Genomic DNA, 56,873 nt, shown 5'->3' on the forward strand with positions numbered 1-56,873 from the left:
GATGCGGCCGTCGACCTTCTCGGTCGTGACCCCCACGGCATTCCCTTGCGTTCCGGTCATTGTCCTCTCCCTATGGTGCCGCCCGCCGATGGCGTCGTGCCGGGTGGCGCCGCATCCCAGAAGCCATCCTCGTATCGCGGGACGCTGCCCCGCGTGTCCAGGGTAGTTCTATACCCGCTCTGCAGGCCCGTCCTGCTGCGGGAGGCGGCGGCATCCCGAATTCATACATGCATGCGGCCCAGCGCTGCGAGGCCGACAAGGCGGGCCCCTCGCGCTGCCCTGGTTTGGGAAGCTGAACTATGCGGCTCTGGGCATCGCGCTGTTCACGACGACGCGACGGGACATGGAGACGCCCCGGAGTACAAGGCTCTGCGAGGTGTGCGCACCTGGAGGGTGCTCCCGACAATTTCGCTGGTCAGCAGCCACGTCATCATGAAACGCCCCGCCGCGCACCTGCGCCAGGGCGTTCGGGCACCCAGGGCGAGAAATGCAGCGGAATTGCGTAGATGCCCTCTCATGGCGCGACAAAGTGTTTGTCTGACTATACTCAGCGCCAGCACGTGATTCCAAGCACGTCGTTCGTGTACTGATCATTCGAGTAGTAAGGACATGCGCGTGCGTTACATATCCGAGAAGTACCTGTCTGGGTCACGGAACTTCAAGGGTGAGATCACCCATCTCAGCCTCAACTACAAGGAGAACTTCAACTGGGCCTATGACATCGTGGACGACATCGCCACGGTCGAGCCCGACCGGCCCGCGATGGTCTGGGCAAACCCCGAGGGCGAGGAGCACCGCTTCTCGTTCGCCGACATCAAGTACTGGTCCGACAAGACAGCCAACTTCCTCATGAGCCAGGGCATCCACAAGGGGGACATGGTCCTGGTCATCCTCAGGCGCCACTACCAGTTCTGGTTCACCGCGGTGGCGCTGCACAAGATCGGCGCGGTCCTGGTACCCGCCACCTTCATGCTGCGCGGGCGCGACATGGAGTACCGTCTCAGGGCCGCGGGCATCAAGGCGTGCATCGTGACGGACAAGGGGGACGTGGCCGGCATCGTGGATGGCGTGGCCGATGGCTGCCCCGACCTCAAGGTGCGCATGATCGTCAACGGCGGTGGTGCCGGCATGGGCAACGGTGGTCGGCCGAGCGATAGGGACGCCTGGCTCTCCGACCCCGACCACGTCTGCGAGCTGGCCAGCAAGCGGCCGGGATGGGTGGACTTCAACACGGGTGTCCGTGCGGCGGCAAGCAGCTGGGAGCGCGTGCCCATGAGCGTGCACGAGCCCTTCATCATGTACTTCTCGTCCGGCACCTCGGGCGAGCCCAAGATGGTGCTGCACAACGGCACCTATGCGCTGGCCCATACCGTGACGGCCAAGCTCTGGCACAACGTCACGGGCGACGGCGGCCTGCACTTCACCATCGCGGACACGGGCTGGGGCAAGGCCGTATGGGGCAAGTTCTACGGGTCCTGGACCATGGAGACGGCCGTCCTCACCTACGACTTCGATCGCTTCCACGCGGACGAGATCCTCGATCTCATCCCGCGCTACCGCGTGACCACGCTGTGCTGCCCGCCCACGATGTACCGCCTCATGAAGCGGACGGACTTCGGCACGCACGACCTCTCGTCGCTCAAGTACTGCACGACGGCGGGCGAGGCGCTCAACCCCGACCTCTTCTACTTCTGGCTGGAACGCACGGGGCTCTCCATCTACGAGGGCTTCGGCCAGACCGAGACGCCCCTCACCGTCGCCAACCTCAACAACTCCACGCTGCGCCCCGGCTCCATGGGGAAGGTCGTGCCGCTGTTTGACGTGCGCGTGCTGCGTCCCGACGGCACCGAGTGCGACGAGGACGAGACGGGCGAGATCTGCATCCGCTACGACCACAACGACCCGCCCGCGGGCGTCCTGATGGAGTACTACCGCAATCCCGAGAAGACCCACGAGACCATCCACGGTGGCTGGTATCACACAGGCGACACCGCGCGCAGGGACGGCGACGGCTACCTCTGGTACGTGGGCCGCATCGACGATGTCATCAACTCGTCGGGCTACCGCATCGGGCCGACGGAGATCGAGAGCATCCTGCTCCGGCGTCCCGAGGTGCGCGAATGTGCCGTCACGGGCGTGCCCGACAAGGTGCGCGGCCTGGCCGTGAAGGCGTCCGTCGTGCTCGTTGAGGGCGTCGAGGGCAGCGAGGCCCTCACCAGGGAGCTGCAGGACTACGTCAAGGGCGAGACGGCCCCCTACAAGTACCCGCGCATCATCGACTATGTGGACGAGCTGCCCAAGACCGTCAACGGCAAGATCAGGCGCGCCGAGATCCGCGAGCGTGACGAGCGGTCCGCGCAGAGGGGTCTGCTCTAGGCGCGGACGGGTGTCGGGCCCCTTGCTCGGAGAGGCGCGCCCTCCCCTGGTCCCATGGAAAAACAGTGTTACAATAAGCCGCGTACGGCAGGACAGGATGATGCGGGGATGCGAAGGGGAGGTGGGCCATGCGCAGGACGGCCGAGGAGAGCGCGGGCGTGCGGCAGCGGCTCATCGCCGCGGCGGCACGCGAGTTTGCCCAGCTCGGCTACGAGCGGGCGTCGCTGCACCACATCTGTGCGAAGGCGCGCACCTCGACCGGCTCGCTCTACTCGCTCTTCGGCAGCAAGGAGGAGCTGTTCCGCAGCGTGCTCGAGCCCGTGACGGGCCACCTCCTCGCGGTGCTCGCCCGCCATCACGCCGCAGAGCTCTCCGTGGACTGGACGAGCGGGCTTTCCGACCCGGTGTTTTCCGTCGAGGAGGACCTCAGGGCTGTCGCAGCGGTGTACGACACCATCGAGGGATGTCCCGACGTGAGGGACATCCTCCTCAACAACCGCCAGCAGCCGCCCGTGCGGGACTTCTTCGACCAGGTGGCGGACATGCTGGCCACCCATATGCGGAGCCTCGTGGGACGGGAGGCCCTGCGGGAAACCCCCTACGTGGGCGTGGACGACTACCTCTGCCACTGGATGTCGCACCAGCAGATCGACATGATCATCCACCTCCTCACGCACCCCCTCGACCACGAGGAGGCCCTGCGTGAGATCGATGCGATGGTGCGCTTCGATCGCGGTGGCGTCTTCGCGCTCATCGTGCGCGCCGAGCGCTCGGCTGCCGGTGGGGAAAGGGGGCCGGAGGGGACGGTCGCGCCCCCGGGGGAGGGGGTGCGCCACGCATAGGATGGACCTGGGGCCTCCGCGGCCCCTTTTTCGTAACGAATTGAAAACACTGTTATAAAAAACCTTTGAGAGGGGACGCGACGTGAGAAGACGCGAGACGGAACGGCCAGAGACGGCAACGGTGGGCGAAGGGGACGCCTTCGTCGAGGTGAGCGACCTGACCAAGGGCTACGGGGAGGGGGATGGCCACACTCAGGTGCTGCGTGGGCTCTCGCTGAGCGTGGACGAGGGAAGCAGCTGCGTCATCCTGGGCGCCTCGGGCTCGGGCAAGTCGACGCTGCTCAACCTCATCGGTGGTCTCGACACTGCCGACGCGGGCTCCATCCGCGTCGCGGGGCGCGAGGTCAGCGCGCTTGCGCCCAGGCGGCTCGTCGACTACCGCCGCGAGCTTCTGGGCTTCGTGTTCCAGCTCTACAACCTCGTTCCCACCCTCACGGTGCGCGAGAACGTCCAGGTGTGCGCCAACCTCTCCGACGACCCGCTCGACCTCGACGACCTCCTGGACACGCTCGGGCTCGCGGCGCACGCCGACAGGTTCCCCGGCCAGCTCTCGGGTGGCCAGCAGCAGCGCTGTGCCATCGGCAGGGCCCTCGTCAAGAACCCCCGACTGCTGCTGTGCGACGAGCCCACCGGTGCGCTCGACTCGCACACTGCCCACGAGATCCTCGCGCTGCTCGAGGACGTCAACAGGCGCCTCGGCACCACGATGCTCGTCGTGACCCACAACGAGGGCATCTGTCCCATGGCGGACATGGTCGTGCGCATCCGCGATGGCAGCATCGTCGACGCCCGCCACAACGCCCATAAGGTTCCTGCCCGTAAGCTCGAGCTCTAGGAGGCTGAGATGTGGAGGATTCTTCTGAGACGCGCCCTGCGCGAGCTGCGCGCGAACTGGTTGCGCAACGCGGCGCTTCTGCTTCTGACGGCGCTTGCGATGCTCGTCGTCGTGGGCATCGTCTCCACCGCCGTGGGGGCCACCCAGAGCATCGAGGAGAGCGCGCGGTCTCACGGGGTGGAGGACGGCGAGTTCACGACCCTCGTGCCGCTCACGAATGACGAGCTCGCCGCCGTGCGTGCGCGGGGCGTCACGGTCGAGGAGGCGCCCTCCCTCGACTTCTCGCAGGACGATGGCTCGACGCTGCGCGTGATGGCCAACCGGTCGCAGGTGGACACCGTCGCCGTGAGCGAGGGGAGGGTGGCCGACGCCCCCGGCGAGGTGCTCCTCGAACGCCTCTACGCCACGTCGCGCGGCATCTCCGTCGGTGACGTGATCAAGGTCGGGGGACAGGAGCTCACGGTCGTGGGCATAGGGACGAGCCCCGACTACGACCTGTGCATGGCGAGCATGGCCGACCTGGTGGCCGATCCCTCGACCTTCGGCTGTGCCTTCGTCACGGGCAGGCAGTATGCCAGTTTGCGTGACGCCGGTCAGGCCCAAAGTGCCGAGGAGACCCGCTACCTCTTCCGCCTCCCGTCCGACGTCTCCGTCGAGTCCCTGCGGGACCAGGTCCGCGACTTCAAGGCGTCCCTGGACCAGGCGGGCGACCCCGCCTTCGCGGCCTACCTGGATGAGCGCCTTGCCGAACGTCGCAGGATCGAGGATGCGATGAGGCAGTTCGTGGAGGCCGCCGATGGGCTCGACGAGGGCATCGGGCGGCTGGGCGGCTCCTCCCCCGCGCTCGCACGGGTCCTGTCCTCCGTCATCGATGGTGCGTCACGGCTCGACGATGCGGCCCACGGCTTCCAGGACACGTTGGGCGAGCAGCTTGACGAGCACTTCCCGCTCGAGGTGGACAACGTCACGAGCTTCGTCAAGGCCTCTGACAATCCCCGGATCGGAATCTCCGTCGACGACGTGAGCATCAGCATGTATGCCGGCCTGCTTGCCGGCGTGATCGTGCTCGTCCTCATTGCCTACGTGATCTCGGTCTTCACCGTGCACAGCATCGACCGCGCGTCGATGACGATAGGCGCGCTCGTCTCGCTGGGTGTGGGACGGCGCCGGATCATGGTGAGCTACGCCCTGGTTCCCACCCTCATCTGCCTGGTGGGAGGCATCCTCGGCACGGTGGTGAGCTTCTTTCCGCAGTGGCAGGAACTCATGCTGGGGCCGACGCTCACGTACTACTCCACCCCGCCCATCACCGCGGGGCCGACCATCCCTCTCCTGCTCTATGGCATCGCCCTGCCTGCTGCCCTGGCACTCGTCGTGAACCTCCTGGTCATCGGGAGGCGCCTCGCGCGCCCCGTGCTCTCGCTGCTCAGGGACGATCCGGTACGGGTCCGTGCGGCGCGCGTGCGCCTGCGCGAGCGGAGCTTCACGCGCACGTTCCGCATCCGACAGCTGCTGCGCGAGCGGCGCAGCGTCGCGGCGGTTCTGGTGGGCATGTTCGTGAGCCTTCTGCTGCTGTTCATGGGGCTCGACGCCTACACCCTCAGCGCCAACGTCTCGCACAAGGCCGTGGAGGACACCCGCTACGAGTACCTCTACCAGTATCGCTATCCCACCATGGTGGCCCCCGCCGACGGCTGGGAGGCGGATCTCGCCTCCCTCAGCCGCTCGTCCATGGGGTACGACCTGAGCGTCACGCTCGTCGGCCTCACCGAGGGCGACCCCTTCTTCGGTAGCTTCGAGGCGAAGGGCACCGACGAGGTGGCGGTCTCGTCGGCCGTGGCCACGCGCTACCGCGTGAGGGTGGGCGACGAGCTCGTGCTCTATGACCGTGCCGACGACAAGGCCTACGCCTTCACCGTGAGCGACGTCGTGCCCTACTCGGCGGGCCTGTTCTGCTTCATGCACATAGACGACATGCGCGAGCTGCTCGGCGAGGAGGATGGGCAGTACAATGCCGTCTTCGCCGACCATGCGCTCGACATCGATCCCGACCGCCTGCTCGCGACCACGAGCCGTGATGACGTGTCCAAGAGCTCGGGCGTGTTCATGGACACGATGGCGCCGCTCATAGGCGTGCTGATAGTCTCGTCGGCGTTCATCTTCGTCATCGTCCTCTATCAGATGACGAAGGTCATGGTGGACCGCTCGGCCCAGGGCATCGCGCTCATGAGGCTGTTTGGCTACCGCGACCGGGAGATCCGCAGGCTCTACCTCGATGGCAACCTCGTGGTGGTGGCGCTGGGCGCGCTCGTGCTGATCCCCGTGGCCAAGCTGCTCATGGACGCGTGCTACCCCTATCTCGTGGCAAACGTGGCAGTCGAGCTCGACGTGGCGTGGCCCTGGTGGTTCTATCCCGCCACGTATGCGGGCATCATGGCCTGCTACCTCACGGTGCGCACGGCGCTGCTGCGCCGGGTGGGCAGGATACGTGCCGTCGACGTCCTGCAGCACAGGGAATAGGGGACGGTGCGGCGGTGCGACAGGTCCCGTGGTGGCGGGACCCGGAATCGTCCTTCGGGCCCCGCCACCCTAGGCGTCGATGTGCTGGCGCACGTCCACGCCTTCCCCACGCAGGTCGGCATCGAGCAGGTCGTACGACTGGGGCGTGCAGCGCATGAAGGTGCCGTCGCCCGTGGCCAGCGCACAGGTGGTGTGCGTGGAGAGGAACGCGTCGATGCGCGCGAGCGCGTCCTCGCGCGGCAGCCGCGTGCCCACCGCGTCCCTGCTCGTCCAGTCGCGTGCTGCCCTGTCGTACTCCTCTGGTGTCGTGATCCCTCCATCCCGTGCGGCCCTTCCTACCGTAACGCTCTGGGGGGCGTCATGCCCACCCCCAGCGCGCCTCGCTTGTTCACAGTTGGTCACGGCGTGCGCGCACGCGGGATGCGGATGGGTCCCATACTCTATCATGTGTCCAACCACACGAAGGGGGAACCATGGACATCCGTGACGCCCTGGCACGCAAGCAGACGCTTTCCTTCGAGATCTTCCCACCCAAGGGCGACCTGTCGGTTGAGCAGGCCGACACGATCGCCCACGCCCTTGCGCAGAGCGACCCGGATTGGATCAGCGTGACGTTCTCGGCCGGCGGCTCGGGCAACGCGCAGAGCTCGCGCGCCATCGCCGCGCTCGTCGAGCGCGAGTGTGCCCCGACGCAGGCGCTCGCGCACCTCACCTGCATGGGGCTTGCCGCCGCGGACGCCGACGCCTCTGTGGACGCCCTGCTCGCCGAGGGGGTGCACAACGTGCTGGCCCTGCGGGGCGACCGCGTGCCGGGGTGCGGGACCCGGGACTTCCCGCATGCGTCCGACCTCGTCGCGCACATCAAGCACCGTACCCCCGAGGTGTGCGTGGGCGGCGCCTGCTACCCCGAGGGCCACGTGGAGTGCGAGAGCCTGGACGCCGACATCGAGGCGCTCAAGCGCAAGCAGGATGCGGGCGTCGACTTCCTGGTGACGCAGCTCTTCTTCATGAACGAAGACTTCTATCGCTTCCGCGAGCGCTGCGTGCGGGCCCGCATCAAGGTGCCCATCGTCTGTGGCATCATGCCCTTCACCAGCGTCCGGCAGATCCAGCGCATGGCCTTCAGCTGCGGCGCGTCCATTCCCGCCAAGGTCGTGAAGCGCCTCGTGCGGGCCGGGGAGGATCCGGCGGCCCAGCGTGCGGCGGGTGTTGAGTACGCCTGCGAACAGCTCTGCGACCTTGCGGCAAACGGCGTGGACGGCCTGCACGTCTACAGCATGAACAGGCCCGAGGTCGGCAGTGCGGCGCACGAGGCCCTGCTCGCCTGCGGCTACCTGGGGGCGTAGGCGCATGGCGGGATGCGACGGCGGGGCACGGCGGGTCGCCGCGGGCGTTGCTGCGGCCCCCACCTACCACGACCTCGCCATCATGTCGATGGACCGCGGCGAGGTGCTGCGCTACATGGGATACCATGGGCAGGGCCTCGGCCCCGATCTGGGCTCGCGCATCGACGAGGCCATGGCGCGCTGTCTGGAGGTCTCACGTCCGCGTGCGGCCGTGGCGGTCTTCGAGGTGGCGGGTCGCACGGACGACGGGGTGCCGGAGGTGAGCCTGGCGGGCACCCCGCTCGTGCTGCGTGGCAGCTCCATCGCCAGGCACCTGGACGGGGCGGTCGCCGCAGGCGTCATGGCCGTGACGCTTGGCATGGGTGACGAGCGCGAGCTCCATCGGCTCTCGCTCGTGGACCCCGTGGGCCAGGTGCTCTTCGACGCGGCCTCCACCACGCTCGTGGAGCGGGCGGCCGATGCTGCCGAGGCGCTGCTCGTGGGTGCTGCGGCCGCCGGGGGCCTCCACTGCAACGTCCGCTTCTCCCCCGGCTATGGCGACCTGCCGATGGACACGCAGCCGCCCCTGCTGGCCGCCCTGGGTGCCTCGCGCCTGGGCATCACGCTGTCACCCACCTATCTCATGACGCCCACCAAGAGCGTGACCGCCGTGGTGGGCCTGTTCGACACGCCACAGGCCGGTGCGCACGCAAGCTGCGCCGACTGCCTATGCTCGGATTTCTGCATCATACGAAGGACGGGGACGACCTGCCATGGATGAGACGACTGCGACGAGCCCTGAGCCAGTGGCACCGCACCCTGGCGCCTCTCGGCAACGCGAGCTGCGCGTGCGCGACGAGCACCTCCGGCGCGTGCTTGCGGGAGAGGACCTCCTGCTCTTCGATGGCGCCATGGGCACGCAGCTCCAGGCGCGCGGCATGGCCGCCGGCGCGACGCCCGAGCTGCTCTGCCTCAGAGCACCTGAGATGATAGAGGACATCCACCGCGCCTACATCGTGGCCGGCAGCGAGGTGGTGACCACCAACACCTTTGGTGCGAGTCCGCTCAAGCTGGACGGTGCGGCCCCGGTCGAGGAGATCGTCTCGGCGGCGGTGGGGTGCGCGAGACGTGCGGGCGCACGCTATGTGGCGGCCGACATCGGCCCCACGGGAGCGCTGCTGGAGCCCATGGGCACGCTGCCCTTCGATGAGGCCTACGAGCAGTTTGCCTGTCAGGTGAGGGCGGCCGACGCGGCGGGCGCCGACCTCCTCGTCATCGAGACGATGGCCGACCTCGCGGAGGCCAAGGCGGCCCTGCTTGCCGCCAAGGAGAACTCCGATCTGCCCACCTTCGTGACGATGACCTTCGACGAGGGCGGGCGCACCTTCCTGGGCACCACGCCCGAGGTGGCCGCCATCACCCTGAGCGCGCTGGGTGCCGACGTGGTGGGCATCAACTGCTCGCTGGGCCCCGCCGACGTGGCACCGCTCGTGCGGCGCATGCTGCCCTGGTCGCGCGTGCCGGTGATGGTGCAGGCCAACGCCGGCCTGCCGCGCGTGGAGGGGGGCGTGACGGTCTACGACGTGCGTCCCGAGGAGTACTGCGCCGAGGTGGCGGGCATGCTCGATGCGGGCGTGACCGTGATCGGTGGCTGCTGCGGCACCACGCCGGAGTACATCCGCCGGGAGGCAGAGCTCCTCGTGGGCCGCACGCCCACGCCGCGCCGGGTGCGTGACGACTTCGTGGTCGCCAGCGCACAGGCGTCCTGTGCGCTGGGGATGGGGCAGGTGGGCGTCATCGGGGAGCGCATCAACCCCACGGGCAAGCGGCACATGAGGGAGGCCCTGCGCTCGGGCGACTTCGACTACATCATGTCGCTCGCCATCGAGCAGGATGAGGCGGGCGCCCAGATCCTCGACGTCAATGCGGGCCTGCCCGAGATAGACGAGGGCGCCACGCTCAAGCGCCTGATGGGCGACCTCTCCAGCGTCACGACCCTGCCCCTGCAGGTGGACTCCGCCGTGCCCGCGACCATCGAGGCCGCCGTGCGCGGCTATGCCGGCAAGCCCATCATCAACTCCACCAACGGCCGCGCCGACACGCTTGCCGCCGTCGTGCCCCTCGCCGCCCACTACGGCTGCGCCCTCGTGGGCCTCACCATCGACGAGGAGGGGATCCCGGCGACGGCCGAGGGGCGTCTGGCCATCGCGCGCAGGATCGTGGCCGCCACCGATGCGGCCGGCCTGCCGCGCCAGGACGTGGCCATCGACTGCCTGGCCATGGCCGCCTCGACGGACCAGACGGCGCCGCGCGCCATCCTCGACGGCATCGCCCTCATCAAGCGCGAGCTGCCGGGCGTGCGCTGCGTGCTGGGCGTCTCCAACATCAGCTTCGGCCTGCCCTTCCGCCCGCTCGTGAACGCCACGTTCCTGGCGGCGGCCCTCTCGGCGGGGCTCGACCTGGCCATCATCAATCCCTGGCAGCAGCGCATGATGGACGTGGTCAACTCGTGGCGCGTGCTGTCCGGCGAGGACGAGCGCGCGCAGTCCTATGTCGCTGCATATGCGGCGCGCAGCGACGCCGTGCCACGGGATGGGGGGAAGGCCCCCGCCGCGCCTTCCGCCGCGACGCCTCCCGACGCGGTGGCATCCGCCAGCCTCGGCGAGCAGGCGCGCTCACTCGTCCTGGCGGGGCGCAGGGGGGCCATGGCCGATGTCACCCGGCGGCTGCTGGAGGAGCACGACGCCCTGCACGTGATAAACGACGTGCTCATTCCCGCGCTCGACGAGGTGGGGGAGCGCTTCGAGCGGGGCACGTTCTTCCTGCCCCAGCTCATGGCCTCCGCCGAGGCGGCCAAGGCGGGCTTTGCGGTCATCCGCGAGGCAAGCTCCACCGGCAGGCGGGCCGTGGCCTCAAAGGGCACCGTGATCATCTGCACCGTGAAGGGCGACATCCACGACATCGGCAAGAACATCGTGCGCATGCTGCTCGAGAACTATGGCTTCGACGTCGTGGACCTGGGGCGCGACGTGGACCCCCGGCTGGTCGTCGATGCCGTGCGCGAGCGCCATGCGCGGCTCGTGGGCCTCTCGGCGCTCATGACGGCGACCGTGCCCGCCATGGCCGAGACCATCGAGCTGCTCCGCCAGGAGGCGCCCTGGTGCAAGGTGGTGGTGGGCGGGGCCGTGCTCACGCCCGAGTACGCCCAGATGGTCGGCGCGGACTTCTATGCCAAGGACGCCACCGAGACCGCGCGCATCGCCGAGGAGGTGCTGGGCACCTAGTCGCCGTGGCCATCCCGACCGGAGAGGTCGTACTTTGCCACCACGCGCCGGATGGAGCGGCCCCAGGGCAGCCAGATAAGGGCCAGGAAGCCCACGGTCGCAAGGCCGTGCACCACGTCCCAGGGCGCGGCCGCCGCATAGCCCGCGAGCACCCCGGCAGCCGTGAGCGGGCGCACGAAGCCCAGGACGTACCAGCCGTTGAGGATGGCACCATAGAGCAGGGCGGAGGCGAAGCCGTACGCGAGGAGCGCCCAGCGATGGCGGCGCAGCGCCCCGGCATCGGCGAGGACGCCGGCAAGGTAGCCGACGAGCCCCCAGGCATACATCTGCCAGGGCGTCCAGGCTCCCTGGCCAAAGAAGGCGTTGGAGACGAGCGCCGCGAGGGCGCCGACCATGAAGCCGTTGCGGCGACCGAGCAGGGACCCGGCGACGATGGCGATGGCGGAGACGGGCTTCACGTCGGGCAGGGGTGCGAAGAGCACGCGCCCGGCAGCGGCGAGCGAGGCAAGGACCACCGTGGGCATGACCTGGCGGAGCGCTGGCCGCGAGGCCTCGTAGCCAGCAAAGACGAGCAGGAGCGCGAGCAGCGCGACCAGCATCGTGAGCCCCGCCGTGGCCTCGATGCCGAGGATGGTGCAGGCGGCCATGGAGAGTGGCACGGCGGCAAGCGCGAGGGGCTCGAGCGCATGGAGCAGCCGTGCCCTGTGGCTACCCATGCCAGATCCAGCTGTTCTCGAAGAACGTCCCGATCGGCTCGGTCGTGGCGATGTCGCCGTCGAAGAGCAGGGACACCGAGTCCGCGACCGCGTGGCAGAACGCCAGGTCGTGCGTGGCGATGATGACGGTCGCGCCCGCGTCGCGCGCGGCCGCCACGGCGCGGGCGACCGCAGCGCGGGCGGCGTGGTCGAGCCCCGTGGTGGGCTCGTCGAGCAGCAGCAGGCGCGGGTGGGTGATCAGGAGCTTCGCGAGGGCCACGAGCTGCTGCTGGCCGGTCGAGAGGTCGTAGGGGTGGCGCTGCCAGAGCGCGTCCGCGGGCGCTCCCAGCAGCTCCGACAGCAGCCCTTGAGCCGCCGCGCCGTCATAGCCTGCCGACCCCGACCACTCCAGGAGCTCCCCTGCCACCGTCTCGCGCGCAAGCAGCGCCTTGGGACCCTGCGGGAGCAGCGCCTGGCTCATGGCCAGCTCGTGCCCCACACGCACGTTCCCTCGCTGGGGCCGGGCCATCTGGGCCACGAGCGACAGGAGCGTGGACTTGCCCGAGCCGTTGGCGCCCACGAGGGCACGCACCTCGTGGGCGCCAACGGCAAGGCTGCAGCCCCGGCAGACCCACCCCTCGCCGCGCGCATAGCGAAACCACACGTCGGAGAGGCGCACGGCCACAGGCTGGTTCCCGCCGTCGTCCCGCGGTGGCTCCCGTGGCAGGGAGCGGGCCGTACGCAACGCGTCCAGCTCGCACGGCGCGACCGTTCCCGCCCGCCCACCCTCGCCCAGGGCGAGCGCCATCGTCGCATAGTCGGCCATGACCTCTGGCGCATGGGTCGCCACGACCACGGTGACGTCCAGCTCGCGGTTCACGCGAAAGAGCAGTCCCAGGAAGTTCTTGGCCGCCACGGGGTCGAGCATCGAGGTTGGCTCGTCCAACAGCAGGAGCCGCGGTCGCATCACCAGCGTCGCGGCAAGGGCCACCACCTGTCGCTGCCCGCCGGAGAGCTCATCCGTCATGCGGCGGAACCAGCGGTCGATGCCCAGGAAGTAGCCCGTCTCGGCGATGCGGCGACGCATCTCGTCCTGGGCGACCCCCAACCCCTCCAACCCAAAGGCCATCTCGTGCCAGACGGTGTCACAGACGATCTGGTTATCGGGACTCTGAAAGACGTACCCCACGCTCGCGGCCGAGAGCAGGGGGTCCCCTGCGAGCGCAGCGGTCTCGTGGCCAAAGACGCGGACCCGTCCGGCGATCGTGCCAACCGGCGCGATCTCGGGCTTGGCGAGGCGCAGAAGCGTCGTCTTGCCGCTGCCCGTTGCCCCCACCAGCAGGCAGAACGCACCTTGGGGAATGGAGAGCGACGCGTCGTCCAGGACACGGGGGCCGTCCGCCCGCCCGTCCGCACCGTCCGCGTCCGGTGGGGGATAGGAGAAGCTGACATGCCCAAACTCGAGCGCCGTCTCGCGATCGGGCGGCTCACGCCTTCGCATGTCCATGGCCGCCCTCCCCTGCGGTTGACGCTGCGCACGCGCCGCGGTGGGCCGACATGCAGGCCGCCCGTGCGCTGGCATGAGGCGCCCCAGCGCCTGTCCGCTCGATGTGGGACCAGCGCGCCCGCTCGCGCAGCGTCAGGGCCGCGGGCAGCAGCGTCAGCACGGCATAGGGCGCATAGCCCCACCAGACGACCAGCGTGGGGGTCGTGGGATAGAAGTGCCATTGCGCACAGGCGACGGCGGCGAGCAGGACGTTCGCCCCCACGAGCGCGCCTACCCCAAGGAGGGCCAGGGCATCGCGGTCCCCGAGGCGCTCGGTCGCATAGCTCGTCCGGTGGGGGGCCGCCTGCCATGCGCGGGCGCGCATGGCGTCGGCACGTTCGAGGGAGCCCTCCATCGCCCAGCCCATGAGCGTGGTCGTGAGGCTCACGGCCCCCTGCAGCGACGGGCGGCCATCGGCCCCAGAGGAGCTGCAGGCCCGTCGCACGGTCCGCGCCTCGGTGCCGCGTCGGACGAGCCGTGCCGACAGCTGCGCCGTCATGGAGACCATGAGCGCGACCACGGGCAGGCGCCGCCCCATGAGCCCCATCAGGCGGTCGTTCGTCAGGACGCGTGATGCCCCCTCGAACCAGAGGATCACGGCGATCAGGACGGATCCCATGCAGGCCCCATAGACCAGTGACTCGCGGTAGACGACAAGGGGTCCCACCTGCGCAAGCGCGGTCGAGCCCGACGCCGAGAACAGCGGGTTGGCAAGCGTGATGAGCACGAGCAGGGGAAGCTGCCAGCGCAGCTTGCGCAGCGTCCCCCGCACGCCCAGGGCACAGAGCGCGAACGCGAGGGCGCCTGCCAGCGAGAGGGCCACGTAGACGGGCTGCATCACGAACATGGCAAGCAGCAGCGCGCCCGAGAAGTAGGCGACGGCAACGCTCGCATGCGTCGTCTCGAAGGCAAGGTGGGCGGTGTCCATGGCCTGCACCGGCGCTACTGGGTGACGTTGACGTAGGACCACACGATGACGTCCCCCTCGGAAAGGGTGTAGGAGGCTGCGGAACGGTCGGGCTCGATGCCATTGACGGCGTAGGTCCAGCCGCTGCCGCTGCCGTGCTCCTTTTCGGCAAGCCCATCGATGCTCGACACGTAGACACCGTAGCTCGTCTGGCGTGCGTTGACGCCCACCCCGGTGGCCACCAGCGCGTCGTAGGCCGTCGAGCCTGCGGGTACGGTGACTGCGACGGAGTTCGATCCCCGGCCGGCCGCACTGCCATCGACGGTGACGGTGACGGTGATCCTCGCATCCGTCGGTGCGGGATCCCTCGGTTGGCTTGGGGTGGCCGTCGCACCGGAGCCCGAGGAGGAGCCGCCACCCGTGTCGGAGCCAGGCACGGAACCCGTGCCGGACGAGGAGAGTGCGCTGCCTCCCGTGGTGGACGTGGTGGTCAGCACCTCGCCGCCCGACGTGACCGATGGCTCGACCGAGACCGGCGAGGCGTCCGGCAGCGTGGGAACCGCCTCCGTGGACTGTGGGCAGTCGGGGCCGATGCCCAGGCTGGCATAGGCGTCTCCCGAGAGGGCATAGGAGGACGCCCGGGAGAGCAGGAAGGGTAGGTCACCGGAGGTGGGGGCGTCATCCGTGCCGTACGACACGGCCATGCGCACCGCCCCCGCGCCATCCTCGGCAATCCACGTGACCTGGGGCACCTCCACGCCCGTCGTCGCCTCCCAGGTCGCAAGCGCTGCCGCGCGCCTGGCGGTGAGCGAGGCCATCGTGGGGGCATCGTCGAGCTCGACCTGATCGACCCAGATGCCGTCCTGCGTGAGGACGACGGTGGCCTGGTCGGGAGGGACGGATACGTCGGCACCGTCAAACTGCAGCGCGCCGAGGGCGGCCACCACGTCATCATGCGAGAGGGTCGCTGTGGTGGCAGCTGTGCTGGCGTCGCCGTTCAGGTCGAACGTGCCGCTGGGGTCGGTGTCGTTCGTCGTGGTGAGGGCGCCCGATCCCGTGAGCCAGGCGAGGGGGTCGCGTCCCTGCGTGTACTCGGACATCGACCACGCGCAGAACGCGACGACCACTACGGCAAATGCGACGAGCAGGATGCGGAGGTGCCTCGAGACACGAGACCCGCGTGTGGCCTCGTCCCGCTCGTCATCCCCTGTGGTGCCGTGAGCTGTCATGGCTGCCCCCCTTCCTCGTGATGAGGTCTCGTACGAGTAGTACCACAAGCAGTGCCGCGCCGCACCCCATGCCCGCGACGGGCCACAGGGGCAGGTGGGCGACGGAGGTCGACGATGGCTCCGCAGCGGCGCCCTGGCCCTCGGGCTGCATGGCCAGGGGACGTGTCGTCGTGACGCGTGTCAGCACGTCCGATGGCGTGCCAAAGAGGAGGGGCCGGGACGATCGGGCCCTTGCCGTGGCTCTGGCGGAGGGACGGAGCGTCCACCCGATGGCCGCGGTGCCATACATGCGGATCCCGCTCATGCCGGCAAGCATGTTGGCCAAGGAGCCGGGTCTCTCCCTGGGGCCCGTGGAGCCGTCTGCCATCACGGAGGTTGGCGTGGCGGTGCGCCCCGAGCCGCCCGCGTCGGTCGTGCTCCCCCTGCCGCCCGCGCCGTTTTTCTGAGACACGAGCTTCACCACGTGACTGGAGTCATTGAGATAGTAGAGGCTTCCCTGGGTATCGCAGATGACGGGAGAGTCGCAGAAGTTCGCGTTGGTCGTCGGCGCGTACAGCAGGTGCGCCTCGGTGTCGCCCAGCCGGTAGGCATAGAGGTTGCCACCCGACGCGTACGCTCCCGTGGCGGCATCAAAGGTGGCCGCGTTGACCGTGAAGTACGCGAACGTGCCCGTGGATGTGGTCGACACGAGCGGCGGTGCGGAGATGCCGCCAAAGCCCACCGGCAGGTCGAGGCCATCCGCCTTCGTGATCGTCTGCAGCAGCGACATGGTTGAAGTGTCCACCACATAGAGTGCCGTCGGCGCATCGGGCGTCGTGTCCCGTGCGCCCCCGACGAAGGCATGACCGCCCACCACCACGGGTGCGGCCTTGCCCGTGCCGCCCAGCGCCACGGAGGAGACCTCGGCAATGCCGATGGTCCCGTTCGCGTCCGTGAGGCGCAGCCGGTGGAGGCGGCCATCCCTCGTCGCCACGAGGAAGTCCGTCTCGTCGAGCGCGACGACGTCCGCATTGACCGTCGACCCGCCTGGCACCTTCGACGTGAGCTGGTAGCTGGCGACCTCCCTGCCGTCGCTCGTGCGGTAGGCGCTCACCCTACCTGCCGTGTCCGCCGCCACCAGGCAGCCGCCGACCGATGCCGTGCCGCTCCAGTACCAGCCGGAGGCCTGGCTCTGGTCGAGGACCCGATAGCTGGCAAGGGAGCTCGTGGAGGGGTCGACGGTGAACAGCATGCCCGCGGAGCCCGATCCCTGGGAGATGCCGACGACGATCTGTGGGCTGCTCCCCGACGTGAGCGAGAGCGAGCAGGACGACTGATACCCCTTGGCCATGATCGGCGTGGTCCAGCGCCTCTTGAGCGTTGCGGCGTCGAGCGCTTCGACCCTGCCGTCATCGAGCGCCACGACGATCATGCCTTTCACATACAGCGGCCTGCTCGTGTAGCTGATGGGCGCATCGAGCGTGCCCCTGGTGGCATCGACCGTGCCGGTCCTCTCGTCGATGCGAACGACCCTGTCGTCCACGGCCGCGTATATGGAGCCGTTCACGGAGAGGAGCTCGCTGACCCTGTGCCATGAGCCGCCGCTCCCGTACTGCGAGAGGTCGACGTTCCAGGCCACCGTGGCCGCGTCGGTGGGTGTGGCGGCCCTCTGGTCACCCAGGATCTGCTGGAAGCCGGGCCAGTCGGACGCATAGGTGGGCAGTTGGGTCGAGCTCGGTTCGGTGTCGGGCGTCTCGGCAGGCGCGGCCGTGCCGGTGGAGTAGTACCAGACGATCTCCCTGACCGTGCTCATGTCGATCGAGCTGATGCCCTTGCCGCTGGAGGTGAGGCCGGAGCCCGTGTTCACCAGGAGCGACCAGTACCTGCGGCTCGCTGCGTCGTAGCCCAGCTCCTGTCCCGTATAGGGACTCGTGATGCCATTGAGGTATGCGCCGTAGGCCGTGCCCTCCACGACGTCGTAGGTAAGCCCGCCCTTCTTGAACGCGGCCTCCGTGGCATCAAGGCCGGTCGCCGTCGCGGCGACCGTCACGTTCGTCGCGGGCAGCCAGTCGACGTCATGCCCCTCGGCGTCCGGCCCGACGACCCTCACGGAGACGTCGATGGTAGCGGCCTCTGCGTCTGGGGCGCGAGCAGGGGGCTCCTCCTTCGGTGGTGCCGTGGGAGCAGGTGTGCCGCCGTCCTCTGACGATCCCTGCCCTGACGGCTGCCCGGTCGTGTCCTGCGGGGGCACCGCGTCGTCTTTGGTGTCCCCGTCCTTGGTCTGCGATGCCGCGCCTGCGGCATCGCCCGTGCCGGTTCCGCCTGCGGCATCTCCCGTGCCGGTTCCGCCTGCGGCATCACTGGTCTTGCCGGATGTGGGACGTGTGCTGGGGGCCGACGCACCCTCGGCCTGCCCCTGCTCGTTCGTCGTGTCCTGGGTGGTCTCCTCGGCCATGGCCGGCAGGGGCGCCAGGTACAGGGCCAACACCAGGGCAAGCAAGGCGGCACACACACGACGCACCCCCACATGCCGCACAGCCCCTGCGTCGCTATGAATACGCCACCATGTCGTTGGGAACATCCCTGCTCCTCCTCACTCGTTGAGGGTGCCTGAGAGGGTGGATCCCGCATCGGTCGTGCCGAACCTGTCGGCTGCGCTTGGTCGCAGCCATGTGGGTGCGGCTGCCATCTCTCGGAAGCGTGGCTGGTTCCCTGTGCCAGGGTGCCTGGACCACTCAGACCATGCTCCCAGAGCATCCTGAGCCAAGACCATGATATCAGGTCGAATGTTGAGATGTCGTGCACAGGAGGTAGGATATGCCAGTTCTCAACACGTCGGTACCCTAGCGCATGCAGATGAGGTGAACGTGTCGCGCGGACGTTGGCTGGCGTGTGAGTGCCCTGATGCCTGGATCGTGCCGGCCCGTGGGATGGGCCAAGGGAGAGGGGCACACATGAGGGCCCTGGCCATCAAGGGCAGTCCGCACGAGGGCCCCAGTCGCTGAGCCTCATCCACTAGCTGCGCCGGCGCGCGTGGTACGCGTCGAGCCTCTCCTTGTACTCGATGCCCCGTCTGTGCAGGAATGCTCCGATGACGAGCGTGAGCGCCACGAGGATGGCGAGGAAGATGACCGTGAACGTGACCCACGACCACGGGTGCTCCGCCGGCAGCCAGCGTCCGAGCGCGGCGCAGCCCACGAGGACCGCATAGTACGTGAGGCCAAAGCCAAGGAGGCGCATGCTGTAGGCGAGGCGTCTCGTCGGACGCCAGTTGAACCAGACCTGCTGCAGGATGCCACCTGCAAGGCCCGCCACGATGTAGCTCAGGCAGAAGCGTGTGTTCTCGGTGAGGCCCTCGCGTGCGGCATCGATGCCGACCGCTGCCGCAAGCATGACGACGGCGATGAGGCTCCCCGTGAGCGCCCCTCGTCCGAGTGCGCCGCCCAGCTGGTCGTTCTCGCTCATGATCGTCTCTCCTTTGTCCCGTGGCGTTCCGTGCCTATCGTGCGATGCCGATGCGGCGCTTGATGTCCGCCGCATAGGTGCGTGTTGCGATGGCCACGTACCTGTCGTCCAGTACGAGCGCCAGCCTGCCGTTGGGCTCGGGGCGCAGCGCCGTCACGTGGTCGAGATTGACCAGCTCCTGACGTGACACGCGCACGCACTCGCTGTCCTGGAGCAACTCCTCCAGCTCGAAGAGCCTGAGGGGACTTTCGAGGCGCCGATGGTCGGACGTATGGATCCAGGCCCTCCGCTCGGTGGTCTCGATGTGCGTCACGGTGTCCAGCGCGATGACGCGCCGTTCCGGCGATCCGGGGGTGGGGTAGCCGGTGAGACGTCCGAACGTCGTGCGCACGCGTTCGGCTATGCGCTGACCACGCGGGTCTCCCGGGGCGATGCGGACCGTGACCTCAAGCTCCCTGCGTCCGGGCTCTTCGATGACGTTGACGTTCATGGGGCCTCTTCTCGCGGTGGTATCGTCCGCCTCGTACTCTAGCGGGCGCAGTGCCGTGCCGCAGCATCGTTGCACCGAGTTGCACAAGGAGCCCCCTCGCCTGCAGGGGCGCGTGGGTCATGGGCTCGTCAGGCGCTGGGGGCCGGCCGAGCCGTCGGCCTCCCTGACCGTCACTTCCGCTCGCATGCATGCCAGGACGGACAGGGGAGGTGGCGCCATGGCTCGCCTTGGGGTGCTGGGCGCGGGGAACATCGCGCATCGCTTCGCACGAAGCCTTGCACATGTCGAGGGCGCCGAGCTCGTGGCCGCGAGCAGGCGCTCACGCGCGGGTGCCCGTCAGTTTCTGGACGAGGTGCCCGCCGCGTCGGGCGCGCGGGCCTACGGAAGCCATGCCGAGCTGCTTGAGGACGGTGAGGTGGACGCCATCTACCTCGCCCTGCCGCATGAGTTCCACCGCGAGTGGGCGACGCGGGCCATCGAGGCGGGCAAGGCGGTGCTCTGCGAGAAGCCCGCCATGCTGACGGCGGCGGACATGGCCCGGGTGGCAGACCTCGCGCGGGAGCGCGGCGTCCTCTTCATAGAGGCGATGAAGCCGCGCTTCGTGCCGCTCTACCCCCTCATCGTCCAGGCGCTGCCGAGCTTGGGAGCGATCCGCCTCGTCGAGGCCTCGCTCTGCAACGACATGCTGTCCTCCGTCATGGAGGCGGGCACGTATCACATGACGCCCGGTCCCGGGGCGGGGGTGCTGCTCGACTGCGGTACCTACTGTGCCGCCTGGATCGAGGACCTGTGCCCTGGTGTGCCACGTCTGACGTCAGTCGACGGCAGGCAGGTGCGTGACGTCGACGTCCATGTGGATGCGTGCATGGACTACGGAGGCATCAAGGTGCGTCTGGAATGCGCCTTCGATCGGGCCAAGCCTCGCGTGTTGCGGGTGGTCGGCACCGAGGGGAGCCTGCTGGTGGAGGAGCTCCATCGGCCCCAGCATGCCGTCCTGCAGCTGGAGAGCGAGCCCCCGCGGTCCCTTGGTGCACCCTATGCGATCGATGACCTCTATGACGAGATCGCCCATTTTGTGGGACTGGCAGAGATGGGCACCCTCGAGTCCCCCGTCATGCCCGCTAGGGACTCCGTTCACGCCGCCCTCATACTGGACGTGGTGCGCGCGGGCCTTGCGTCCCGTTGACGCAGAACTCGCAGAACTATACGGGGCCACGCGCAGGGCGTGACCCCACCGTACCGTCCTCGCGATCCGGACGTGGGCGCTACCCCATGAGCCCCTTGCCGGCGGCCCACGCCCCCGCGACACGCTCCCCGAGGGCGTAGTAGTCGTTGTGGAACTGGTCGAAGATGAGGGGGTTGACCTTGGTGATGTCGGGCGCGCCGTCCGCGGAGAGCACCGTCTCGTCCGCCAGCACGTTGACGATCCTGCCCACCACGCGGTAGCCGCTTACGGACTCGCCGGCCTCGAGCACCTCGCACTCCAGCGTGAGGGGGAACTCCTCGATGACGGGGGCGTCCACGTGCTCGCTCCTCGCGGCCGTCAGCCCGGAGCGCTCGAACTTGTCCGCCATCCTGTTGCCCGTCGCGATGCCGAAGAAGTCGGCCTCCTGGACGTGCGCGACGTCCGCGACGGCGATGGTGAAGGCCCGGCGCTCCTTGATGTTGGCGACGGTCCTGTGCGTCTCGGTGATGTTAGCGCCACCTTGTCGGTGCCGCAGATGCCGCCCCAGGCCATGTTCATGACGTCCACCGTGCCGTCCGGGCCGTAGGTGGCGATCATCAGCACGGGCATGGGGGCGAGGAACGGGCTGGGCTTGAAGGACCTCTTCATGGCGACCTCCTCCTTGGGGATGTGGGGCATGCGTACGCGAGACATATGCGTCGCTTTTCCAACGCTATCGTAGCACGGTGCGCGGCGGCTGGCCACGCTTGCCTCGTGTGGGTGCCGATTGGTTCATGTGGGTGCCTTTCTCCCGAGAAGGACTGACGTATCCGCAGGTTACGAAGACCCGTTCCGGGAGAAAAGCACCCACACGCAGCGAAAGGCACCCACACGGATGAAGGATCGGATCATCGCACCCACAGGGGGAACACCCGCGGATCGGCGCACACAGGACAGGCGTGGGCTGGCCGTGAGCATGAACGCCTTCTCGCCTTAGTCGCCGCGCTAGATCTTGTACGCAACGGCAGCGGCCTCCTCGGTCGCCTTGTTGGCCTTTCCTACCTCTTTCGCGTCTCCGATCACATAGACCTCAGGTGCCAGCCCCTTAAGTTCGGACTCAAGCGGATTGTACGGTTGCGACCATGGCGATGATGATGTTGTCAAAGCCCTCGGCAGTCCTCTCCGTGCCTTGCTGCCTGTAGGTTACGCCGTGCTCGCCGAACGACTCGATGGTTGCGCCCAGGATATACGTTGTGTCGTTGGAAGCGAGGCGAGCCTTGAGATGGGTCCCCACGCCGAGCACGCCGAAGTCCACCGTTTCGATCATGTCAATGAGGGTGCTCGTGCGTCCACCCCTCTCGCGCAGGAAATCGGCAGTCTCGAGTCCCACCAGGCCAGCACCGGCAATGAGGTTGTTCCTCCCCACGGTCACCTTTCCCTCTATGACGTCATTGGCCAAGACGACATGTGTCCCGTCAATGCCGGGGATGTTGGGACATGCTTGCAGGTGCTGGGGGTCGGTCATGTAGCCCATGCAGGACTGCAGGCAGTTGATGCAGGGAGCGATTTCCGAGACGTTCCCCTCTCTGACCTTGTTGGGAAACTCCGGCTCAGCAAGGGTCTGCCTGGAGATGGAGACGAAGTCCGCCTTTCCTGTTTCGAGGATGTCCTCGGCAATCTCGGGTGTGTTGATGCGGTCGATTGCGATGACGAGGATGGAGAGCCCCTGCCGTATCTCCTCGGCATTGCGGGCGTTGAAGCCCATGGGGACGTCCTCTGGGGCACTCATCCAGTCGAGTGAGGCATAGGTGCAGATGGTGGCCTCGACGGCGTCATAACCAGCCTTCTCAAAGTACTTTGCGAAGATCTTGGTATCGGATATCGTCATGCCACCGGGCACCTTCTCCTCGGCGGAGAGCTTGATGATGACCGGGTAGTCCGCACCGCACCGCTTCTTGATGTCCCTGACGATTTCGCAGGCGAAGCGTGCGCGATTTTCCAGTGAGCCGCCGAACTCATCGAAGCGCCTGTTGGTGAACTGCGAGAGGAACTGTTGCACCAGGTAGCCATGGCCCGCGTGTATCTCCACGCCGTCGAACCCGGCCTCCTTGGCCCTAACGGCCGCGTTCCCAAAGAGGTGGATGTTCTGCCACACCTCCTCGGTTGCGAGCTCGTGCGGGACCTCGTCAAAGATCGGGCATGCGAGTGGCGAGGGTGCCGAGACCTGATGTCCCAGGATGGCCTTCGTGTATTGCCTGCCGGGCTGATGCAGCTGCGGAAAGATCTTGCCACCGGCTGCATGTACCGCATCGGTGACCTTCTTCCAGGCGGGGATGTGCCTGTCATCGGCAAGGGACGGCTCGAAGGGCGTGCAGAACTCGTCCTCCTGGACCCTGCTGACCTCTGTGATGATGAGGCCGTACCCTCCCTTCGCACGCGCCTCGTAGTAGGCCACGGTGCGGTCGGTGGGGGTGCCGCCGAGCTCCGCGAATCCCACGCCCATAGCCCCCATGATGAACCTGTTCTTGAGCTCGAGCGAACCAATCTTCCTCCCCGGTTCGAATAGCTTGTCGTAGCGCATGGCAGCTCTCCTCCCCCTTGATAGCATGCTCCCCTTTGCCTCAATGCATGGAGCATGCCCCATCCCTGCCGCCTACGGCAGGGATGGGTGCGCCTATGCCTCGCAGTCCACGCCCGCGACGTTCGGGCGCCCCCGAGCGCATGGCCCACGGGGGCGCCCATGGGGCCGCCGGCCGCCCGCCTAGATGCGACCGGTCTCCCGTAGGGTCGTGCGGTCGTACCACGAGGAGAGCAGGTAGGGCATGGTTGCCTGTGCGTCAGCGTCGGCAAGCTTGCGCATGCCCCTCACCGTGAGGTCGAGTGTCGCGAGGCCGGCACCGATGACGGTGACCACGGGCAGCTCGCCCCAGGGGTCGTCGGGCGTGGAGCACACGTCGAGCCTGGTGACGTACGCAGGTTCCCAGCTCTTGTAGTCGTACTGCACGAGCGCGCCGAGCAGGGCGCCCGCGGTGAAGTCCGCCCCACCCTCGGCCCGTACGACGCGGTCGAAGTGATAGTAGAAGCCGCAGCCCTGGGTGGTCTTGCCCGCCGCGGGGGCCTGGAACACCCGGGACGTGAGCGGGCTGTTGTACTCGCCCAGGTCCATCTCGGCGTTGACGACCTGCCTGCCGCGCCTGCTCAGGCATGCGGTGACCCTGTCGCCGTCGCGGCGCATGACGAACTCGCCGCCCAGCTTCTTGGGCATCGAGCCGTTGTCGCGGCCCAGCTGCGTGGCCATCTCCGCGCCGTCGCCTCCCAGCAGCAGGGACAGCGAGTACTGGCCCAGCTGCTCGCCCGCGTAGCAGTATACGCCCAGGATCGCCTCGTAGTAGTCGTCGGTGAAGCTCGGGTTGTTGACGTGGTTGAGGGAGAGGGCCACCACGGGCATCGGGAAGGGGCTGAGCCCCGGCGGCAGGACGCGGGCGATGGCCTCGGGCGTCGTGGTGTAGGCGATGTAGACGCCCCGCTGGTTGCCCATGACGGAGGGGGAGCCGAAGCGCTCCACCTCGCTGTCCGCCAGATGGAAGCTCGCCTGGGGCCTCCTGTCCACAAAGAGCGAGCGTGCGGCGAGGTAGCCGCCGTGCGTGGCCGGCGAGATGTTGCCGTCCTGCATGGCGGAGCCCACCACCTGCACGTCCATGCCCCTCTCGCGCAGCTCGTCCGCGAGGCTGCGGTTGGGCCTGTTGCCCAACGAGAGCACCACGAGGTCGGCGGCGAGCTCGCTCGCCTCGCCGGTGTCGCTGCCCTCCAGGCTCACGCCGCGAGGGCTGACGGCGACGAGCTTCTGGCTCAGCTCGAAGGTGACGCCCTGCTTCCTGAGCCGGCCCATCACGTCCGCCACGTTGGTGGCGTTGGCGCCCGGTGCCACGGTGTCCACCATGTCCACCACGGTCGTGCTCGCGGCGCCCTGGTCCGCCACGTACTCGGCGGTCTCGAGGCCGGTGAGGCCCGCCCCCACCACGACCACCCTCCTGCCCGCGACCCTCACCTGGTCGTTCAGGACCTCCGGCACGGTGGCGACGCCGTCGCCCCCGATCCCGGGTAGGTCGGGGACGATGGGGCGGCCGCCCGTCGCGCAGATGACGGCATCGGGACCCAGCGCCATCACGGAGTCTGCCGTGGCGCGTTCGCCCAGGTGGATGTCCACGCCCAGTTCGGGCAGCACGGCGCCATAGTAGTCGGCGACGAAGCCCATCTTCTCCTTGTGGGGAGGGCGTCCCGCCAGGTTGACGTCGCCTCCGATCCTGTCGTCTGCCTCCAGCAGGGTCACGCGCATGCCGCGCCGGGCGCCCACCTCGGCGGCCGCCAACCCCCCGGGGCCTGCGCCGACGACGACCAGGTGATGGTGGCCGGTGCCCGGCACCAGGGGGCCATAGCGCCGCTCGTTGGCGCACTCCGCGTTGACGGCGCACTCGAGCGGCATGCACCGCTCGGCGTTCTCCTCGAGCGACTCGAAGCAGCGCAGGCAGCTGATGCACTTGCGGATCTCGGACACACGCCCCTCCTGGACCTTGCGGCCCCAGTCGGAGTCGGCGAGCCAGGCACGGCCGAGCCCCGCGAAGTCGATGATGCCCTCCTCCAGGAACCTCTCGGGCACCTCGGGCCCACGATAGGCCGAGACGGCGATGATGGGCAGCGAGCAGCCCGCGCGCACGGCGACGATGAGGTCGTGGCGCCAGCCCTCGGCGTAGCTCACCGGCTCGACGGAGGTTGCGCCCGTCTCGTAGATGCCGCAGGAGACGTCGATGAAGTCGATGCCCGCGCGCTCGAGCTCCTGCACGATGCGCACGCCCATCCTGATGTCGATGTACCCGCCCTCGGGGACGCCCATGGCCCCCAGGAACTCCTCCACCGAGAGGCGGCAGCCCACGGGGAGGTCCGTGCCACAGCGCTCGCGGATGCCCGCGATGATCTCCAACACCAGGCGCATGCGGCTCTCGAAGGAGCCGCCGTACTCGTCCTCGCGCTTGTTGGTGTAGGGCGAGAGGAACTGCTCGAGCAGGTAGCCATGGGCGCAGTGCAGCTCGATGCCATCGACGCCGGCCCTCTGGGCGCGCACGGCCCCCTCGATGAACTCGTCGCGGATGTGCTGCACCTCGTCATGTTCGAGGGCGCGCGTCCTCTGCTGGGTGTGCTTGCAGGGGATGGCCGAGGGGGCCACCACGGGCTGGCCGCCGATGAGGCTGGAGTAGGTCTCGCGGCCGGGGTGATGCAGCTGGAGGAACAGCTTGGCCCCATGGCGATGGACGGCGCCCACGAGCCGTGCGATGGCCGGGACGTTGCGGTCGCGCGTCACGGAGATCTGGCGCATGAGCCCCACGCCGGTGACGTCGTCCACGCGGCAGATCTCGGGCATGATGAGCCCGGCGCCGCCGACCGCGCGGGCCTCGTAGTAGGCGATCATCTCGTCGCTCGGCGTGCCGTCCAGGTTGGCCAGGCCGACGCCCATGGGCGTCATCACCAGACGGTTCTTGAGACGCACCCCCGCGATTCTCTCGGGCTCGAAGAGCCCCTCGTAGCTTGCCATAGCGCCCTCCCTCATGTGACACGCCGCGGCTTCGCCCCTGTGGCATCCATCGGTTGTATCGGGCCCGCGGCCGTGCGACGGGAGCGCCATCCCCCGATGGGCGCCCGTCGGCCCCATTGTGCGGCCGCGCTTCCGGTTGTGGGATGGGATGTCGGTGGGATGACGCCTGGGGCCCAGGGATGGTCTGGGACGCGATGGCCCCCCGAACGCGCGGAGGTGTCGGTGGCCGGAGGGCGGTGGCGACAGGACCGATGGGGCGGAACAGTCGTACACTGGCAGGGATTGCCTAGAGGGGCAGGGGCGCCCTCCCGCCCGATGCGCGGGGTCGTCCCTGACCGTGGCCACCACAGCATACGTGCTCCCAGAGGGGCGCGAGAGGGGAGACACCATGGACGCGCACGCGGCGTTTGAGGCATGGCTCGGGAGGCTCGACGCACAGGACCCGCTCCATGCGGAGCTCGAGGCCATAGCCGGCGACGAGGCCGGCATCACCGACCGTTTCTACCAGGAGATCGTCTTTGGCACGGCGGGCCTGCGCGGCATCTACGGCGCCGGCACCAACCGCATGAACCGCCTCACGGTGGGCCGCACCACCCAGGGCATCGCACGCTACATCCTGGGATCGGGGGAGGACGCCGGCCGCGGCGTGGTGATCGCCTACGACTGCCGCCATCACTCCCGCGAGTTCGCCGAACTTGCCGCCTGCATCCTGGCGGCCAACGGCATCCGCGTGCACCTCTTCGACGCCATGCGCGCCACGCCCGAGCTCTCCTTTGCCATCCGCAGGCTGGGTGCGCTCTCGGGCATCAACATGACGGCCAGCCACAACCCCAAGGAGTACAACGGCTACAAGGTCTACTGGGAGGACGGCGCCCAGATCTCCGGCGAGGTGTCGGACGGCATGCTGGGGGAGATCCAGGCGCTCGACCTCCTGGACGAGCCCAAGGCCCTTCCCCTGGACGATGCGCGCGAGCAGGGCCTCGTGAGCATGCTCGGCGCGGCCATGGACGATGCCTACCTCGCCTACGTGCTCTCGATGGCACAGCGTCCCGACGACCAGCTCGACCGCACGGTTCCCATCGTCTACACGCCGCTCAACGGCGCGGGCAGCATCCCCATGGCCCGCGTCGCCCGCGAGCGCGGCTTCACGAACTTTGCCATGGTGGCCGAGCAGAGCGAGCCCGACCCCGACTTCACGACGGTCCCCTACCCCAACCCCGAGAACCCGCAGGCCTTCGAGCTCGCGGAACGGCTGGGCCGAGAGCGGCAGGCGGACATCCTGATCGCCACCGACCCCGACTCCGATCGCCTGGCCATGGAGGTGCGTGAGGCGGACGGGAGCTACCGCTGGCTCAACGGCAACCAGACCGGGGCCCTCCTCATCGCCTACCTGGCCGAGAGCCAGCGCGAACGGGGCACCCTGCCCACGAACGCCGCTATGGTGCAGTCCATCGTGACCGGCGACTTCGGCCGGACCATCTGCGACGCGTACGGCATCCGCGTCTACGAGGCCCTGACCGGCTTCAAGAACATCTGCGGCCGCATCCCCGACCTCGAGCGCGACGGCTGCCGCTACTTCTTTGGCTACGAGGAGAGCATCGGCTGCGCGCCCAGCGACGTGGTGCGCGACAAGGACGGCATCTGTGCCGGCATGCTCATCATGGAGATGGCGGCCTACTACCGGCGCCAGGGCATGGGCATGGCCCAGGCGCTCGAGGCGCTCTACGAGCGCTATGGCCACTTCGCCGAGGACCAGGTCTCGCTGGTGCTGAAGGGGCAGGAGGGGGCGGCGCGCATCGGGCGCATCATGGACGCGTTCCGGCAGGATCCGCCCCAAAGCTTCGGGAGCCTGAGGGTGCGTGAGGTCATCGACTACATCGACGGCTGGCAGGATGTTCCCGCCTCGAACGTGCTGCGCTTCTCGATGGAGGATGGCTCGTGGTTCGCCATGCGGCCCTCGGGCACCGAACCCAAGATCAAGTTCTACTACTACTCGGTTGCGGACGACGCGCGACGCTCGCAGGCCGCCGTCGCCGAGATGCGCGAGGCCGTGTCGCAGCTGGTGGAGGGCATAGCGTAGGCACTTGGTGTGCCATCTTCACGTGTGTATAAAGCGGACGACCGTCTATATAGAAGACGGCCGTCCGTCTCATGTGACAGCCTAGATCAGTTCCATGACAGCATCATATTGTTTACTAAGAAGAAGATGATGAGCGCCAGAAGGAGGATGCCAATACCGATGAGCACCTTAATGAACGCATTAGCCATCACTGGTCCCTCCATTCGAAAGTAATTGCCTGGTCTGCACCGAGGGCACTTTGGAACATACCTCGTATATTTGCCTCAACGTTTGCCTTGGCCTCGTCGTACAACCCGTTATCGACTGTCTCGGATTCGCTTTTCTCCATGCACTGCTGTTGGAATGCATCGACATCCTTCACATGGATGGGGTTGAGAATGTTATTGTGCTCTTCCAGTACGCCGGAGGCATCCATGTCTGGTGTATTGGAAATGATGTAGGGCTGTGAGAGTGAGACCACGATGGTGCCGTCATCCTGTTGTGTGATAGACGCATCGGATAGGTTCACACCAGCCTTGATTGTTCCCACATAGCGATACCAGAAGCTGTTCTCGGTGAAGGGAATATCAATCGTGCCCAGAAGCGTGTCAATGTGATTCTTGTCCGTCTCTTTTTCTGTGATGTTATAACGCTGTGATGCACCAACCATCTCATTCTCAGCCTTGATACGCTCGAGGACGGTGGATGCCTGAAGTATTTCCGGTTGGTTCTCAGGAGTGTCCGGTGGGTTGTAGTTGATAAAAGCGATATGTCCAATAACGCCCAGTACCAAGCCGATGACTAGGCATAGAAGGCCTATGCCCAATCTGCTGTGCGGTCGTCTCGTGCCCTTACGTCTCTTCTTTGCGTACGTGTCCCTTTCGTCCTCTTCGTTATCCGCCACGGCCCCTCCCTTGTTTGCTGTTCAAAAGCTTAACTATTCTTACAAATTATCAGAAGAAACGAGCCGAGAGATCGACGGTTGTTGCATTTTTGCGGATGCTATGACGGCGTCAAATCGACTGCCGGTAATCATATGGGGCATGTGAGTGGGGAGGTACCACATGGATAGGGGCACCAAGTGCTTCGTGACGCGTGAGTGGTGGGTCGAGCACGGCGCGAGTCGCATCTATGGCGTGCTCCATCTCCCCGAGGGGGCGGCGCGAGGCTTCGTGACCTATGCGTTCGACTTCTGCGGAGGCTCTCCGGAGTCGCGTTCGACCGGTGTGACGACCGGTGCTCCATCAGGACCGAGGAAGCGGACCTCCCCGCCGCCCTTGGCGCCATGCCGGCCGAGTTCTTCTGCGCCCGTGGCGACGCCCGCGCGGGCCGTGCCGTCATGGCGCTGGGGGAGGCACAGCACAGGGACATGATCGCCAAGCGCGAGCCGGCGGAGGTGTACCATCATCTCTGCGGGAACCGCTTTGGGTTCTCTCCCAATGGGCTGGCGACGATGCTGGGCTAGGATGAGGGGGGGGGTGAGGCTTTCATGGGACAGACGAAGGACATCTATTTGGCAGGCGGCTGCTTCTGGGGCATCGACGAGTACTTCTCGCGCATCCCTGGTGTGGTGGGCACGGAGAGCGGCTACGCCAACGGCAGCACGGCCAACCCCAGCTACGAGGAGGTCTGCCACGGCTCCGGCCACGCGGAGACGGTGCGGGTGACGTACGACCCTGCGCGCGTGGGCCTCGCAACCATCGTGCGGCAGCTCTTCGAGGTCATCGATCCCACGTCGCGCAACCGTCAGGGTAACGACCGCGGCGTGCAGTATCGCACCGGGGTGTACTACACCGACGAGGCAGACCTGCCCGTGCTGCGCCAGGTCTTCGCAGACGAGCAGGCCGCCTACGACAAACCCATCGTCACCGAACTCATGCCCCTCGAGAACTTCTACATCGCCGAGGAGTATCACCAGGACTACCTCAAGAAGAACCCTGGCGGCTACTGCCACGTGGACTTCTCCTCGCTCAAGGGCCTGGGCTAGGGACTCGCTCGCCTACGCCTCGATGACCGTGGGCTCCTTGGGGTAGTGGTTCATGACCTCGCAGCCGTCCTCGGTGACGATGAGCAAGTCCTCGATGCGCACGCCGATCTCGCCGGGGATGTAGATGCCCGGCTCGATGGAGAAGCACTGGCCAACCTGCATGGGCTCGTCATGTGTGGACGAGACGTCGCCGGGCTCGTGGGCCGTGAGGCCGATCTGATGACCCAGGCGATGCGTGAAGTACGGACCGTACCCCGCATCCTCTATGATGCGCCGCGCCGTGAGGTCTATCTCGGCAAACGTGACGCCGGGCCGCACGATGGCCTCGGCGGCCTCGTTGGCACGGCGCACGGTGTCATACACCTCCAGCTGTCGTGCGGTGGGCTGGGCCGTGAAGAACGTGCGTGTCATGTCCGAGCAGTACCAGTCCCTCCTGCAACCCACGTCAAAGAGCACCATGTCGTCCCTGTGCAGCACGGTGTCATCCGGCTCGTGATGCGGGTCGGCGGCATTGGCACCAAAGCTCACGATGGGCGTGAAGCTGTGATCCTCGGCGCCCAGGCGGCGATACTCGCCAAGCAGCCCCTCGGCGATGGCCCGCTCGGTCACGCCCTCGTGCACCTGTGCCCTGAGCCAGTCCATGGCCTGGTCGTTCACGCTGCTGGCGGCACGCATGAGATCCTGCTCGTCAGGGGACTTGATGGAGCGGGCCCTATCCACGGCCTCGGACGCAAGCACGAATCCGCTTGCTGCGCCGACATCCATGAGGGGCAGGAGCCAGCGCGCGACAAGGCCCTTGTCCACGCCCAGCGGTGCGGCATGGTTGGTGCGGGCGGCAACCAGGGGTACGGGATCATCGGTGTCATCAAAGGTCACCACATCGTCCGCCCTGCCGCTGGCATCGGGGAACAGGCGATTGGCAAACAGCGTCGTGCGCACGCGGCCGTCTGCATCCATGCGGAGACAGAGTGCCAGAAAGCGCTCATAGGGCTCCGTGAAGTATCCTGTGAGGTACCAGATGGAGAGTGGCTCGCATACCAGCATCTGCGTAAGTCCCTGCTTCCTCAGGTTCTGCAGCACACGCATGGTGCGCCTGTCCGTTTCTTGGGCCATGTCATACCTCCTGGTAACTTTGTGTGAACAAATGTACCCTAGCGCGTTTGTGCCATAAAATGAACATTTAGAGCAAAGGACATCGCTGTCGCGTCTGCGGCTTGGCACTACGTACGTGGAGGTTCTTGATGGAGGTCACGGTTCCGTCCGTTAACAGGGTCGATCAGATTCACGAGGAACTGAGCAAGCTCAAGGGCACGCGCCTCAGGGTGCGTGCGAACCTTGGTCGCTCCCGTATCGTCGAGCGTAGCGGCGTGCTGGTAGGCATCCACCCCTCCCTCTTTGTGGTCGAGGTCGAGGAACGTCGTGGACGCAAGGCACGTCAGTCCTACCAGTACGTGGACGTGCTCACCTCCACCGTGGAGATCTACGATCCCGACACCGGGGAGCGCCTGCTGGACTTCTCCGAGGTGGAGTAGGGCATGAGCAAGGAGGTGCTCCTCAAGGCACCGGCAAAGCTCAACTTGCACCTGGGCATCCATCCCAGACGCGACGTGCGAGGCTATCATCGGGCGGATTCCCTGATGGTGGCTGTGGGCCTCTTTGATGAGGTCAGGATATGGGAGCGTGCGTCGGGGAGCGGCCTTTCCCTCTCCCTGAGCGAGGACGTGGGCGTGCCCGCGGAGCGGAATACCGTCTGGGTTGCCGCCCAACGCCTGTGCGAGGCATGCAACAGACCCAAGGATTATGCGATTGACGTGCGCAAGGCCATTCCCGTCCAAAGCGGGCTGGGTGGCTCGTCCTCGGATGCGGCCGGCGTGATTCTGGGGCTCTGCCGGCTGTGGGGTGTCGATGTGGGCGATCGGCGCGTGATGGACATCGCCCGCTCCGTGGGTGCGGATGTCCCCTTCTTCCTGCGGCCACGGCCTTCGCTGCTCGCGGGGGCAGGGGATGTGCTGGAGCAAACGTTGCCCGAGATCAAGGGGCTGCCCATCGTGTTGGTGCGGCCGCGTGATGGGGTGTCGACACCTGCCGCCTACCGTGCCTTCGATGAGGCGCCCATCAAGCCACACTCGCCCGAGGCGATGTGCCGGGCCGTCGGGCAGCGCGATGCCGCTGCCATTGCCGCGGCGCTCTACAACAACCTGGCTCTAGCTGCCGTGCGGCTGGTGCCTGCCTGTGCCGATGTCGTCTCGTGGCTCAAGATGCAGCCAGGCGTGCTTGGTGCCCAGGTGACCGGCTCGGGAAGCTGCACCTTTGGCATCTGTGAGCGCGCGGATGTTGCAGCGGAGGTGGCCGCTCGTGCGTATGGGCTGCGCGAGGGCTGGTGGACGTTCGCGTGCGAGACGGTTGGTTTGGGCGCACAGTTCTGTTAGAGTGACTCCGCTACGGGACGTAGCGCAGTTTGGTAGCGCGCACGGTTCGGGACCGTGAGGTCGCTGGTTCGAATCCAGTCGTCCCGACCACGGAAGTGCAGTTCAGGGGCTACTTTTAGCCCCTGAACTCCTTGTGTGACATGAAGCTGAAAAAGCCAAGCCCTTGCGCCGAAAAAGTCGATCCTCTGCGGTTCGGCCTTTCGGACGCAGATGAATACATGCGCCATTTGATTCGTGCGCCAGCGCCATGGCGTCCATAAGGCTTGCACACACATGGCGCGGCCTTGCCATGGAGTCAACAAAAATGGAGAGTCGACCCTCTCAAACAAGGGGAAATGGTCTTGTCTTGCGCGGCGGCGCAGCTCTCATTTGCGATGCCGGTACGGCTCGCGGCGGTGGGAAACATCGATGACGAGGACGATCAGCAGCTCGTCTTCGATGTCGCGCACGATTCGGTAGTCGCCGACCCGATAGCGCCACAGGCCAGCCATGTTACCGACAAGCGCCTTACCCATACTTCTCGGGTCTTCAAGCTGTGAAATCTCCCTGAGCTTCGTTGTGATCTGCTTGGCTACCTGCTTGTCCAGCCTCCTCATCAAGCGCTGGACGTCCTTGTCAATCTCAACCCGTCAAGCCAAGGCTTTTCTCCAGCCCATCAAGCGTCACAGCTGTAGATGAGGGAGCGAATTGGCCCCAAGTGCGTGCTGGCTCGTTCCTCCAGGCGCCTCAGGTGGCCCCCAAAGGCCCCTCTCACACGGCTTTGCTCCCTCATTCTGTCGTAAAAGCAACACATGTGGCCCTTCTCTCCCCTATATCATGGCTCCTTGTTGGGGAGAGGGCACGCACTTGGGGTCGATTCGCTCCACGAGCATAGCACCAGCAACTATGACGCTTGCCACATGCGTCCCTGTGCCTAGCGCCGCGGCACACACGACGGTCTATGTTGGATATCAAACGCAATTGTGCTTGGGAAGCCCTACCCTTGGTGCTGAGCGAGCCGATATGAAGGTAACTCTCGCGGGAGGAGACGGCATGGGTCTGTTGGCAGGTAGCGTGTTTTCCCTGGGTGCACGGAACGCCCCCATCGCGGGCTGTACCACGTCGGAGTCGCTTTATCGTGCCGACGCGTTTGTCGTGTCGACGTTCTCGCTCGCCCCTCGCACGGACATCAGTGCCGAGAGCTACGCCTATCACAAGCTCCTCATGGGCCTGGCCGGGCAGGTGCAGGTGTACCTGCAGGCAGGATGCGGCTGGCAGCTGGATGAGGGGGCGACGCTCGTCACGCCCAAGGACGCCCCCGTGGGGGTGCGTAGCTCCAATGGTGGTGTTTACCTGGAGATTTCCATGACAGAGGAGGCATCTATGAACGAGGCACTCGCGGCAGGTGAGGTAGTGAGGCTGGCAGACCTGCTGCCCTATCGGGAGGGCAGGGTCGTCAACATGGACCTGGCCCACAACGAGGGCTTCAAGCTCGCGCTCATGAGCTTTGATGCCGGCACGGGGCTTGATGAGCATGCCGCTCCCGGCGAGGCGCTGGTCTTTGCGCTCGACGGCGAGGGCATCATCGGCTATGAGGGCAGCGAGCACGTGATTCACGTGGGGGAGAACTTCAAGTTCGATCGTGGTGGCAGGCACTATGTCCGTGCCGACAGGCCCTTCAAGATGGCGCTGCTTCTTACCCTGCACTAGGAGAGGAGACGACCATGCGCAAGCAGGTAACGGGAAACGTCAGCTGGGTGGGCTACGTCGACTGGGAGCTCGAGAGCTTTCATGGCGATGACTACTCCATCAAGCACGGCTCGAGCCAGAACTCCTACCTCATCGAGGAGGAGGAGAAGACCGTCCTCATGGACACCGTCTGGGCACCCCACCGCCTTGACTTCGTGAGCAACCTCAAGAGCGAGATCGACCTCACCAAGATCGACTGCATCGTGGCCAACCACGGCGAGTGCGACCATGCCGGCTCACTGACCACGCTCATGGACGAGATTCCCGACACGCCCATCTACTGCACGGCCAATGCGGTGAAGTCGATCGAGGGACAGTTCGGCAAGCGTGGCTGGGACTTTCACGTGGTCAAGACCGGTGACGCCCTGGACATCGGCAACGGCAAGAAGCTCGTCTTCGTCGAGATGACCATGCTGCACTGGCCCGACTCCATGGCCACGTACCTTACCGGTGACAATGTGCTCTTCTCCATGGACGCGTTCGGCCAGCACCTCTCCGTCGAGGAGCTCTTCGCCGACAAGGCCGACCAGTGCGACCTCTGGCATGAGGCGCAGAAGTACTATGCCAACATCCTGAACCCGTTCTCGCGCTTCGTCGGCCCCAAGCTTGAGCAGATCGCCAGCCTCAACCTGCCCATCGACTACATAGCGCCCGCGCACGGCGGCATCTGGCGCGGAGACGACTGCGCCAGGATCATGGACGCGTATGCCCAGTGGGCCGATGCGTACCAGGAGGATCAGGTCACCATCGCCTACGACACCATGTGGCAGGGCACGGGGCGCATCGCCCATGCCATGGCGGCCGAGGTCCACCGCCAGAGCCCAGACACCGTGGTCAAGGTCTTCAACATCTCCAAGAGCGACAAGAACGAGGTCATGACGGAGGTGCTCAAGTCCAAGGCCCTCTGTGTGGGCTCGCCAACCGAGGGACAGGACATGCTCAGTAGTGTCGCCGGGTGGATGGCCTTCCTGAGATCCCTCAAGTTCCAGGGAAAGAAGGCGGCGGCATTCGGCTGCTACGGCTGGAGCGGCGAGTCGGTCAAGAGGCTCCAGGAGGCGCTCGCGGATGCGGGCTTCGATGTCATAGATGAGAGCGTCCGTGCACTCTGGGTGCCTGGCGAGGATGACTTCGCCCAGGTGCCGGCCCTCGTTCAGTCCCTGTTGGCATAGGGTGGCCGCCGCGCCGGGCGACCATGTTCCCCTCCGTCCCCTCCGATGGTGCGGGGCCTTCTCCAACGATGAGAAGACCCTCGCACGACCAGGGGCCATGGGACGGTAGGGCCAGGGGCATCCCCTGGCCCTACCCCTGTCGCACGATGGGCGCCAGGCCCTCGAGCACCTCGCCAAACTGCTGCACGACTTCCAGCGTGCCGATGTACTCGTCATGCTCGTCATAGACGGCGTGATACACCACGCGCACGGGGTTCTGTGGGTTGGGGATCCAGCGTTCCACGTGGTCGGTCTCGTGCGCGCGAAAGCTGGCGAGCATCTCCTCGATCATGGGCTTGACCAGGGGAGGATGGCAGCTCCACACCTCGCGGTCGATGCAGGCGAGCGGCCGATCGAACACGTGGCCCTCGTTTGAGAAGAAGCGCGTGCGCTCGTCGGCATCGATGAACGTGAGGTCAACAGGCAGCAGCTTGAGGACGGCCACCAGCTCCCCCACGGAGACGCTGCCGGTGGGGAGTCTCACGCGCCCATCCTGCACCTCGAGCCCCGGGTTCTCGGGCTTGGGCTGCAGGCCCATCCAGACCTCCGCGTCGAGCCACGTGGGCGCACCGTCGCAGAAGGCCCAGCCAAAGCCGGCAAGGTCACGATAGCAGGCGTACCAGTCCTCGCGCGAGAAGTGTTCGAGGGCCAGCGGCAGGAGGATGTTCTCCTCCTTGTACCGCATCTCGCGGATGCGGGTGAGAAGCGCCGTCACGCGCATTGCGTCCGCGGCGGAGAGGGTCTCGTGCCCTGGCGAACCCAGCTCATGGGCGAGGGCACTGCGTTCGCGTAGGATCTCGTCATCCACGCCCCACATCACGTTGGAGGGGCCGTCGAAGCCGTAGCTGTCGAGCAGGGGCATGAGCAGCTGCTCCTTCTTGCCATAGTGCCTCTTGAGGGAGCGGATCCGCTCCAGCCCCGCGAGTACGGGGGAGGTATCCGCACCCTCGCTCACCTGGGATCCCAGGGCATCGAGCTCCTTCGTGAGCCCCTCGTTCTCCAGCCTCAGGACCGATGCGGGATGCCCCGCGGGCAGGCCGTCCTCCGCATGGGTGGTGAGCACGGTGCAGCTTGCCTCGTCCTCCACCTCGGCCGCGGTCATGCCGTGGAAGAGCGCGGAGTGCACGTCGCACAGGCGCTGGACCTCGCGTACGGGCATGCCGTCGCGCATGAGCCTCTGCTCCGCCTCGGCAATCTCCGCCGCCGAGACGCTGGAGAAGTCGCGCACGAAGTCGCGGCGCACCTCCTCGAGGGGCTCGCCGTCCGAGAGGCGGCGCACCATGGCGGCAAGCTCGGCCTGACGTGCCTCCTGGGGCGAGGTCGGCGCCTTGGCTGCGATGCGCTGGCTGGCGCCCGTGGGCTCGCGGTCGGGTGTCCCGCCGGCGTCCTCGCCCGCTCCCACGACGGTGAGACCCGCCTCGCGGAAGGCCCTGACCATGTCGGCCACGTCCACGCCCTTGACGTCCGCACCCTTGCGTGGGGTCATGACGCGCCCGGCCGTCTGCATCATGGCGGGGTTCGTGATCTCTCCAAAGCCCAGCGTTACCATGACGTTGACGAAGCGGGGACAGGCGTTTGCGTTCTCCAGGACCGTGCGATCGAGGTCGACGGTGCTCTCGTCCATGGCGGCCTTCCCTTCAAGTGTTAGTTTTCTTTTACTTGAAGCAAGGGTAGCGGCTTTCTGAAGGCTCATATGTCGCAATTCCAACGCGCGTGTCATCAGTGACGAGTCGCTCTCCAACATGCAGACTTCGCGAAGGAGGCAAATGCCTCCGCCTCGCGCAGGTCCTGTTGTATACTGCTAAGGCTTTTCCACTGAGCCCCGTACCCTCATCGGAAAAGGCAACGGTGGCTCGTCCAGGGGCCATCGCATCGAAAGTGTTCGTAGGAGGAGTCACGTGACTACTAAGTCGACTCAGTACGCCAAGAAGGGCGAGGTCGAGCGCAACTGGGTGCTCATCGACGCCGACGGTGCCACCCTCGGTCGCCTCGCGACCCAGGCCGCCATGATCCTTCGTGGCAAGAACAAGCCCCAGTACACCCCCAACGCCGACACGGGCGACTTCGTGGTCGTCATCAATGCCGACAAGGTGCAGCTTACGGGTACCAAGGCCGAGCACAAGAGCTACTGGCGCTACTCCGGCTGGCTCGGTGGCCTCAAGACCGAGTCCTTCAAGGAGGCCATGGCCAAGCATCCCGAGCGCGTCATCGAGCACGCCGTCAAGGGCATGCTCCCCAAGACCACGCTGGGCCGCAAGCAGGGCATGAAGCTTAAGGTCTATGCCGGCCCCGAGCATCCCCACACCGCTCAGAACCCCACCAAGATCGATCTGGAGGCGTAACCGATGGCTGAGAACACCGCTGTGTACACCGGCACCGGTCGTCGCAAGGAGGCCACCGCGCGCGTGCGCCTGGTTCCTGGCACCGGCAAGGTCACCGTCAATGGCCGTGAGGCTGCCACCTACTTTGGTCGTCAGCAGCTCGTGGACAATGCGCTCGTTCCCTTCAAGGTGACCGACACCATAGGTCGCTTCGACGTCCTCGCCAACTGCGATGGCGGCGGCATCAACGGTCAGTCCGGGGCACTGCGCCTGGGCATCGCCCGTGCCCTGCTCGATGCGGGCGAGTATCGCGCCGACCTCAAGAAGGCGGGCTTACTCACGCGCGACAGCCGTGCTGTGGAGCGCAAGAAGTACGGCCTCAAGAAGGCCCGCAAGCGCCCGCAGTTCTCCAAGCGCTAGGGCGTGCGACAGAATGCACCTGTGGGGGAGTCGCTTCGGCGGCTCCCCTTTCATCGCATGATAAGAGTATCGTTAATCAGATAATTAGCAAAGCAGAGCCACTTGCCTAAGCTGGTCAATCGCATCTGCACGATTGTCGGCCCCCATGACCGAACGTCCCGCAACCAGTATGTCGGCTCCAGCCTCTACACAAGCGCGGGCGTTTGAGGTATCAATTCCCCCATCGACCTCTAGAAGCGGACTGACATTATTCCTTTTGCATAGGTCGGATAATTCCTGAAGCTTGTAGAGAGTATGAGGAATGAATCGTTGATTGGGCTTTCCGGGATTGACGGCGAGCACGAGTATGAGGTCAATCTCTTGGATGATGGACTCAAGCCAAGAGACTGGCGTACCCGGATTGAGTGCGACACCCGCTTTCTTTCCACAGGAATGTATGTTGTCCACTATGCTTTGCCAATGTCGTGTTGCCTCTAAGTGAAACGTGACCGAGTTCGCGCCGGCCTCGATGACGCTGCGACACATGCGTTCTGGCTGTTCGACCATGAGGTGCACATCAATGGGAAGAGTGGTGCTGGATGCTACGGAGCGAAGGATGGGCTGTCCAAATGAGATGCTATCAACGAAGTGGCCATCCATAATATCAAGGTGTATCAGATCAGCACTTCCTAAACTTTCGAGTTCCTGTTTCAGGACAGAAAAGTCCGCGGACAGTATGGATGGAGCTATAGAGCAGGGATTCTTCATGATTGCTTTCGCATTCCTTATCAGGTGAAACGCAAGCTTGGGACCGATTATGGGCCGAAGTCTCCAAGCTTGCGCATACTTTGAGTCCGTTTTGTCTAACGCATGCTATTGATAGCTATGCATGCCCAGCCGCTAGTCGCGCACCCACATCCCCACTGGGGTGGTTTATGAGGAACTGTTCACGCGAATAGTGATTTTCTTGCATGATATTGATAGCTATCGCATCGAAGACGGACATGGTGGCAAGGGTGCTGGCCGTTGCCAGCATGTTGTACGTATCTGGCTCTCGATCTATTTGTACCTCGAGGAACAAATCCGCAGCTTCACTGATTGGAGAGTGTGCGGCTTCTCCAACGCTAACGATAGTAGTCTGCTTTTTCTGGAGGTTGGGAATGAAACTTAGGAGCTCCTGGGTGACCCCTCCTTTCGAGAGGAAAATGACGATGTCTCCCTTATGAACAGCGCCCAAACCACCATGAACGGCATCACTTGGCTCTAAAAAGAAGGCCCGCACGCCAATTACCTGTAAGGTGTGGATAGCCTTTCGCGCGGCTACGGCAGAGGTACCACAGCCAGTGAAAAACACATTGCCCCTACAGGAGCTAATCATGTCGGACAGCTTCACTAGCTCATCTAGGTGGACCTTCTCTGAGAGCTTGATGAGCTCTTCCCCCTCGGCACGAATGACGGACCGTAGCGTATCGGTACTCATCAGAATCAGTCCTCCGTTCCTATGATGACGATATTGCAATGACGATTGCGCTCTCGCGTTTGGTCGAAGTCTACGAAGTAAATCGATCCCACTGCTCCAATCAGAAGCTCCTTGTCCTTAATGGGAAAGGTCTCACTTGCTCCGAACAGGTCACTGCGCAGGTGCCCATCAGTGTTCAGCATGGTCCATGCCTGTGCGGGGTAGTCGGGATCCTTTTTTGTCATCCCATAGGCTATGTGTTTGGGGCCCGGACTATGGTATTGGTTCTCGGTCGTCTGTCGTGGGGCAATTCTGTCCAGCATTTGATCGAGATCAACATGAAGGTATTCGTCACCATAGTAGTTGCGATCATGCATGAACTCATCAAAGTAGACTGAGCAGGTCGTATGGGCAGACGCAATAGTACATATACCGTTTCGAACAGCGCTCTCAGCTACAATGCCCCTGACGTTCTCGGTGATGTTGTGGTATGAGGGACGTCCACTGACGGTATGCAAATCTATCCTTGCATGATGGACAATCATCTCGTCACCTACAAGTTAAGTTGTTCTTTAATCTGATCAAAGACGACGTTGGCTCCAACGCCTGTAAGGATGGCGAGACCATTTATGACCTTGTCCTGGATGTAGCTCGGAACCTGTGTCGTCGTAAGGACGGCATCGTAGTGACCATCTTGGATGTTGTCGATTTCTGAGGCTACGGCGGACTGTCTGATTTCTACAGTATTGCGTAGTCCTTCGCTATCTAACCACTGCTCCACTTTGTTTCTGACAATTGTCGAGGTCGCATGGCCAGCACCACACATAATCAAAAGCTTTTTCATGTTCTTATGCCCCTTGAGTTATGCTGCACGATGGGTATGGATGTGATCTTCTAAGCTTGGTTCCATTTCTTGATGCGGTTCATGTAGAACAGGATTCCGAGTAAGATTACGGTGAGTATGCCAACGCCTGCGTACCCAAAGAACTGCGCTGACCCCAGAGTTATAACGTTGGGCCAAAGGCCTGCGGTTACAAATGAAACGATGCTTCCTCCTGCATCGTAACCGGCAATCTGGTAGGCACTGGTGAAGGCGGGAGCAATCCATGTGGAGAGATAGAGCATGGTAACAACGTAGACCGCACTGCCAAGCACGGAACGAATGATGTCTCCCCGATATGCGGCAACGGTAAGACAGAGTGCATAGACAAGCATGGGAAGATCGCCGAGAGGCAAGACCTTGTTTCCAGGGAGAATAACTGCAAGGAGCAAGGTAACAGGAATCATGAGGAGAGAGACGGCAAGGACGGCAGGATTACCAACAGTAAGAGCTGCATCCATGCCAATGTTGAGCGTCTTACCATGTAGATGCTTTGAGGTGAATTCTTGGGTTGCGCCTGCAATTGGAGTGAGGCCTTCCATGAACATCGCGATCATCTTGGGAAGCAATGCCAAGACCGCTGCCGTCTCCATGCCTAGCTGACAGATGTGACCGAACTCGAAACCGGCGAGAACGCCCATGACAATGCCAATGATGAACCCAATGATGATGGGATTGCCAAAGAAACCAAACTTCTTCTGAATAGTTTCTGGATCGATTTCAGTCCTCTTGAAGAAGGGAATATGATCGAAGAGCCAGTTGATAGGAGTTGCAAGGACGAGACCGGAGAGGGCCATCACATGCGTGATGGATATACCTGGTAGGTTGAAAAATTCACTAACCTTGGGTTGGAACGCATCGGCAAGAATGAGCTCAATGAGGAAGAATGGAACCATAACGAGAATGGCGAGCAAGTAATCACCCGTCACGCCCCAAGTCATGATACCGACGAATGCCGATTGCCAGAGGTTCCAGATATCAACGTTAAGGGTTTTGGTGAGCCCCGTGAAAATAAGTACGAGGTTGATGAAGATGGCGATAGGAATGATGATGATTCCCAAGGTAGTCGAGAAGGCGAGTGGACCACCTATACCGTTCCCCACATCCAGAATGCTTAGGGAGAGGCCAAAGTTGGAGACCATGGCCTGAACGGCGGGCTCCAAGGCGGTGGATAGGATACTGATGATGGCATTGGTGCCAATCATACCGATGCCTACGGTCAGTCCCGCGAGAATGGCCTTGGTAGGCCTAAGCTGGACTATCAAACCAAGTATGATAATGACGATGGGAATAAGGACGATGCCGCCCAGGCTGGTAACGAAATTAAGTGCCAATTGAAGCATTCCTGGACTTCCTTCCAAGCGTGTAAAGTGAATTTAGAATCGTGCACGTACGACGAAGTCTCTGGTGAATAAGCCTCCGATTCAGCAAATATGGTTCTCCGTAAGAATTGCCTCTAGCATTTCCATGCTTGTGCAGGCCTGCAGACATTTCACAGCTTTCTGGTTGGAGAGCATGCCCACAAGGTCACCCAGTGCATCTGCTTGCTCATGCGGTTGGCTCATAGCGATAATGAAGACCAGGATCGCTTGCACAGCCTTATCTCTGTCGATCATGTATCGAAAGACAACAGGTTTCTTAAGCGAGACGAATGCAATCTGCGACTTGTTGACAAAACGAGAATCGGTATGCGGAATTGCCACGCCTGTATAACCGATTTCTAGCCCCGTAGGGTAGTCCTGTTCACGCTTCAGGATGTTTTCTTCGAAATCTGGCTTTACGTCACCTGCATCAAGCAACAATTGAGAGCCGATGTGTATGACATCCTGAGCATTACGAGCGGATGCATGAAAAGCTGCCAATTTATCATCGAAAAACATTGCGTACACCTCCTTCCAGAAGGACGTCTGCCCCTTATTTTTCTCATGAATTTCGTTAAAGAAAAAACGACGAGCCTTCCGCTGCGGAGGAAGTTCTTGATTTGAACTAGATGAATGGCTTTGAGTAAAGTACTCAAAAGAATGCCTGTGAATCATCTGATACGAGGTGTTGAAAATGAAGATGGGCCCCAACGCACTCATATCCCAACTCATGGAACAAAGTGGCTGGGTGGATGCCAAGACCTTGGCGACTATACTGCATGTGACTCCGAGGACGATCAGAAGCTATGTTCGCCGTCTTAATGAGGAGAGCAATGAGATCATTATAGAATCATCGTCGCGGGGCTATCGACTCGTGAATAATGAGTTTGGCATACAAACAAGACCAAAATCCTCGACGGGCACTTCGGCGGATAGTCGGGCAGAAAGGCTTATCAGAATCCTCTTGGCCACCGATCGACCTCAAAGTATTTACGATATGGCTGACGAGCTACATGTATCTGAGTCAACAATGCAACTTGTCCTTCGAAAGGCACGTAAGATTGTTCAGCCATACAAGTTGGTCATATCTCGTGCCCAGGATTCCCTTGTACTTATGGGCAGCGAGCCAGATAAGAGGTGCTTCATCAATCGTATACTCATCGGTAGTAGGAACATGGATTTTTCTGCGCTCACGAATAGCACCGTCCTGAAAAACGGCTATGACGTGCACAAACTCAAGTATGCAATTACGGACGCACTTGCTGAGCACGGACTGACCTGTGATGACTATGGCCTCAACAATATGGTGATGCATCTGGCCATTATGCTGAGTAGGATTGAAGCACAGCAAAGAATGACTGCCGAAGAAGCACCGACTACTGGCAACGCATCCCCAGAGGTCATGTGTGCCACCGAGGTATGCATGGCGCTGGGAGAGTCCCTTGGCATCAGCATCGATGATCTAGACAGGTTCTATTTTGCTTTGGTGATAGAAGCAAACACCCGACGAGCAACGGCAGCTGGAATCATGACAAGTGGAAATGCGCCAGTATTCGAGGAACGGGACCTCTCGATTGCCGAACATGCCGCAGAAAGGGTGTCCACGACCTATTGCCTAGAGCGATTCTCCACCGAGTTCATTCAGCAGCTTGCTGTACACATACATGCGCTTATCAGTCGTGCCGCCACTAACACCTTTGTATATAACCCGCTGGTTAACGAGGTAAGATCAGAGTACCCCCTGATTCATGATATGGCAGTCGTTATGGCAGATGCCATCTCCCGTGAGGCGAGCATCAGGCTGACAGAGGATGAGATCGCATTTTTTACCTTTCACATCGGTGGGTACCTGCAGAATAGGTGCATGATAGATCGGGACTGTGTTACTTGCGTTGTCCTCTATATCAATTATCACAATATGCAGGACTATTTTATCCAGCGACTCCGAAGTCTTTTTAAGACTCAGTTGCAAATCATTTCGGTGCAGAGTGTCTTTGATTACGATTCGACTCGACTAGACTGTGAATTGATATTGTCACCATTGGAGGTGGATGTTCCGGAGGGCTGTAGGAGGGTAGTCATAAGTCCACTCTTTGGGAGAGAAGATGAAGAGGCGGTACGCAAGGCTGTCAACGAGATATCCCAAAAGAAGAGAGGAAGGCAGCTAGAATCCACTATTGCGCAGTTCTTGAGGCCTGACTTCTTTAAGCTTAACTTTTATCCTGGAAACTATGACGAGTTGATTGCAGCTATGGTTTTGGATTGTCTTGATAAGGGGCTGGTTGGCGAGGGTTATCTTGAGAAGGTTCTTGAGCGTGAAGCGTTGTCACCAACAGTCTTTGACAATCTCGTGGCTGTGCCACATACAGTGGAACCTGCGGCTCTGAGGTCGTTTCTATACCTCGTCATCAACGATCGGCCGGTTGCATGGGGACAATCAAGTGCCAATATCATACTTCTACTGGGGATTTCCGAGAATGATAGGGAATCTTTTACAAATTTCTACAGCGATTTTCTCTCTATACTCAGTAATGCAAAAAATGCGAGTGAGCTTATCGGTAGCGTCTCATACGAGGACTTCATGAGACGTCTTACAGCACTTCTCAAGGTCCGGCATAACTAACACCCATGGTCTCTGTAAGACATGTATGTCTTTCTAGCGTGGTACAGGCTCTCACATATTGTTTTTGACGCATCCTCTCACATGGATGACCCATGTCCGGCTGGTAGAATTCATCCATGCGTTTAAGATAGCAATGCTACGCTGCGAGGAGGGCTTGGATGAAGTACTTCGGCACCGACGGCTTTCGAGGGAGGGCCAACGAGGGGCTCAACGTCGAGCATGCCTTCAAGATCGGCCGCTTCGTGGGGTGGTACTACGGTGCGCGCCAAGAGCGCAAGGCCCGCATCATCATCGGCAAGGACACACGCCGCTCCAGCTACATGTTTGAGTCTGCCCTGGTGAGCGGGCTGGTTGCCAGTGGTGCGGACGCCTACATGCTGCACGTGATCCCCACGCCCGGCGTCTCGTACGAGACGGTGGACGGCCGCTTCGACTGCGGCATCATGATCACCGCCTCCCACAACCCCTACTCCGACAACGGCATCAAGCTGGTCAACGACGAGGGCTACAAGATGGACGAGGACGTCCTCGAGAAGATCGAGGCCTACATCGACGGCAAGGTGGACGTGCCGCTCGCGACGGGCGACGCCATCGGCTGCACCGTGGACTACATGCAGGGGCGCAACCGCTACATCGCGCACCTCATCGCCAGCGCCAACTTCTCCCTCCAGGGGGTGAAGGTGGGCCTGGACTGCGCGAACGGCGCCGCCTCCAGCGTGGCCAAGCCCGTGTTCGATGCCCTGGGCGCCGACGTGCGCGTGATCAACAACGCCCCCAACGGCTACAACATCAACGTGGACTGCGGCAGCACCCACATGGAGCGCCTCCAGCGCCACGTGCTCGAGCAGGGCCTGGACGTGGGCTTTGCCTATGACGGCGACGCCGACCGCTGCCTGGCCGTGGACGAGCGCGGCCACGTGATCGACGGCGACCTCATCCTCTACATCTGCGGCAAGTACCTGCACAAGCACGGCCGTCTCGCCGCGGGCACCGTCGTCCCCACGGTCATGAGCAACTTCGGCCTGTTCAAGGCGTTCGACGAGGCGAGCCTCTCCTACGTGAAGACCGACGTGGGCGACAAGAACGTCTACGCCTGCATGCGCAAGAACGGCTACTCGCTCGGCGGCGAGCAGTCCGGGCACATCATCTTCGGCGACATCGAGTGCACGGGCGATGGCATCATGACGTCGCTGCGCATCATGGAGGTCATGCGCGCCGAGCGCGAGACCCTCTCGCAGCTGGCGGCTCCCGTCAAGCTCTACCCCCAGCGGCTCGACAACGTGCGCGTGACCGACAAGCATGAGGCCATGGAGGCGCCCGCCGTGCGCGAGGCCATCGGGCAGGCGGAGCGGTTCCTGAGGGGCAACGGCCGCGTGCTCGTGCGAGCCTCGGGCACCGAACCCCTCGTGCGCGTGCTGGCCGAGGCGCCCGACAACGACCTCTGCAGGCAGGCAAACGACATCGTGCTCACGGCCCTGGAGCCCTTCAGGGCGTGATGTGACGGGGCCGTGTGGCCCTCACAATCCATAATGTGTAGGCTCAATAGGAGGGACTGCCCTTTCTGTTTGGGCGATTGGTCGCATGCTGCCGTTCCCTAGGCGGCCAGGCCCGGGAGCTCGCAAGGTCCTGCCGTTCGGCAGATTGAGCCGGCCAATGGTCCAACGGTGATTCGTTGGACGTCATACGACCTTTACCGTCCCCCGACCGCGTTGCCTTGGCCTCTGCTCCCAAGGTCATGACGGCCGATGCCCCATTTTTCTCGCACCTCTCAATCCAGGCTCCCGAGTATCCAGAGCACTATCCGTCCAACCTTTTGCAGGTTACCTGCAAAAGGTGAGATTTTTGCACCATGAAGGCGTACCTACACTCGACCTCAAAGAGGTCCTCAAAAGGATGGACTCTCAACGTGAGGGGGTATCACATGGAAAAGCAGTGGTTGGAACTTGAGGACAAGGTCGCTATTGTCACCGGCGCGGCATCGGGCATTGGGAGGCATGTGGCCGAAGTTCTGAAGTCGGTTGGTGCCAAGGTGGTCGTGGCCGACCTCACGGTGGAGACCGGCGACGAGCTGGAGGGCATGTACTGCGTCAAGTGCAACGTCTCCGATTCCGACAGCGTCACCACAATGACCAAAGCCGTCATGGACAGGTACGGGTCCATAGATGTTCTCGTCAACAACGCTGGTCTCAACAGGCCACGTCTGCTCGTGGACGTCAAGGGCGAGAAGCCCCAGTATGAGCTCGATGTCAAGGACTTCGACCTCATGTTCGACGTGAACGTCAAGGGGCTCTTCCTCGTTGCCCAGGCCTGTGCCCGTCAGATGATCAAACAGGGTAGAGGCGTCATCATCAACATGTCCTCCGCCTCAGGCAAGGAGGGGTCGGTGGGTCAGTCCGCCTATTCCGCCACCAAGGGTGCCGTCGATTCCTTCACGCGCTCGTGGGGCAAGGAGATCAGCCCGTATGGGGTGCGCGTCGTCGCCGTGGCTCCGGACATCATGGAGGCCACCGGCCTTCGCACCCCTGCCTACGAGGAGGCCCTTGCCTATACGCGCGGCACCACGCCCGACAAGCTGAACACGGACTACAAGAAGTCCATCCCCCTGGGTCGTCCTGGCAAGCTTGACGAGGTTGCCTGGACCGTGGCGTTCCTCGCTTCGGATCGTGGTGGCTACATCACGGGCACCACGATTAACATCTCTGGTGGCAAGTCACGCGGCTAGCCGATTCAAGCATCTCTGGAGCGTATTCGATTGATCTGCTCCTGCTCTCGTTCCCATTTCCGGTCCGGCATGCCAGAACTTGAACCTCCTGCGATGCCTTTTACTGCCTATCGTCTTACACCCCCTCAGTCTCGTACTGTCCTTGCCCGTGTCCTCGAAAGGATGCCTTGATGCCACTGGCTGCTAACAACAGGATCTTGGCAATCATCAGCTACTTCTCGAAGCATGCCTCGTCAAGCTTTGGAGAGCTGGCTGCACGCCTGGGAGTCAGCATGAGGACGGTGCGCAATGACATCAAGCAGTTGAATGACCTGTTGCAAGGGTCCGCTTCGATTGAGGCCGATCGGGGCACGCTCAGGCTCTATGTGTACCAGGAGAAGCGCTACGCAGAGATCTTGGGTGGCTTGGCCGAAAGTACCCTTGGCGAGGACACCCCCGAGCGGCGTCAGGCACGCCTGTTTGGATTGCTGGCGCGCGCGACCAAGCCCATGACCATGGCCGACCTGGCGGGCATGCTCTTCGTGAGCCGTGCGACGCTGGCAGGCGATGTGACCCAGCTGAGGAAGGACATCGCTGGGTACGGTCTGACCATCCTCGGCAAGGAGAACTCCGGCCTCACGCTCGACGGCGATGAGATCGAGATTCGCCTCTACCTGCTCGAGCGGGCATATGACGCCGTCTATGGCAACGAGTCGCTGCCCGAGGACATCGTGCGGGCTGTTTCCGAGGGCGCCCATCGCATTTCGGCCGAGGAGAGCGTCTGTCAGTCGCTCATGCGCTACGTGACCGTCATGTGCGATCGCTTTGGGCATGGACATGCCATCGGCGCGCTGAGCGACCAGGTGAGCGAGCTGGCACGGACGCCCGAATACACCCTTGTTGACACCCTCGTCAACGCCATGGAGAAGATGTCTGGCGACTCGTATCCCCAGAAGGAGCGCCTCTTTGTCTCTCTGGCGATCATGGGCACGCGTGTTCCTGGCGATGCCGGCGAGGTTGCGCCCATCGAGCTCGATTCCGAAGTGGTTTCCCTCATGCACGAGATCATACGGGCCGTCTCGGATGAGCTCAACGTCTCCGTGTCCTTCGGGGACCTTACCAACGAGCTTCTGTATCACATCAAATACATGCTCAATCGCCTGCGCTACTCCATTCTGCTCGAGAATCCGCTGCTGGATGACATCCGGAGACGCTATCCCCTCGAATACGCCATTGCGGGTGTGGCCTCGAAGGTCATAGAAGAGCACTGCGACGTGAAGGTGCCAGACGGCGAACGTGGCTACCTCGCGGCGTACTTCGGGGTTCTCATGGAGCGCCTGCGCAGCCAGCGTCCGCGTACGGTACGTGTTGCCATCGTGGCGGGGTCAGAGCGTATCACGGCGTGTCTCATAGAGGCCCAGCTGCACAAGGTGCTCGACGAGGGCATGCAGACGTCATTGTTCACGCGTTCGGAGGTCGACGAAGGGATCCTCAGGAACTTCGACATCGTCCTGAGCACGGCGGCGCTTCCCTTTGACATGGATGTGCCCGTCATCATCGTTCGCGAGGTCTTCGACGCCACCGAGCTTGTCGAGCGCATGCAACGAGCCCTCTCGTGGGCCTCGCCCCTTTCGTCCGCTACGGCTGCAGTGCGCACGGCAATCACCGGACACCTGAATGAAGACCACTTCTTCGTCCTTGATGCCAGCAAGGGCTATAGGGATGGCATAGAGAGCATGGCGGGCAGGCTTGAGGAGATGGGCGAGCTTGACGAAGGCTTTCTGGACCGCCTGCGCGAGCGCGAGCATCAGCATCGCATGGCGTTCGGCAACGGCGTGGCGCTCCCTCACTGCCTTCAGCTGGCGACGGGGAATGTCGCCCTTGCGCTTGGCGTCTACCCGCATCCCGTCCTCTATGGGGAGGAGGTCATAAAGGTGGTCTTCCTGTTGGGCGTACCCGCGGCGGATGGGGACAAGGGGGCGAGCATCATCAGGTACTACGACGAGATCGTCTCCGTTTCCCAGGATGAAGAGCTGGTGGACAGGCTTTCGGAGACACGGGACTTTCGGGCGGCAATCAGGGTGCTGCAAGGATGACCATGCACCTTTGAGAGTTCTGTGGTTGGGAGATGGCGCTCGTCCGTGGCGCCCAGAGGGAGGAAGGGGACTGACGTGGCAGGGATCATCGTCGTGGTACTCGTGGCAATTGCGATGCAGCTGTTCCTGACATATCGGCAGATGCTCCACTTTTCGAGTGAGTTCGCAGCGCTCAGGAGGAGGGGCAAAGTCGCCGTCGGACGTAAGAGCGGGGGCTTCCATGCGGGGGCAATCGTCATGTTCTTAGTGGATGACCAGGGCATTATCCAGGAAGGGAGGTATATGGAGGGCGTCACGTCCCTTGCGCGTGTCAGGCCGCTTCCTGGTTTTGAGGGCAGGGACGTCGCAAGGCTCACCCGAGGGGATGGTCCCCGCAGGGGTCATCGTAACCTTGGCAAGGCCCTGGAGGATGCGGCCAACACCTACAGGCTCTACACATCGGGTGAGACCGTCTCGCAACCGCCATCTCCGCTCACGTACATGACCGGTGCCGTCAGAAGGCTTGTGGGGCGCCCACAAGTTCGTGACGGGAGGCAGTAGGGAGCTCCTTGCGTATGGCCCAAGGGGCACATGCAATCGTATTGGAGTCTGGAAAGGAGCACTAGCATGGAAATCATCTCATCGGCAGCGTCAGCGTTCATGAACCTGTTCCAGCAGGGTGGCATTCAGTTCGTTGCATGGGTCTCGAGCATCATCCCCCTGATCGTGATGCTGCTCGTCTTCATGAATTCGCTTGTCGCCTTCATCGGTCAGGAACGCGTCAACAGGTTTGCCGCGCATGCTGCGGGCAATCCTGTCCTGCGCTACTTTGTCCTGCCCTTCCTCAGCGCACTGATGCTTGGCAACCCCATGGCGCTCTCCATGGGAAAGTTTCTGCCCGAATTCTACAAGCCTGCCTATTATGCGGCGGCATCCTATCACTGCCATACCAACAGCGGCATCTTTGCCCACATCAATCCCGGGGAGATCTTCATCTACATGGGCATTGCCAGCGGCATCACCACGCTTGGTCTCGACGTGTCCCAACTTGCCGTTCGTTACATGCTCGTAGGATTCGTGGCCAATTTCATCTCTGGGTGGTCGACCGAGTTCACCACCAAGCTGGTCGAACGGCAGATGCACGTCCGTCTGGCGCGCACGCTTGACGAGGGTAACGTACACACCGACGCAATCGAAGCGGCATAGCAAGTCCAGGAAGGAGACTCATCATGGCAGAGCTACATGCCATCAAGGTCGTGGCCGGTGATGGCGGGTGGGGTGGTCCGCTTGTCATCACACCCACACCGAAGCGCAACAAGGTCATGTACATCGTTGGGGGCGGCGCTGAGCCCGAGTGTCTGGACAGGGTCGTCGAGCTCTCTGGCATGGAGCCCGTCAACGGCTTCAAGACGTCCTGTCCCGAGGAGGAGGTCGCGTGCGTCATCATCGACTGCGGTGGGACCTTGCGCTGCGGCATCTACCCCCAGAAGGGCATTCCCACGATGAACGTGATGCCCACCGGCAAGTCGGGCCCCCTTGCGCAGTACATACACGAGGACATCTATGTCTCGGCCGTTAAGTCCACGTGCGTGTCCCTGGCAGATGGGTCCGGAACGGTACGTCCCGCCGACGAGGCCACACCCGCTGCCTCTGTGGCTGCGACAACGACTGATGCGGTCAAGGCAAGCCAGGCTGACAAGGACTATATGGCCGACACCCCGCAGAAGAAGAACAGCGTCCTCTCTGTCATCGGCATGGGTGTCGGCACGTTCGTCAACACGCTCTACCAGGCTGGTCGTGATGCCATCCAAACCTGCATTACGACCCTGCTGCCCTTCATGGCGTTCGTCGCCATGCTCATCGGCATCATCAACGGCACGGGGCTCGGCAACATCATCGCCAACTTCCTGGCACCACTTGCGGGAAACCCCATCGGCTTGCTCGTTCTGGGCATCGTCGTCTCCATCCCCGGCCTCTCCGCCCTGCTTGGTCCTGGTGCCGTCATCGCACAGATTGTCGGAACCCTGATTGGCTCAGAGATCGGCAAGGGTACCATCGCTCCACAGATGGCGCTCCCTGCTCTGTTTGCCATCAACAACCAATGCGCGTGCGACTTCATCCCTGTTGGCCTGGGCCTTGCCGAGGCGGAGACGGAGACTATCGAGGTTGGCGTCCTGTCCGTCATGTATTCACGCTTCATGACCGGCTGGATCCGCGTGCTGCTCGCATTCGCCGCGTCTATCGGCCTCTATGTGTAGGGGCTGCGCGGGGTCCATCGAACCGAGGACATCCCTTATAATGATGAAAACTCACGTTTATGGAGACAGACGATGAAAGTCATTTATGAAAACAAGGTTCTTGGTGCGGGAGCGCACGCAGAGGACTTTCGTGCCACCAACATGATCATCCTCTTTGGTGCCACTGCCCCTCCGGAGCTCAAGGACTACTGCTATCTCGTGAACGTCAATCCCATAGACGGCCAGATCGCCGCGGGGGACATCCTTCGCATTGGCAGCAACTTCTACAAGATCACCTGTGTCGGTGCCGAGGCACCCGTGACCCTACAGGGGCTTGGCCACTGTACCATCAGCTTCACGGGTCAAACCGAGCCCGAGATGGCCGGCACGCTCTATGTGGAGCAGGCTGAGGTGCCCGTGCTTGGGAAGGGCACAGAGATTCAGATCATAAAGTACGGGTAGGGAGACCTCCTGGCAGGCTCCTGATGATCGGACATGAGACATGCCGTAGGGGCGCCCTCCAGGTGGATGGGCGTCCTTCTGCTGTTTCCGTACGCATCCGGCACATGACCGCATTGCGGTGGGCGCGACAGCGACACGCGCTGGTACTATCATGAGAAAGGTCTCAGGGACACGGGCGAGAAGGGTGCGTGAATGGTCCAGGCAGGCGTCGGGGTGGACATGCTCGAGATAGCGCGTATGGAGTCAGTCATGCGCCGCCGCCCTCACTTCCTTGACGCCGTGTTCACAAAGGACGAGCGAGCCTATTGCGACGCGACGGCGCATCCTGCCGAGCACTATGCCGCACGCTTTGCCGCGCGAGAGGCGGTGCTCAAGTCGCTGGGAACGGGCTTCTCGGGCGGCATCGGCCTCAAGGACGTCTCGGTGGGCAGAGGCGAGCTGGGTCGTCCCCTCTGCATCCTGGCGGGCAGGGCCGCCGAGGTCGCCCGCGGCCAGGGCGTGCAGGAGATCGCCCTCTCGCTCTCCACCACGCGCGAGGTTGCCGTGGCCAACGCCGTCGCCATGACGGAGGGATCGCGTCCGCATCAGGAGGAGGCCCCCGACCCCGCCAAGGAGCTGCGGGCGTCCTTCAAGCGGGCGCGTACCCTCATTGACGAGCTTGAGCGACTGCAGGGCGCGCTGAGCGATACCCTAGAGACCACTGTGGAGGACGAGGCGTCCGAGCACGCGGCCGAGACGCCCATACGTACGGGAGCGTGACACCATGCAGCCAGTCCTGAACGTCGAGGACATCCGGAGCGTCGAGGCGGATCTCACCGAGGAGGGCGTCAGCGTCTCGGAGCTCATGCACCGCGCGGGCGTCTCGACGGCGCGCGAGGTCATGGAGATGGGTGACATCCGGGACGTCGTGGTCCTGTCCGGCTTTGGTAACAACGGTGGTGATGGCTGGGTTGCCGCCGAGGAGCTGCTGCGCCACGGCGTGCACGTGAGCGTGGTGTCGCCCGTGGTGCCCGATGACATCCATGGCGACATCGCCCGCGTGGTGGCAACCAGCGCCCGTGGCGCCGGTGTGCACGTGGTGGTGGCACCGCCCCGTCAGGAGCTGGAGGAGCTGCTCTCGGGAGTGGACGTCATCATCGACGCCATCCTGGGCACGGGCTTCCACGGTGAGCCGCGCACGCCCTTTGACATCTGGATCGACTGCGTCAACGAGTCCGGCATGCGCATCGTGTCCGTGGACGTGCCCAGCGGCCTTTCCGCACAGACGGGGCTTGCCGCGGGGCCCTGCGTCTCGGCCGACCTCACGATCACCATGCTGGCGCTCAAGCCGGGCCTCATCTCGGACCATGGGCGCGACTGCTGCGGCACCATCGTGGTGGCCCCCCTGGCGGAGCAGACGGAGCGCCTGGTGATGGAGGCGGATCCCGTTGCCTGGCGCGCGGACCTCGAGGACTATGCGGGGCTGCTCCAGCCCCTCTCCAACGGGGACGACAAGTTCACCCGTGGCTCCGTGCTCGTGGTGGGCGGCTCCCTGCGCTTCCCGGGTGCGCCCGTGATGGCCGCCATGGCAGCCGCGCGCGCCGGTGCGGGCTATGTGACGCTGGCCGTGCCCGATCCCATCGTGCGCATCGTGCAGTCACAGCTGCTGGAGATTCCCGTATTGGGATTGCCTGCCAACGGCAACGGGACCTTTGCCATCGGTGCTGCCGAGAAGATCGCCGAGTTGGCGCAGAAGCGCTCCGCCACGCTCGTCGGGCCGGGCATGCGCGTGACCTCCGGCACCGTCGGGGTGGTCTCGGGGCTGCTGGGAGTCGATGTCCCGCTCGTCATCGATGCCGATGGCATCAACTGCATCAGCCGGCTCACGTCCAACGCCGTGGACGAGTATCCCGAGATGCTCCGCCGTGACAAGCCCCTCATCCTCACGCCGCATCGTGGCGAGCTGGGACGGCTGGTGGGCCTGCAGGACAATCCGCCCACCTCGCTCACCGCCGCCATGGATGCCGCGCGTCGGGTGGTGTGGGCCGATGGCGGCAGCGAGCTCTGCGTGGTGGCCAAGGGGTCGGCGACGGCCTGCGTGAGCGCGGACGTCGCCTTCCTGCCCAAGCCCGGTCCCGCCTCGCTGGCGACGGCAGGTTCGGGCGACGTGCTGGGCGGCATCATGGCAACGCTGCTGGCGCGCACGCCCGTGGACAACGAGGACCTTCCCTCCCTGGCCGCGCTCGCCTGCGAGATCCACAGCTACGCCGGCTCCATCGCCGTCAGCAGCCGCGGATCGCGCGGCGTCATGGCACGCGACATCATCGATGCCCTGGGGCTTGCCGAGGATGCGCTTGAGGAGGACATTGCCTTCCCCGAGGGGGAGGACGAGGAGGAGTGACGATGGCATACCGTGCCTCCCACGACTATGGGTTCGCAAGTGCTGGCCGCCGCACCGACGAGGGATGGGCGCACCCCCTGGCCCAGGAGTCCGTGCGTCACTGTCCGGACGACCGCTGGGCGTGGGTGGAGATCGACCTCGACGCCCTGCGCGACAACGTGCGCGCCCTCAGGCAGTTCATGGACTCTCGCACCAAGATGATGTGCGCCGTCAAGGCGGATGCCTATGGCCACGGTGCCGTGCGCTGCGCCAAGGCGATGCACGCCGCGGGAGCCGACCAGTTTGCCGTCGCCACGGTGGCCGAGGGCGTCGAGCTTCGCGAGGCCGGCATCGGGTGGCCCATCCTCATCCTGGCGGAGCCCCCCATCGAGAGCGTGCGGACGCTCGTGGAGTACGACCTCATGCCGACGGTCCACACCACCGACTTCGCCCTGGCCCTGGGCGAGGCGGCCGTTGCCGTGGACGTGGTGGCCAAGTACCACCTGGCGGTTGATACGGGCATGACGCGCATCGGCGTGCTGCCCGATGACGTGGTCGAGTTCCGCCGCATGATCGACTTCCACCGCGGGATCGAGTGCGCGGGCATCTTCACGCACTTTGCCACGGCGGACGTCATCGGCGACTGGGACTTCAAGCAGCAGGTGTCACGCTTCGACCATGCCGTGGCGGCGCTTGAGGCCGCGGGCCTCGACCATGGCCTCGTGCACTGCAACAACACCCCCGCCACGATCCTCCATCCCGAGCTGCAGCACGACATGTGCCGCGTGGGCATTGGCCTCTATGGCCTACACCCTGCCGACACGACGGTGCCGCGTGTGAGCCTGCGGCCCGTCATGAGCGTGCGCGCCCGCATCACGCGCGTCATCAATCCCGCGGTGGGCGAGGGCGTCGGCTATGGGCTCACGTATCGCGTGCCCACGCCCAACATCCAGATCGCCACGGTGCCCCTGGGCTATGCGGACGGCCTTGCGCGCTCGCTCTCCAATCGCATGGACGTGCTGGTTGCCGGCCGCCGCGCCCGTCAGGTGGGGCGCATCTGCATGGATCAGTTCATGGTCGCCAACGACGTGAGCGGCATCCGCGCCTATCGCGCCGCGGCGCCGGTCGAACGGGGCGACGTAGTCACCATCATGGGCGCCGATGGCAACGAGGAGATCACCGCGGACGAGCTCGCGTCCCTGCGCGGCACCATCAACTACGAGGTCACCTGCAACTTCTCACAGCGCCTCGAGAGAGTCTACGTATAGGGGGAGCACATGTCCGTCATGCACATACCTGGCCATGAGCACCAGAGGCCCGGGGAGGTGACGCTTGAGGAGATCAGGTCCGTCATGGGCAACTGCCAGCTCTGCGAACTGGGGCAGACCCGTACCAACCTGGTGTTTGGCGTGGGCTACCCGCATGCCCGCGTGATGTTCATCGGCGAGGGACCCGGCAAGAACGAGGACCTCCAGGGCGAGCCGTTCGTGGGCGCGGCAGGCAAGAAGCTGGACTCCCTCCTCTCCATCGCGGGCCTCACGCGTGACCAGATCTACATCGCCAACGTGGTCAAGTGCCGTCCCCCCGGCAACCGCAACCCCCGCCCGGAGGAGATCGAGGCCTGCTCCCCCTTCCTGCGCGAGCAGGTGCGCTCCATATGGCCCGACGTCATCGTGTGCCTGGGCAACTTTGCCTCGCAGTGGCTGCTCAAGACCGAGATGGGCGTCACCAAGCTGCGCGGCAAGCTGTATCAGACTGGGCACTTCGTGGTGTGTCCCACCTTCCACCCGGCGGCGTGCATCTACCATGCCGACTGGCAGCCCCTGCTGGAGCAGGACCTCGCCCTGGTGGGCGCCTGGCTCAGGGAGCATCCCACGGAGGGTGCACGGTGATGGCAGCGTCGTTCGAGGTGGTGTCGCACTCCCCGGACGAGACCATCGCGCTGGGGCGGGCGCTGGGCGCCCTTCTGCATGCCGGTGACGTGCTGGTGCTCACGGGGGACCTCGGTGCGGGAAAGACACAGCTCGCCAAGGGCGCTGCCGCGGGCATGGGTGTGAGGGACGACGTCACCAGTCCCACCTTCACCATCGAGATGGTCCACGATGGTGCCGACATGCCGCTGTACCACTTTGACCTCTATCGCCTGGACGACCCCGGACAGCTGGAGGACGTCGGCCTCTACGATGCCCTGGGATCCGACGGCCCCTGCCTCATCGAGTGGGGCGAGCGGTTTGTGGACGAGATTGGCCCCGAGCGCGTGGACGTGGTGCTCACGCGCCTGGATGACCAGGTGGGGGAGGGTGTCGAGCCACCACGTCGCATCCGTGTGGAGGCGCATGA

The 56,873-nt window shown here is 64.1% G+C and carries 52 protein-coding genes, 1 tRNA gene and 1 pseudogene (2 of these 54 cut by a window edge); 32 read left to right on the plus strand and 22 right to left on the minus strand.

What is annotated here, in order from left to right; translation table 11 throughout:
* A protein-coding gene (locus HMPREF1316_RS11665; protein ID WP_084620980.1) for a cation diffusion facilitator family transporter crosses the window boundary here: on the minus strand, positions 1 to 60 show its 5' portion. The gene continues 1,137 nt to the left of window position 1, outside the view; only the first 60 of its 1,197 coding nucleotides appear in the window; it begins with the start codon at positions 58 to 60; the stop codon falls past the left edge of the window.
* Between the two features lie 555 nt (positions 61 to 615).
* Between HMPREF1316_RS11665 and HMPREF1316_RS11670 the strand changes: the two genes are divergently transcribed.
* From HMPREF1316_RS11670 to HMPREF1316_RS13445, 4 genes are all read left to right on the plus strand, one after another.
* Entirely contained in the window at positions 616 to 2,376 is a 1,761-nt protein-coding gene (locus HMPREF1316_RS11670) for an AMP-binding protein (protein WP_021727242.1), read from the plus strand.
* Positions 2,377 to 2,504: 128 nt separating this feature from the next.
* Entirely contained in the window at positions 2,505 to 3,218 is a 714-nt protein-coding gene (locus tag HMPREF1316_RS11675) for a TetR/AcrR family transcriptional regulator (protein WP_021727271.1), read from the plus strand.
* An 82-nt stretch (positions 3,219 to 3,300) separates the two neighbouring features.
* Entirely contained in the window at positions 3,301 to 4,053 is a 753-nt protein-coding gene (locus HMPREF1316_RS11680; protein ID WP_021727192.1) for an ABC transporter ATP-binding protein, read from the plus strand.
* Positions 4,054 to 4,062: 9 nt separating this feature from the next.
* Positions 4,063 to 6,573: an ABC transporter permease gene (locus HMPREF1316_RS13445; protein WP_021727251.1), complete on the plus strand. Its 2,511-nt coding sequence runs from the start codon at positions 4,063 to 4,065 to the stop codon at positions 6,571 to 6,573.
* Between the two features lie 69 nt (positions 6,574 to 6,642).
* On the opposite strand, the gene HMPREF1316_RS14200 is transcribed toward HMPREF1316_RS13445, so the two are convergent.
* Positions 6,643 to 6,975: a hypothetical protein gene (locus HMPREF1316_RS14200; protein WP_198009688.1), complete on the minus strand. Its 333-nt coding sequence runs from the start codon at positions 6,973 to 6,975 to the stop codon at positions 6,643 to 6,645.
* Between the two features lie 71 nt (positions 6,976 to 7,046).
* Here HMPREF1316_RS14200 and HMPREF1316_RS11695 point away from each other — a divergent pair, with 71 nt between their 5' ends.
* From HMPREF1316_RS11695 to HMPREF1316_RS11705, 3 genes are read left to right on the plus strand one after another with little or no spacing between them, the layout of a single operon-like run.
* Positions 7,047 to 7,919, plus strand: a complete 873-nt coding sequence (locus tag HMPREF1316_RS11695) for a methylenetetrahydrofolate reductase (protein ID WP_021727277.1) — start codon at positions 7,047 to 7,049, stop codon at positions 7,917 to 7,919.
* Between the two features lie 4 nt (positions 7,920 to 7,923).
* The gene (locus HMPREF1316_RS11700; protein WP_021727315.1) at positions 7,924 to 8,679 is read left to right on the plus strand and encodes a vitamin B12-dependent methionine synthase, activation domain protein; all 756 of its coding nucleotides are present in this window, start codon (positions 7,924 to 7,926) and stop codon (positions 8,677 to 8,679) included.
* Positions 8,672 to 11,182 carry a homocysteine S-methyltransferase family protein gene (locus HMPREF1316_RS11705; protein WP_084620981.1) on the plus strand — a complete coding sequence of 837 codons (2,511 nt, stop codon included), beginning with the start codon at positions 8,672 to 8,674 and terminating at the stop codon, positions 11,180 to 11,182. The genes HMPREF1316_RS11700 and HMPREF1316_RS11705 overlap by 8 nt, the downstream gene beginning before the upstream one ends.
* Here HMPREF1316_RS11705 and HMPREF1316_RS11710 read toward each other — a convergent pair.
* The 7 genes from HMPREF1316_RS11710 to HMPREF1316_RS11740 form a co-directional block, all read right to left on the minus strand.
* Positions 11,179 to 11,898, minus strand: a complete 720-nt coding sequence (locus tag HMPREF1316_RS11710; protein WP_021727306.1) for a DUF6580 family putative transport protein — start codon at positions 11,896 to 11,898, stop codon at positions 11,179 to 11,181. The two genes, HMPREF1316_RS11705 and HMPREF1316_RS11710, sit on opposite strands and share 4 nt — an antisense overlap.
* The gene (locus tag HMPREF1316_RS11715; protein ID WP_021727294.1) at positions 11,891 to 13,384 is read right to left on the minus strand and encodes an ABC transporter ATP-binding protein; all 1,494 of its coding nucleotides are present in this window, start codon (positions 13,382 to 13,384) and stop codon (positions 11,891 to 11,893) included. Before HMPREF1316_RS11715 ends, HMPREF1316_RS11710 begins: the two co-directional genes overlap by 8 nt.
* A complete protein-coding gene (locus HMPREF1316_RS11720) occupies positions 13,365 to 14,351 on the minus strand; it encodes an energy-coupling factor transporter transmembrane component T family protein (protein WP_156901078.1) in 987 nt (328 codons plus the stop codon). The genes HMPREF1316_RS11715 and HMPREF1316_RS11720 overlap by 20 nt, the downstream gene beginning before the upstream one ends.
* Before the next feature lie 14 nt (positions 14,352 to 14,365).
* On the minus strand, positions 14,366 to 15,559 hold the full coding sequence (locus tag HMPREF1316_RS13455; protein WP_021727319.1) for a DUF4430 domain-containing protein: 1,194 nt from the start codon (positions 15,557 to 15,559) through the stop codon (positions 14,366 to 14,368).
* Positions 15,531 to 18,065: an outer membrane protein assembly factor BamB family protein gene (locus tag HMPREF1316_RS11730; RefSeq protein ID WP_040652453.1), complete on the minus strand. Its 2,535-nt coding sequence runs from the start codon at positions 18,063 to 18,065 to the stop codon at positions 15,531 to 15,533. Before HMPREF1316_RS11730 ends, HMPREF1316_RS13455 begins: the two co-directional genes overlap by 29 nt.
* A gap of 488 nt (positions 18,066 to 18,553) precedes the next feature.
* Positions 18,554 to 19,003 (minus strand): hypothetical protein, encoded by a 450-nt coding sequence (locus HMPREF1316_RS11735; RefSeq protein WP_021727282.1) that lies wholly within the window; start codon positions 19,001 to 19,003, stop codon positions 18,554 to 18,556.
* Positions 19,004 to 19,037: 34 nt separating this feature from the next.
* Entirely contained in the window at positions 19,038 to 19,493 is a 456-nt protein-coding gene (locus tag HMPREF1316_RS11740; RefSeq protein WP_021727222.1) for a LytTR family DNA-binding domain-containing protein, read from the minus strand.
* A gap of 217 nt (positions 19,494 to 19,710) precedes the next feature.
* Here HMPREF1316_RS11740 and HMPREF1316_RS11745 point away from each other — a divergent pair, with 217 nt between their 5' ends.
* Positions 19,711 to 20,679: a Gfo/Idh/MocA family protein gene (locus tag HMPREF1316_RS11745; protein WP_040652505.1), complete on the plus strand. Its 969-nt coding sequence runs from the start codon at positions 19,711 to 19,713 to the stop codon at positions 20,677 to 20,679.
* A gap of 79 nt (positions 20,680 to 20,758) precedes the next feature.
* Here HMPREF1316_RS11745 and HMPREF1316_RS11750 read toward each other — a convergent pair whose 3' ends face one another.
* From HMPREF1316_RS11750 to HMPREF1316_RS11760, 3 genes are all read right to left on the minus strand, one after another.
* Positions 20,759 to 21,226: a flavin reductase family protein gene (locus HMPREF1316_RS11750; RefSeq protein WP_198009700.1), complete on the minus strand. Its 468-nt coding sequence runs from the start codon at positions 21,224 to 21,226 to the stop codon at positions 20,759 to 20,761.
* A 549-nt stretch (positions 21,227 to 21,775) separates the two neighbouring features.
* Complete coding sequence (locus HMPREF1316_RS11755) at positions 21,776 to 23,239, minus strand: NADH:flavin oxidoreductase (RefSeq protein ID WP_021727171.1); 1,464 nt, start codon at positions 23,237 to 23,239, stop codon at positions 21,776 to 21,778.
* Positions 23,240 to 23,419: 180 nt separating this feature from the next.
* Entirely contained in the window at positions 23,420 to 26,245 is a 2,826-nt protein-coding gene (locus HMPREF1316_RS11760; RefSeq protein WP_021727212.1) for an oxidoreductase, read from the minus strand.
* Between the two features lie 337 nt (positions 26,246 to 26,582).
* On the opposite strand from HMPREF1316_RS11760, the gene HMPREF1316_RS11765 reads away from it, so the two are divergent.
* A complete protein-coding gene (locus HMPREF1316_RS11765) occupies positions 26,583 to 28,325 on the plus strand; it encodes a phospho-sugar mutase (protein ID WP_198009690.1) in 1,743 nt (580 codons plus the stop codon).
* Between the two features lie 187 nt (positions 28,326 to 28,512).
* Here HMPREF1316_RS11765 and HMPREF1316_RS11770 read toward each other — a convergent pair whose 3' ends face one another.
* On the minus strand, positions 28,513 to 29,208 hold the full coding sequence (locus tag HMPREF1316_RS11770) for a DUF4230 domain-containing protein (RefSeq protein WP_021727296.1): 696 nt from the start codon (positions 29,206 to 29,208) through the stop codon (positions 28,513 to 28,515).
* Positions 29,209 to 29,406: 198 nt separating this feature from the next.
* Here HMPREF1316_RS11770 and HMPREF1316_RS14930 point away from each other — a divergent pair, with 198 nt between their 5' ends.
* Entirely contained in the window at positions 29,407 to 29,769 is a 363-nt protein-coding gene (locus tag HMPREF1316_RS14930; protein ID WP_269594767.1) for an Hsp33 family molecular chaperone HslO, read from the plus strand.
* Positions 29,770 to 29,793: 24 nt separating this feature from the next.
* Entirely contained in the window at positions 29,794 to 30,291 is a 498-nt protein-coding gene (gene msrA / locus HMPREF1316_RS11780; RefSeq protein WP_021727291.1) for a peptide-methionine (S)-S-oxide reductase MsrA, read from the plus strand.
* A gap of 12 nt (positions 30,292 to 30,303) precedes the next feature.
* Here the strand turns inward: msrA and HMPREF1316_RS11785 are convergent, their stop codons facing one another.
* Positions 30,304 to 31,404 carry a M24 family metallopeptidase gene (locus HMPREF1316_RS11785; RefSeq protein WP_021727247.1) on the minus strand — a complete coding sequence of 367 codons (1,101 nt, stop codon included), beginning with the start codon at positions 31,402 to 31,404 and terminating at the stop codon, positions 30,304 to 30,306.
* A 128-nt stretch (positions 31,405 to 31,532) separates the two neighbouring features.
* Between HMPREF1316_RS11785 and HMPREF1316_RS11790 the strand changes: the two genes are divergently transcribed.
* The 3 genes from HMPREF1316_RS11790 to HMPREF1316_RS11800 all read left to right on the plus strand — a co-directional run bounded on the left by HMPREF1316_RS11790 (position 31,533) and on the right by HMPREF1316_RS11800 (position 32,810).
* Positions 31,533 to 31,823 (plus strand): Veg family protein, encoded by a 291-nt coding sequence (locus HMPREF1316_RS11790; RefSeq protein ID WP_021727292.1) that lies wholly within the window; start codon positions 31,533 to 31,535, stop codon positions 31,821 to 31,823.
* 3 nt (positions 31,824 to 31,826) lie between these two features.
* The gene (gene ispE, locus HMPREF1316_RS11795) at positions 31,827 to 32,720 is read left to right on the plus strand and encodes a 4-(cytidine 5'-diphospho)-2-C-methyl-D-erythritol kinase (RefSeq protein ID WP_021727218.1); all 894 of its coding nucleotides are present in this window, start codon (positions 31,827 to 31,829) and stop codon (positions 32,718 to 32,720) included.
* Positions 32,721 to 32,733: 13 nt separating this feature from the next.
* A tRNA-Pro gene (locus HMPREF1316_RS11800) sits at positions 32,734 to 32,810 on the plus strand.
* Between the two features lie 275 nt (positions 32,811 to 33,085).
* Here HMPREF1316_RS11800 and HMPREF1316_RS11805 read toward each other — a convergent pair.
* Complete coding sequence (locus HMPREF1316_RS11805) at positions 33,086 to 33,340, minus strand: type II toxin-antitoxin system RelE family toxin (protein WP_269594777.1); 255 nt, start codon at positions 33,338 to 33,340, stop codon at positions 33,086 to 33,088.
* Between the two features lie 412 nt (positions 33,341 to 33,752).
* On the opposite strand from HMPREF1316_RS11805, the gene HMPREF1316_RS11810 reads away from it, so the two are divergent.
* Together HMPREF1316_RS11810 and HMPREF1316_RS11815 are read left to right on the plus strand one after the other, a co-directional pair.
* Complete coding sequence (locus tag HMPREF1316_RS11810; protein ID WP_021727293.1) at positions 33,753 to 34,409, plus strand: cupin domain-containing protein; 657 nt, start codon at positions 33,753 to 33,755, stop codon at positions 34,407 to 34,409.
* Between the two features lie 14 nt (positions 34,410 to 34,423).
* Positions 34,424 to 35,617: an oxygen-binding di-iron domain-containing protein gene (locus HMPREF1316_RS11815; protein ID WP_021727317.1), complete on the plus strand. Its 1,194-nt coding sequence runs from the start codon at positions 34,424 to 34,426 to the stop codon at positions 35,615 to 35,617.
* A 130-nt stretch (positions 35,618 to 35,747) separates the two neighbouring features.
* On the opposite strand, the gene HMPREF1316_RS11820 is transcribed toward HMPREF1316_RS11815, so the two are convergent.
* Entirely contained in the window at positions 35,748 to 37,280 is a 1,533-nt protein-coding gene (locus HMPREF1316_RS11820; protein ID WP_021727265.1) for a DUF438 domain-containing protein, read from the minus strand.
* Between the two features lie 274 nt (positions 37,281 to 37,554).
* Between HMPREF1316_RS11820 and rplM the strand changes: the two genes are divergently transcribed.
* Positions 37,555 to 37,998, plus strand: a complete 444-nt coding sequence (gene rplM / locus HMPREF1316_RS11825) for a 50S ribosomal protein L13 (protein WP_021727314.1) — start codon at positions 37,555 to 37,557, stop codon at positions 37,996 to 37,998.
* Between the two features lie 3 nt (positions 37,999 to 38,001).
* Positions 38,002 to 38,397 (plus strand): 30S ribosomal protein S9, encoded by a 396-nt coding sequence (gene rpsI / locus HMPREF1316_RS11830; protein ID WP_021727248.1) that lies wholly within the window; start codon positions 38,002 to 38,004, stop codon positions 38,395 to 38,397.
* Positions 38,398 to 38,481: 84 nt separating this feature from the next.
* Here the strand turns inward: rpsI and rpe are convergent, their stop codons facing one another.
* The 6 genes from rpe to HMPREF1316_RS11860 form a co-directional block, all read right to left on the minus strand.
* A complete protein-coding gene (rpe, locus tag HMPREF1316_RS11835; protein WP_021727191.1) occupies positions 38,482 to 39,144 on the minus strand; it encodes a ribulose-phosphate 3-epimerase in 663 nt (220 codons plus the stop codon).
* Positions 39,145 to 39,259: 115 nt separating this feature from the next.
* Positions 39,260 to 39,856: a KpsF/GutQ family sugar-phosphate isomerase gene (locus HMPREF1316_RS11840; protein ID WP_040652455.1), complete on the minus strand. Its 597-nt coding sequence runs from the start codon at positions 39,854 to 39,856 to the stop codon at positions 39,260 to 39,262.
* Positions 39,857 to 39,861: 5 nt separating this feature from the next.
* Positions 39,862 to 40,380, minus strand: coding sequence for a YjbQ family protein (locus HMPREF1316_RS11845; protein ID WP_040652456.1), 519 nt, complete (start codon positions 40,378 to 40,380; stop codon positions 39,862 to 39,864).
* An 8-nt stretch (positions 40,381 to 40,388) separates the two neighbouring features.
* Positions 40,389 to 40,679 (minus strand): PTS sugar transporter subunit IIB, encoded by a 291-nt coding sequence (locus HMPREF1316_RS11850; RefSeq protein WP_021727203.1) that lies wholly within the window; start codon positions 40,677 to 40,679, stop codon positions 40,389 to 40,391.
* 50 nt (positions 40,680 to 40,729) lie between these two features.
* A complete protein-coding gene (locus tag HMPREF1316_RS11855; RefSeq protein ID WP_021727275.1) occupies positions 40,730 to 42,058 on the minus strand; it encodes a PTS galactitol transporter subunit IIC in 1,329 nt (442 codons plus the stop codon).
* A gap of 81 nt (positions 42,059 to 42,139) precedes the next feature.
* Complete coding sequence (locus HMPREF1316_RS11860; RefSeq protein ID WP_232204533.1) at positions 42,140 to 42,835, minus strand: PTS sugar transporter subunit IIA; 696 nt, start codon at positions 42,833 to 42,835, stop codon at positions 42,140 to 42,142.
* Between HMPREF1316_RS11860 and HMPREF1316_RS15120 the strand changes: the two are divergent.
* From HMPREF1316_RS15120 to tsaE, 14 genes and pseudogenes are all read left to right on the plus strand, one after another.
* Positions 42,807 to 42,887: pseudogene (locus HMPREF1316_RS15120) on the plus strand (hypothetical protein); the annotation flags it as partial. The gene HMPREF1316_RS11860 and the pseudogene HMPREF1316_RS15120 sit on opposite strands and share 29 nt — an antisense overlap.
* 63 nt (positions 42,888 to 42,950) lie before the next feature.
* A complete protein-coding gene (locus tag HMPREF1316_RS11865; protein WP_232204534.1) occupies positions 42,951 to 44,699 on the plus strand; it encodes a BglG family transcription antiterminator in 1,749 nt (582 codons plus the stop codon).
* A 158-nt stretch (positions 44,700 to 44,857) separates the two neighbouring features.
* Entirely contained in the window at positions 44,858 to 46,195 is a 1,338-nt protein-coding gene (gene glmM, locus HMPREF1316_RS11870; protein WP_021727240.1) for a phosphoglucosamine mutase, read from the plus strand.
* Positions 46,196 to 46,620: 425 nt separating this feature from the next.
* Positions 46,621 to 47,421, plus strand: a complete 801-nt coding sequence (locus HMPREF1316_RS11875) for a sorbitol-6-phosphate dehydrogenase subunit (RefSeq protein ID WP_021727266.1) — start codon at positions 46,621 to 46,623, stop codon at positions 47,419 to 47,421.
* A gap of 170 nt (positions 47,422 to 47,591) precedes the next feature.
* Positions 47,592 to 49,496 carry a BglG family transcription antiterminator gene (locus HMPREF1316_RS11880; RefSeq protein ID WP_021727176.1) on the plus strand — a complete coding sequence of 635 codons (1,905 nt, stop codon included), beginning with the start codon at positions 47,592 to 47,594 and terminating at the stop codon, positions 49,494 to 49,496.
* Positions 49,497 to 49,571: 75 nt separating this feature from the next.
* Positions 49,572 to 50,036 (plus strand): transcriptional regulator GutM, encoded by a 465-nt coding sequence (locus HMPREF1316_RS11885; protein WP_021727300.1) that lies wholly within the window; start codon positions 49,572 to 49,574, stop codon positions 50,034 to 50,036.
* A gap of 66 nt (positions 50,037 to 50,102) precedes the next feature.
* Positions 50,103 to 50,681, plus strand: coding sequence for a PTS glucitol/sorbitol transporter subunit IIC (gene srlA, locus HMPREF1316_RS11890; protein ID WP_021727223.1), 579 nt, complete (start codon positions 50,103 to 50,105; stop codon positions 50,679 to 50,681).
* Positions 50,682 to 50,704: 23 nt separating this feature from the next.
* Positions 50,705 to 51,733, plus strand: coding sequence for a PTS glucitol/sorbitol transporter subunit IIB (gene srlE, locus HMPREF1316_RS11895; RefSeq protein WP_021727249.1), 1,029 nt, complete (start codon positions 50,705 to 50,707; stop codon positions 51,731 to 51,733).
* A gap of 72 nt (positions 51,734 to 51,805) precedes the next feature.
* Positions 51,806 to 52,174 carry a PTS glucitol/sorbitol transporter subunit IIA gene (locus HMPREF1316_RS11900; protein WP_021727202.1) on the plus strand — a complete coding sequence of 123 codons (369 nt, stop codon included), beginning with the start codon at positions 51,806 to 51,808 and terminating at the stop codon, positions 52,172 to 52,174.
* A gap of 192 nt (positions 52,175 to 52,366) precedes the next feature.
* The gene (acpS, locus tag HMPREF1316_RS11905; protein WP_021727261.1) at positions 52,367 to 52,933 is read left to right on the plus strand and encodes a holo-ACP synthase; all 567 of its coding nucleotides are present in this window, start codon (positions 52,367 to 52,369) and stop codon (positions 52,931 to 52,933) included.
* A gap of 4 nt (positions 52,934 to 52,937) precedes the next feature.
* Positions 52,938 to 54,554 (plus strand): NAD(P)H-hydrate epimerase, encoded by a 1,617-nt coding sequence (locus HMPREF1316_RS11910; protein WP_021727272.1) that lies wholly within the window; start codon positions 52,938 to 52,940, stop codon positions 54,552 to 54,554.
* A 2-nt stretch (positions 54,555 to 54,556) separates the two neighbouring features.
* Complete coding sequence (gene alr / locus HMPREF1316_RS11915; protein WP_021727183.1) at positions 54,557 to 55,801, plus strand: alanine racemase; 1,245 nt, start codon at positions 54,557 to 54,559, stop codon at positions 55,799 to 55,801.
* A gap of 9 nt (positions 55,802 to 55,810) precedes the next feature.
* A complete protein-coding gene (locus HMPREF1316_RS11920; RefSeq protein WP_021727241.1) occupies positions 55,811 to 56,425 on the plus strand; it encodes a uracil-DNA glycosylase in 615 nt (204 codons plus the stop codon).
* Positions 56,425 to 56,873 carry the 5' portion of a tRNA (adenosine(37)-N6)-threonylcarbamoyltransferase complex ATPase subunit type 1 TsaE gene (gene tsaE, locus HMPREF1316_RS11925; RefSeq protein ID WP_040652457.1) on the plus strand. Its footprint extends 58 nt past the window's final position, so 449 of the gene's 507 nt are visible here — the first part of the coding sequence; the start codon lies at positions 56,425 to 56,427; its stop codon lies off the right edge, out of view. Before HMPREF1316_RS11920 ends, tsaE begins: the two co-directional genes overlap by 1 nt.

Source organism: Olsenella profusa F0195, assembly GCF_000468755.1.
Classification (GTDB): domain Bacteria; phylum Actinomycetota; class Coriobacteriia; order Coriobacteriales; family Atopobiaceae; genus Olsenella_F; species Olsenella_F profusa.

Coding starts and splice junctions, on each gene's coding strand:
- HMPREF1316_RS11675 (WP_021727271.1), top strand. CDS start 2,505: ATGCGCAGGACGGCCGAGGAGAGCGCGGGCGTGCGGCAGCGGCTCATC.
- HMPREF1316_RS13445 (WP_021727251.1), top strand. CDS start 4,063: ATGTGGAGGATTCTTCTGAGACGCGCCCTGCGCGAGCTGCGCGCGAAC.
- HMPREF1316_RS11695 (WP_021727277.1), top strand. CDS start 7,047: ATGGACATCCGTGACGCCCTGGCACGCAAGCAGACGCTTTCCTTCGAG.
- HMPREF1316_RS11700 (WP_021727315.1), top strand. CDS start 7,924: ATGGCGGGATGCGACGGCGGGGCACGGCGGGTCGCCGCGGGCGTTGCT.
- HMPREF1316_RS11705 (WP_084620981.1), top strand. CDS start 8,672: ATGGATGAGACGACTGCGACGAGCCCTGAGCCAGTGGCACCGCACCCT.
- HMPREF1316_RS11710 (WP_021727306.1), bottom strand. CDS start 11,898: ATGGGTAGCCACAGGGCACGGCTGCTCCATGCGCTCGAGCCCCTCGCG.
- HMPREF1316_RS11715 (WP_021727294.1), bottom strand. CDS start 13,384: ATGGACATGCGAAGGCGTGAGCCGCCCGATCGCGAGACGGCGCTCGAG.
- HMPREF1316_RS11720 (WP_156901078.1), bottom strand. CDS start 14,351: ATGGACACCGCCCACCTTGCCTTCGAGACGACGCATGCGAGCGTTGCC.
- HMPREF1316_RS13455 (WP_021727319.1), bottom strand. CDS start 15,559: ATGACAGCTCACGGCACCACAGGGGATGACGAGCGGGACGAGGCCACA.
- HMPREF1316_RS11735 (WP_021727282.1), bottom strand. CDS start 19,003: ATGAGCGAGAACGACCAGCTGGGCGGCGCACTCGGACGAGGGGCGCTC.
- HMPREF1316_RS11740 (WP_021727222.1), bottom strand. CDS start 19,493: ATGAACGTCAACGTCATCGAAGAGCCCGGACGCAGGGAGCTTGAGGTC.
- HMPREF1316_RS11745 (WP_040652505.1), top strand. CDS start 19,711: ATGGCTCGCCTTGGGGTGCTGGGCGCGGGGAACATCGCGCATCGCTTC.
- HMPREF1316_RS11755 (WP_021727171.1), bottom strand. CDS start 23,239: ATGCGCTACGACAAGCTATTCGAACCGGGGAGGAAGATTGGTTCGCTC.
- HMPREF1316_RS11760 (WP_021727212.1), bottom strand. CDS start 26,245: ATGGCAAGCTACGAGGGGCTCTTCGAGCCCGAGAGAATCGCGGGGGTG.
- msrA (WP_021727291.1), top strand. CDS start 29,794: ATGGGACAGACGAAGGACATCTATTTGGCAGGCGGCTGCTTCTGGGGC.
- HMPREF1316_RS11785 (WP_021727247.1), bottom strand. CDS start 31,404: ATGGCCCAAGAAACGGACAGGCGCACCATGCGTGTGCTGCAGAACCTG.
- HMPREF1316_RS11790 (WP_021727292.1), top strand. CDS start 31,533: ATGGAGGTCACGGTTCCGTCCGTTAACAGGGTCGATCAGATTCACGAG.
- ispE (WP_021727218.1), top strand. CDS start 31,827: ATGAGCAAGGAGGTGCTCCTCAAGGCACCGGCAAAGCTCAACTTGCAC.
- HMPREF1316_RS11810 (WP_021727293.1), top strand. CDS start 33,753: ATGGGTCTGTTGGCAGGTAGCGTGTTTTCCCTGGGTGCACGGAACGCC.
- HMPREF1316_RS11815 (WP_021727317.1), top strand. CDS start 34,424: ATGCGCAAGCAGGTAACGGGAAACGTCAGCTGGGTGGGCTACGTCGAC.
- HMPREF1316_RS11820 (WP_021727265.1), bottom strand. CDS start 37,280: ATGGACGAGAGCACCGTCGACCTCGATCGCACGGTCCTGGAGAACGCA.
- rpsI (WP_021727248.1), top strand. CDS start 38,002: ATGGCTGAGAACACCGCTGTGTACACCGGCACCGGTCGTCGCAAGGAG.
- rpe (WP_021727191.1), bottom strand. CDS start 39,144: ATGAAGAATCCCTGCTCTATAGCTCCATCCATACTGTCCGCGGACTTT.
- HMPREF1316_RS11840 (WP_040652455.1), bottom strand. CDS start 39,856: ATGAGTACCGATACGCTACGGTCCGTCATTCGTGCCGAGGGGGAAGAG.
- HMPREF1316_RS11845 (WP_040652456.1), bottom strand. CDS start 40,380: ATGATTGTCCATCATGCAAGGATAGATTTGCATACCGTCAGTGGACGT.
- HMPREF1316_RS11850 (WP_021727203.1), bottom strand. CDS start 40,679: ATGAAAAAGCTTTTGATTATGTGTGGTGCTGGCCATGCGACCTCGACA.
- HMPREF1316_RS11855 (WP_021727275.1), bottom strand. CDS start 42,058: ATGCTTCAATTGGCACTTAATTTCGTTACCAGCCTGGGCGGCATCGTC.
- glmM (WP_021727240.1), top strand. CDS start 44,858: ATGAAGTACTTCGGCACCGACGGCTTTCGAGGGAGGGCCAACGAGGGG.
- HMPREF1316_RS11875 (WP_021727266.1), top strand. CDS start 46,621: ATGGAAAAGCAGTGGTTGGAACTTGAGGACAAGGTCGCTATTGTCACC.
- HMPREF1316_RS11880 (WP_021727176.1), top strand. CDS start 47,592: ATGCCACTGGCTGCTAACAACAGGATCTTGGCAATCATCAGCTACTTC.
- srlA (WP_021727223.1), top strand. CDS start 50,103: ATGGAAATCATCTCATCGGCAGCGTCAGCGTTCATGAACCTGTTCCAG.
- srlE (WP_021727249.1), top strand. CDS start 50,705: ATGGCAGAGCTACATGCCATCAAGGTCGTGGCCGGTGATGGCGGGTGG.
- HMPREF1316_RS11900 (WP_021727202.1), top strand. CDS start 51,806: ATGAAAGTCATTTATGAAAACAAGGTTCTTGGTGCGGGAGCGCACGCA.
- acpS (WP_021727261.1), top strand. CDS start 52,367: ATGGTCCAGGCAGGCGTCGGGGTGGACATGCTCGAGATAGCGCGTATG.
- HMPREF1316_RS11910 (WP_021727272.1), top strand. CDS start 52,938: ATGCAGCCAGTCCTGAACGTCGAGGACATCCGGAGCGTCGAGGCGGAT.
- alr (WP_021727183.1), top strand. CDS start 54,557: ATGGCATACCGTGCCTCCCACGACTATGGGTTCGCAAGTGCTGGCCGC.
- HMPREF1316_RS11920 (WP_021727241.1), top strand. CDS start 55,811: ATGTCCGTCATGCACATACCTGGCCATGAGCACCAGAGGCCCGGGGAG.